The sequence below is a fragment of the uncultured Williamsia sp. genome (assembly GCF_947494875.1).
Taxonomy (GTDB): Bacteria; Actinomycetota; Actinomycetes; order Mycobacteriales; family Mycobacteriaceae; genus Williamsia_A.
Genome location: NZ_CANLWM010000010.1, coordinates 1 through 56,766 on the forward strand (window position 1 = coordinate 1; position 56,766 = coordinate 56,766).

The 56,766-nt window shown below is 71.7% G+C and carries 53 protein-coding genes (1 of these 53 only partly in view); 19 read left to right on the top strand and 34 right to left on the bottom strand.

Going from position 1 to position 56,766, the window contains the following annotated elements:
* Positions 1–45 precede the first annotated feature (45 nt).
* The 10 genes from Q1A98_RS20825 to Q1A98_RS20870 form a co-directional block, all read right to left on the bottom strand.
* Positions 46–861 carry an IS30 family transposase gene (locus Q1A98_RS20825; RefSeq protein ID WP_299577073.1) on the bottom strand — a complete coding sequence of 272 codons (816 nt, stop codon included), beginning with the start codon at positions 859–861 and terminating at the stop codon, positions 46–48.
* A 118-nt stretch (positions 862–979) separates the two neighbouring features.
* Positions 980–1,969 (bottom strand): alpha/beta hydrolase family protein, encoded by a 990-nt coding sequence (locus Q1A98_RS20830; RefSeq protein WP_299577398.1) that lies wholly within the window; start codon positions 1,967–1,969, stop codon positions 980–982.
* 145 nt (positions 1,970–2,114) lie between these two features.
* Positions 2,115–2,498 (bottom strand): hypothetical protein, encoded by a 384-nt coding sequence (locus Q1A98_RS20835; protein ID WP_366943489.1) that lies wholly within the window; start codon positions 2,496–2,498, stop codon positions 2,115–2,117.
* A 31-nt stretch (positions 2,499–2,529) separates the two neighbouring features.
* Positions 2,530–4,335: an acetyl/propionyl/methylcrotonyl-CoA carboxylase subunit alpha gene (locus tag Q1A98_RS20840; protein ID WP_299577075.1), complete on the bottom strand. Its 1,806-nt coding sequence runs from the start codon at positions 4,333–4,335 to the stop codon at positions 2,530–2,532.
* Between the two features lie 124 nt (positions 4,336–4,459).
* Complete coding sequence (locus Q1A98_RS20845) at positions 4,460–5,878, bottom strand: condensation domain-containing protein (protein WP_299577077.1); 1,419 nt, start codon at positions 5,876–5,878, stop codon at positions 4,460–4,462.
* A gap of 25 nt (positions 5,879–5,903) precedes the next feature.
* A complete protein-coding gene (locus Q1A98_RS20850; protein ID WP_299577079.1) occupies positions 5,904–6,326 on the bottom strand; it encodes a SufE family protein in 423 nt (140 codons plus the stop codon).
* The gene (locus tag Q1A98_RS20855) at positions 6,323–7,207 is read right to left on the bottom strand and encodes a sulfurtransferase (RefSeq protein ID WP_299577080.1); all 885 of its coding nucleotides are present in this window, start codon (positions 7,205–7,207) and stop codon (positions 6,323–6,325) included. The genes Q1A98_RS20850 and Q1A98_RS20855 overlap by 4 nt, the downstream gene beginning before the upstream one ends.
* A 129-nt stretch (positions 7,208–7,336) precedes the next feature.
* Positions 7,337–8,725, bottom strand: coding sequence for a condensation domain-containing protein (locus tag Q1A98_RS20860; protein WP_299577082.1), 1,389 nt, complete (start codon positions 8,723–8,725; stop codon positions 7,337–7,339).
* The gene (locus Q1A98_RS20865) at positions 8,706–10,253 is read right to left on the bottom strand and encodes a condensation domain-containing protein (protein WP_299577084.1); all 1,548 of its coding nucleotides are present in this window, start codon (positions 10,251–10,253) and stop codon (positions 8,706–8,708) included. The genes Q1A98_RS20860 and Q1A98_RS20865 overlap by 20 nt, the downstream gene beginning before the upstream one ends.
* Positions 10,250–11,758 (bottom strand): condensation domain-containing protein, encoded by a 1,509-nt coding sequence (locus tag Q1A98_RS20870; RefSeq protein ID WP_299577086.1) that lies wholly within the window; start codon positions 11,756–11,758, stop codon positions 10,250–10,252. Before Q1A98_RS20870 ends, Q1A98_RS20865 begins: the two co-directional genes overlap by 4 nt.
* A gap of 433 nt (positions 11,759–12,191) precedes the next feature.
* Here Q1A98_RS20870 and Q1A98_RS20875 point away from each other — a divergent pair, with 433 nt between their 5' ends.
* Both Q1A98_RS20875 and Q1A98_RS20880 read left to right on the top strand, forming a co-directional pair.
* A complete protein-coding gene (locus Q1A98_RS20875) occupies positions 12,192–13,157 on the top strand; it encodes an ATP-binding cassette domain-containing protein (RefSeq protein ID WP_299577402.1) in 966 nt (321 codons plus the stop codon).
* Positions 13,154–13,972: an ABC transporter permease gene (locus Q1A98_RS20880; protein ID WP_299577088.1), complete on the top strand. Its 819-nt coding sequence runs from the start codon at positions 13,154–13,156 to the stop codon at positions 13,970–13,972. Before Q1A98_RS20875 ends, Q1A98_RS20880 begins: the two co-directional genes overlap by 4 nt.
* A gap of 45 nt (positions 13,973–14,017) precedes the next feature.
* On the opposite strand, the gene Q1A98_RS20885 is transcribed toward Q1A98_RS20880, so the two are convergent.
* From Q1A98_RS20885 to Q1A98_RS20930, 10 genes are all read right to left on the bottom strand, one after another.
* Positions 14,018–14,899, bottom strand: a complete 882-nt coding sequence (locus Q1A98_RS20885; protein WP_299577090.1) for a glycosyltransferase family 2 protein — start codon at positions 14,897–14,899, stop codon at positions 14,018–14,020.
* A 119-nt stretch (positions 14,900–15,018) separates the two neighbouring features.
* Positions 15,019–16,275: a glycosyltransferase gene (locus Q1A98_RS20890; RefSeq protein WP_299577092.1), complete on the bottom strand. Its 1,257-nt coding sequence runs from the start codon at positions 16,273–16,275 to the stop codon at positions 15,019–15,021.
* Positions 16,276–16,279: 4 nt separating this feature from the next.
* Positions 16,280–17,632: a condensation domain-containing protein gene (locus Q1A98_RS20895; RefSeq protein ID WP_299577094.1), complete on the bottom strand. Its 1,353-nt coding sequence runs from the start codon at positions 17,630–17,632 to the stop codon at positions 16,280–16,282.
* A gap of 4 nt (positions 17,633–17,636) precedes the next feature.
* Entirely contained in the window at positions 17,637–19,109 is a 1,473-nt protein-coding gene (locus tag Q1A98_RS20900) for an acyltransferase (RefSeq protein ID WP_299577096.1), read from the bottom strand.
* Positions 19,081–20,589, bottom strand: coding sequence for a condensation domain-containing protein (locus tag Q1A98_RS20905; protein WP_299577098.1), 1,509 nt, complete (start codon positions 20,587–20,589; stop codon positions 19,081–19,083). Before Q1A98_RS20905 ends, Q1A98_RS20900 begins: the two co-directional genes overlap by 29 nt.
* 281 nt (positions 20,590–20,870) lie before the next feature.
* Positions 20,871–21,917: an alpha/beta hydrolase family protein gene (locus Q1A98_RS20910; RefSeq protein ID WP_299577100.1), complete on the bottom strand. Its 1,047-nt coding sequence runs from the start codon at positions 21,915–21,917 to the stop codon at positions 20,871–20,873.
* A 73-nt stretch (positions 21,918–21,990) separates the two neighbouring features.
* Positions 21,991–23,283 carry a glycosyltransferase gene (locus Q1A98_RS20915; protein ID WP_299577102.1) on the bottom strand — a complete coding sequence of 431 codons (1,293 nt, stop codon included), beginning with the start codon at positions 23,281–23,283 and terminating at the stop codon, positions 21,991–21,993.
* Between the two features lie 31 nt (positions 23,284–23,314).
* On the bottom strand, positions 23,315–24,649 hold the full coding sequence (locus Q1A98_RS20920) for a hypothetical protein (RefSeq protein WP_299577104.1): 1,335 nt from the start codon (positions 24,647–24,649) through the stop codon (positions 23,315–23,317).
* A 42-nt stretch (positions 24,650–24,691) separates the two neighbouring features.
* Positions 24,692–25,519 carry an ABC transporter permease gene (locus Q1A98_RS20925; RefSeq protein WP_299577106.1) on the bottom strand — a complete coding sequence of 276 codons (828 nt, stop codon included), beginning with the start codon at positions 25,517–25,519 and terminating at the stop codon, positions 24,692–24,694.
* Positions 25,516–26,604, bottom strand: a complete 1,089-nt coding sequence (locus Q1A98_RS20930; protein WP_299577108.1) for an ATP-binding cassette domain-containing protein — start codon at positions 26,602–26,604, stop codon at positions 25,516–25,518. Before Q1A98_RS20930 ends, Q1A98_RS20925 begins: the two co-directional genes overlap by 4 nt.
* A 189-nt stretch (positions 26,605–26,793) precedes the next feature.
* Between Q1A98_RS20930 and Q1A98_RS20935 the strand changes: the two genes are divergently transcribed.
* From Q1A98_RS20935 to Q1A98_RS20945, 3 genes are read left to right on the top strand one after another with little or no spacing between them, the layout of a single operon-like run.
* Positions 26,794–28,134 carry a hypothetical protein gene (locus Q1A98_RS20935; protein ID WP_299577110.1) on the top strand — a complete coding sequence of 447 codons (1,341 nt, stop codon included), beginning with the start codon at positions 26,794–26,796 and terminating at the stop codon, positions 28,132–28,134.
* Positions 28,107–29,510 carry a hypothetical protein gene (locus tag Q1A98_RS20940; protein WP_299577112.1) on the top strand — a complete coding sequence of 468 codons (1,404 nt, stop codon included), beginning with the start codon at positions 28,107–28,109 and terminating at the stop codon, positions 29,508–29,510. The genes Q1A98_RS20935 and Q1A98_RS20940 overlap by 28 nt, the downstream gene beginning before the upstream one ends.
* Positions 29,507–30,835 carry a hypothetical protein gene (locus Q1A98_RS20945; protein ID WP_299577114.1) on the top strand — a complete coding sequence of 443 codons (1,329 nt, stop codon included), beginning with the start codon at positions 29,507–29,509 and terminating at the stop codon, positions 30,833–30,835. The genes Q1A98_RS20940 and Q1A98_RS20945 overlap by 4 nt, the downstream gene beginning before the upstream one ends.
* On the opposite strand, the gene Q1A98_RS20950 is transcribed toward Q1A98_RS20945, so the two are convergent.
* Genes Q1A98_RS20950 through Q1A98_RS20960 form a run of 3 tightly spaced genes read right to left on the bottom strand, consistent with a single transcriptional unit; the run spans position 30,809 to position 33,373 of the window.
* Complete coding sequence (locus tag Q1A98_RS20950) at positions 30,809–31,465, bottom strand: nucleoside triphosphate pyrophosphatase (protein WP_299577116.1); 657 nt, start codon at positions 31,463–31,465, stop codon at positions 30,809–30,811. The two genes, Q1A98_RS20945 and Q1A98_RS20950, sit on opposite strands and share 27 nt — an antisense overlap.
* Before the next feature lie 8 nt (positions 31,466–31,473).
* Positions 31,474–31,710, bottom strand: a complete 237-nt coding sequence (locus tag Q1A98_RS20955; protein ID WP_299577118.1) for an acyl-CoA carboxylase subunit epsilon — start codon at positions 31,708–31,710, stop codon at positions 31,474–31,476.
* Positions 31,711–31,744: 34 nt separating this feature from the next.
* Entirely contained in the window at positions 31,745–33,373 is a 1,629-nt protein-coding gene (locus Q1A98_RS20960; RefSeq protein ID WP_299577120.1) for an acyl-CoA carboxylase subunit beta, read from the bottom strand.
* 96 nt (positions 33,374–33,469) lie between these two features.
* Between Q1A98_RS20960 and Q1A98_RS20965 the strand changes: the two genes are divergently transcribed.
* The gene (locus Q1A98_RS20965) at positions 33,470–34,279 is read left to right on the top strand and encodes a biotin--[acetyl-CoA-carboxylase] ligase (RefSeq protein WP_299577122.1); all 810 of its coding nucleotides are present in this window, start codon (positions 33,470–33,472) and stop codon (positions 34,277–34,279) included.
* A gap of 3 nt (positions 34,280–34,282) precedes the next feature.
* Here Q1A98_RS20965 and Q1A98_RS20970 read toward each other — a convergent pair whose 3' ends face one another.
* Positions 34,283–34,912, bottom strand: coding sequence for a DUF6069 family protein (locus Q1A98_RS20970; RefSeq protein WP_299577124.1), 630 nt, complete (start codon positions 34,910–34,912; stop codon positions 34,283–34,285).
* A 90-nt stretch (positions 34,913–35,002) separates the two neighbouring features.
* Here Q1A98_RS20970 and Q1A98_RS20975 point away from each other — a divergent pair, with 90 nt between their 5' ends.
* The 3 genes from Q1A98_RS20975 to Q1A98_RS20985 are packed head-to-tail and all read left to right on the top strand — an operon-like array spanning position 35,003 to position 37,666.
* Positions 35,003–35,596, top strand: coding sequence for a PH domain-containing protein (locus Q1A98_RS20975; protein WP_299577126.1), 594 nt, complete (start codon positions 35,003–35,005; stop codon positions 35,594–35,596).
* A 48-nt stretch (positions 35,597–35,644) separates the two neighbouring features.
* Positions 35,645–36,322, top strand: a complete 678-nt coding sequence (locus Q1A98_RS20980) for a response regulator transcription factor (protein ID WP_299577128.1) — start codon at positions 35,645–35,647, stop codon at positions 36,320–36,322.
* Positions 36,323–36,331: 9 nt separating this feature from the next.
* Positions 36,332–37,666: a HAMP domain-containing sensor histidine kinase gene (locus tag Q1A98_RS20985; protein ID WP_299577130.1), complete on the top strand. Its 1,335-nt coding sequence runs from the start codon at positions 36,332–36,334 to the stop codon at positions 37,664–37,666.
* Between the two features lie 12 nt (positions 37,667–37,678).
* Here the strand turns inward: Q1A98_RS20985 and Q1A98_RS20990 are convergent, their stop codons facing one another.
* Positions 37,679–38,242 (bottom strand): GtrA family protein, encoded by a 564-nt coding sequence (locus Q1A98_RS20990; RefSeq protein WP_299577132.1) that lies wholly within the window; start codon positions 38,240–38,242, stop codon positions 37,679–37,681.
* A 102-nt stretch (positions 38,243–38,344) separates the two neighbouring features.
* Here Q1A98_RS20990 and Q1A98_RS20995 point away from each other — a divergent pair, with 102 nt between their 5' ends.
* Both Q1A98_RS20995 and purE read left to right on the top strand, forming a co-directional pair.
* Positions 38,345–39,592, top strand: coding sequence for a 5-(carboxyamino)imidazole ribonucleotide synthase (locus tag Q1A98_RS20995; RefSeq protein WP_299577133.1), 1,248 nt, complete (start codon positions 38,345–38,347; stop codon positions 39,590–39,592).
* A gap of 26 nt (positions 39,593–39,618) precedes the next feature.
* Complete coding sequence (gene purE, locus Q1A98_RS21000; RefSeq protein ID WP_299577135.1) at positions 39,619–40,164, top strand: 5-(carboxyamino)imidazole ribonucleotide mutase; 546 nt, start codon at positions 39,619–39,621, stop codon at positions 40,162–40,164.
* 110 nt (positions 40,165–40,274) lie between these two features.
* On the opposite strand, the gene Q1A98_RS21005 is transcribed toward purE, so the two are convergent.
* Entirely contained in the window at positions 40,275–41,096 is an 822-nt protein-coding gene (locus tag Q1A98_RS21005) for a dienelactone hydrolase family protein (protein ID WP_299577137.1), read from the bottom strand.
* A 162-nt stretch (positions 41,097–41,258) separates the two neighbouring features.
* Here Q1A98_RS21005 and Q1A98_RS21010 point away from each other — a divergent pair, with 162 nt between their 5' ends.
* Positions 41,259–42,416, top strand: coding sequence for an acyl-CoA dehydrogenase (locus Q1A98_RS21010; protein ID WP_299577139.1), 1,158 nt, complete (start codon positions 41,259–41,261; stop codon positions 42,414–42,416).
* Positions 42,417–42,530: 114 nt separating this feature from the next.
* A complete protein-coding gene (locus Q1A98_RS21015; protein ID WP_299577141.1) occupies positions 42,531–43,334 on the top strand; it encodes an SDR family oxidoreductase in 804 nt (267 codons plus the stop codon).
* Between the two features lie 4 nt (positions 43,335–43,338).
* Here the strand turns inward: Q1A98_RS21015 and Q1A98_RS21020 are convergent, their stop codons facing one another.
* Genes Q1A98_RS21020 through Q1A98_RS21045 form a run of 6 tightly spaced genes read right to left on the bottom strand, consistent with a single transcriptional unit; the run spans position 43,339 to position 49,112 of the window.
* Entirely contained in the window at positions 43,339–44,157 is an 819-nt protein-coding gene (locus Q1A98_RS21020; RefSeq protein ID WP_299577143.1) for a CoA ester lyase, read from the bottom strand.
* Positions 44,154–45,023: a MaoC/PaaZ C-terminal domain-containing protein gene (locus Q1A98_RS21025; RefSeq protein WP_299577145.1), complete on the bottom strand. Its 870-nt coding sequence runs from the start codon at positions 45,021–45,023 to the stop codon at positions 44,154–44,156. The genes Q1A98_RS21020 and Q1A98_RS21025 overlap by 4 nt, the downstream gene beginning before the upstream one ends.
* Positions 45,020–46,234, bottom strand: coding sequence for a CoA transferase (locus tag Q1A98_RS21030; RefSeq protein ID WP_299577147.1), 1,215 nt, complete (start codon positions 46,232–46,234; stop codon positions 45,020–45,022). The genes Q1A98_RS21025 and Q1A98_RS21030 overlap by 4 nt, the downstream gene beginning before the upstream one ends.
* Entirely contained in the window at positions 46,231–46,683 is a 453-nt protein-coding gene (locus tag Q1A98_RS21035; protein WP_299577150.1) for a MaoC family dehydratase, read from the bottom strand. Before Q1A98_RS21035 ends, Q1A98_RS21030 begins: the two co-directional genes overlap by 4 nt.
* Before the next feature lie 33 nt (positions 46,684–46,716).
* Positions 46,717–47,943, bottom strand: coding sequence for an acetyl-CoA C-acetyltransferase (locus Q1A98_RS21040; RefSeq protein ID WP_299577152.1), 1,227 nt, complete (start codon positions 47,941–47,943; stop codon positions 46,717–46,719).
* Positions 47,940–49,112, bottom strand: coding sequence for an acyl-CoA dehydrogenase family protein (locus Q1A98_RS21045; protein ID WP_299577154.1), 1,173 nt, complete (start codon positions 49,110–49,112; stop codon positions 47,940–47,942). The genes Q1A98_RS21040 and Q1A98_RS21045 overlap by 4 nt, the downstream gene beginning before the upstream one ends.
* 197 nt (positions 49,113–49,309) lie before the next feature.
* Here Q1A98_RS21045 and Q1A98_RS21050 point away from each other — a divergent pair, with 197 nt between their 5' ends.
* Genes Q1A98_RS21050 through Q1A98_RS21060 form a run of 3 tightly spaced genes read left to right on the top strand, consistent with a single transcriptional unit; the run spans position 49,310 to position 52,263 of the window.
* On the top strand, positions 49,310–50,500 hold the full coding sequence (locus Q1A98_RS21050) for an acyl-CoA dehydrogenase family protein (protein ID WP_299577156.1): 1,191 nt from the start codon (positions 49,310–49,312) through the stop codon (positions 50,498–50,500).
* Between the two features lie 55 nt (positions 50,501–50,555).
* Positions 50,556–51,299 (top strand): 3-oxoacyl-ACP reductase FabG, encoded by a 744-nt coding sequence (gene fabG / locus Q1A98_RS21055; protein WP_299577158.1) that lies wholly within the window; start codon positions 50,556–50,558, stop codon positions 51,297–51,299.
* A 40-nt stretch (positions 51,300–51,339) separates the two neighbouring features.
* Entirely contained in the window at positions 51,340–52,263 is a 924-nt protein-coding gene (locus Q1A98_RS21060; protein WP_299577160.1) for a LysR family transcriptional regulator, read from the top strand.
* On the opposite strand, the gene Q1A98_RS21065 is transcribed toward Q1A98_RS21060, so the two are convergent.
* Positions 52,158–53,060 carry a LysR family transcriptional regulator gene (locus Q1A98_RS21065; RefSeq protein WP_299577162.1) on the bottom strand — a complete coding sequence of 301 codons (903 nt, stop codon included), beginning with the start codon at positions 53,058–53,060 and terminating at the stop codon, positions 52,158–52,160. The genes Q1A98_RS21060 and Q1A98_RS21065 overlap by 106 nt on opposite strands.
* 200 nt (positions 53,061–53,260) lie before the next feature.
* Here Q1A98_RS21065 and Q1A98_RS21070 point away from each other — a divergent pair, with 200 nt between their 5' ends.
* The 3 genes from Q1A98_RS21070 to Q1A98_RS21080 all read left to right on the top strand — a co-directional run bounded on the left by Q1A98_RS21070 (position 53,261) and on the right by Q1A98_RS21080 (position 56,036).
* The gene (locus Q1A98_RS21070) at positions 53,261–53,866 is read left to right on the top strand and encodes a TetR/AcrR family transcriptional regulator (protein ID WP_299577164.1); all 606 of its coding nucleotides are present in this window, start codon (positions 53,261–53,263) and stop codon (positions 53,864–53,866) included.
* Positions 53,867–53,988: 122 nt separating this feature from the next.
* Complete coding sequence (locus tag Q1A98_RS21075; protein WP_299577166.1) at positions 53,989–55,509, top strand: class I adenylate-forming enzyme family protein; 1,521 nt, start codon at positions 53,989–53,991, stop codon at positions 55,507–55,509.
* The gene (locus tag Q1A98_RS21080) at positions 55,506–56,036 is read left to right on the top strand and encodes a flavin reductase family protein (RefSeq protein WP_299577168.1); all 531 of its coding nucleotides are present in this window, start codon (positions 55,506–55,508) and stop codon (positions 56,034–56,036) included. Before Q1A98_RS21075 ends, Q1A98_RS21080 begins: the two co-directional genes overlap by 4 nt.
* A 25-nt stretch (positions 56,037–56,061) precedes the next feature.
* Here Q1A98_RS21080 and Q1A98_RS21085 read toward each other — a convergent pair whose 3' ends face one another.
* On the bottom strand, positions 56,062–56,766 hold the 3' portion of the coding sequence (locus tag Q1A98_RS21085; protein WP_299577170.1) for an SDR family NAD(P)-dependent oxidoreductase. It continues 54 nt past the right edge of the window; only the last 705 of its 759 coding nucleotides appear in the window; its start codon lies off the right edge, out of view — the gene reads right to left on this strand; it ends in the stop codon at positions 56,062–56,064.

Here is a 56,766-nt window from a genome sequence, read left to right on the forward strand (position 1 = left end):
CGGATACTTCCTCGGTGCCGGCACGAATCTGATCCTCTCGGGAAATCAGACCCTCCACCAGACCCGGGGCGATTCAGTTCCGATCTGGGAGGTGCCGGCGGCGCCGATGATGCAGTCACCTTCCCAATCGCCGGGCACGGCCCGATCCGCGACCTCGGGTGGGCGGTGGGCGATGAGCAACTCCCGGGGCACCAACCGTCGACCGGTGTGGGCGATCCGCGGGGCCCGCGTCGTGCGCCCACTGCGCAGTGCGGCCTTGACCTGCTTTTTCATCTCCCCGCGCGGGAAGACGTAGAGGGTTCGGTAGATCGCCTCGGGACTGATCCGCATCGCTTCATCATCCGGGTGGTCGATGCGGATCCGGATGCTGATCTGCTGCGGCGACCAATGCTGCGGCCCGGACAACGCCTCCCACACATAGGCCCACAAACGTGGATTCGTTTCGAGTTTGCGCGCCTTGGGGCGTTGCCGGCGTTCGCTCGCGCGGCGATCCGCCAACCCGGCCCGATACGCGCGGTGAACACCGGTGTTGCGGCGCAACTCGCGGCTGATCGTCGACGGCGCCCGCCCCAACTCCCGCGCGATCTGCCGCAACGGCACGCCCCGGGCGGTCTTCACCGCGATCTCGTCACGCTCATCGAGCGTCAGAAACCGAGACCGCCCATCAGCGTCGAGGAACGTGACCGGGTTCAGCTGGGTCGGCGGCATCCCCCGATACTTGCGAATCAGGTTGTAACCCGACCGACGCGAGATCCCCGCCTGCCGGGTCGCCAACTCAACACTGAACCCCCGACGCCACAACTCGTAGAAACGCGCCACCCGCTCGACCGGCAACCGCCGACCACCCAAACCATGCGCCACCAACAACCCCTCACACTCGAGGTGTTGCAACCACCCTTAGACCCCGCCCGGCGGGTTGTGGCCCACTCGGCGGCCGGTTTCGGCCCACTCGGCGGGACGGGCGGGTGGTGCGCGGCGGTCAGGCGCCGATGGCGCGGCCGATCTGTGGCCAGGAGCGATGCAGCTGGTCCTGCCAGTAGAGCCACGAATGGGTGCCCTGCGGCGGGAAGTCCGCGGTGAACGGGATCCTCAGCGCGGTGAGGCGGTCGGCGAGCTGGTGTGTGCACTGGTTCACCGCGGCCTCGATGGGGCCTCCGAGGATGATCTGCTGGTCCAGGCTGGTGCCGGGCTGGATCGACTGCGGGTTGTCGTACTTGCCGGGCAGACCCGACGAGCTGGAGATCCACAGGCTCAGTCCGCGCAGCTTGGCGGCGTTGATGATCGCGTCGTGGTCACGCCATCCCTGGCCGTTGTACGGGCCCCACATGTTCTCCGGGTTCGCGCCACCGCGGGAGGAGACGACGAGGCGGACGTAGGTCTGCCCTGCGGGACCCGCGGTCGACGCGCAGCCGCTGTAGGCGCCGACCGCCTGATAGACGCCCGGGTGCTCGATGCCGAGGTTCAGCACCGACGTCCCCGACGACGAGATCCCGGCGACGGCGTTCTTGCCCGATCCGTTCAGGGCCTTGTCGACGATGGGAGGCAGCTCGGTGCCGAGGAACGTCGACCACTTGTTGCGGCCGAGCACCGGGTCGTCGCGCTGCCAGTCGGTGTAGTAGGTGAACGCGCCGGCGTTGGGCGTCACGACGGTGACGTCCTTGTCGGCGAAGAACTGCACGACGTCGGTCTGCCGCTGCCATGTCGCGGCGTCCTCGCCGCCGCCCGCACCGTTGAGCAGGTAGAAGACCGGTCGGGGCGTGCTGCGATCGCGCGGCAGGATCACCGACAGGGGGACGTCGCGGTTCATCGCGGCCGAGTGGACGGTGATGTCGAGCCGGCGGGCGTCGACACGCGTGACCTTCACCAACTCGGACCCGTCGGCGGACCGGGCGCCGGTGGCGGGCAGGCCCGGGTCGGCACTCGCGACGGCGGTCGGGGCCAGCAGACCGGCGACCAGGGCCGCGGTCATCACGACGCCCCGCGTCGCGCGGCGCAGGCGGCGGGCACCGCCCGGGGTGGTGGAAGTGAGCACTGTCGTCCTTACTGTCACGAGAACCGCCCCCGCGGTCCGCGGTCGCCGATGCGACCCGCGTTCCGTTCGACCCGGCGAAACTCTACTCGACCACCCGCAGACCGAGCGCGCCGTCGGCGAAACGGCCGACAGCCGCGACTCCTGCGGCAAGCGCGTCGTGGGCACCATCGGCGGGCGTCGTACCGGTGCTCAGACGCGCTGTGCCCGAGGCCTCGTCGGGGACGAGCACGACGAGCGCGACCATCTCACCGGTGGTGGGCACGCACACCGCCCACGACAGCCTGGTGCCGCCACGCCATCCGTCGGCTGCCCGGGCGACGGCCTGGGCCGGTCCGTCGCCGTCGAGCACCGCGGCGTCGACGAGGGTCGCCAGCGCGGGTACGTCGGTCACACGCTCGTCGTCACGAAGGGCGCGCAGGTACCACGCACCCGCGTTGATCTCGACGGGGTCCATCGCCGCGCTCACGTCCGACGCCTCGGCGCCGGGCGCCGCGGTGTCACTTCAGTTCGAGCAGGACCGTGCCCTGGGTGACGGCCGAGCCGGGCTCGACGACGAGTCCGGTCACGACACCGTCCTTGTGGGCGGTGACCGGGTTCTCCATCTTCATCGCCTCGAGGACGACGACGAGCTCACCGGCGGAGACCTCCTGGCCCTCGGTCACCGCGACCTTCACGACGGTGCCCTGCATCGGCGCGGCGATCGCGTCGCCGGACACGGCGGTGTTGCCGCCCTTGGCGCGGGTCCGTGCCTTCGGCTTCTTGCGCTGCACACCGGCCGCGTGGCCACCGCCACCGCCGTTGGTGCTCGCGAGGGCGAGGTCACCGGGCAGCGACACCTCGACCCGCCGGCCGCCGACCTCGACGACGACGGTCTGCCGCGGTGTGGCGTCGTCCTCCTCGATGGGCTGCGCGCCGGTGTAGGGCTCGATCGGGTTGTCCCAGTCGGTCTCGATCCACTTCGTGTAGACCTCGAAGCCGTTCTCGTCGCCGATGAACGCCGGGTTGGACACGATGTGCCGGTGGAACGGGAGGACGGTGGCCAGGCCCTCGACCTCGAACTCGGCGAGCGCGCGCCGCGACCGCTCGAGCGCCTGCTCCCGGTTCTCGCCGGTGACGATGAGCTTGGCGAGCATCGAGTCGAACTGACCGCCGATGACGTCGCCGGCACGGACGCCGGAGTCGACGCGGACGCCGGGGCCGGTGGGCTCCTTGTAGACGGTGACCGGGCCGGGGGCGGGCAGGAAATTACGGCCCGCGTCCTCGCCGTTGATGCGGAACTCGAAGGAGTGCCCGCGCGGCGTCGGGTCCTCGGTGATCTCCAGAGGCAGGCCCGCCGCGATGCGGAACTGCTGGCGAACCAGGTCGAGGCCGGAGGTCTCCTCGGTGACGGGGTGTTCCACCTGCAGGCGGGTGTTCACCTCGAGGAACGAGACGAGACCATCGCTGCCGACGAGGAACTCGACGGTGCCGGCGCCGTAGTAGCCCGCCTCACGGCAGATGGCCTTGGCCGAGGAGTGGATCTTCTCGCGCTGTTCCGGGGTGAGGAACGGCGCGGGCGCCTCCTCGACGAGCTTCTGGAAGCGACGCTGCAGCGAGCAGTCGCGGGTGCCGGCGACGACGACGTTGCCGTGCTGGTCGGCGATGACCTGCGCCTCGACGTGGCGCGCCTTGTCGAGGTAGCGCTCGACGAAGCACTCGCCGCGACCGAACGCGGAGACGGCCTCGCGGGTCGCGGACTCGAACAGCTCGGGGATCTCCTCGAGGGTGTACGCGACCTTCATGCCGCGCCCGCCGCCACCGAACGCCGCCTTGATCGCGACGGGCACGCCGTGCTCCTTCGCGAACGCGACGACCTCGTCGGCGTTGGCGGCGGGATCCTTGGTGCCCGGCGCCATCGGGGCGTTCGCCTTCAGGGCGATGTGCCGCGCGGTGACCTTGTCGCCGAGGTCGCGGATGGACTGCGGGGACGGGCCGATCCAGGTGATCCCGGCGTCGATGACGGCCTGGGCGAACTCGGCGTTCTCCGAGAGGAAGCCGTAGCCGGGGTGGATCGCGTCGGCGCCGGACTTCTCGGCGGCCTCGATGATCTTCGGGATGTTGAGGTACGACTCGGCCGAGGTCTGGCCGCCGAGCGCGAACGCCTCGTCGGCGAGCTGCACGAAGATCGCGTCGGCGTCGGGCTCGGCGTACACGGCCACACTGCTCAGACCGGCGTCGCGTGCTGCGCGGATGACGCGCACGGCGATCTCACCGCGGTTCGCGACGAGGACTTTCGAGAGCACCGAACTGGCGTGACTGGGCACTTCGTCTCCTGTGTGTGCGGCGAACGGATGGGGGTACGCGCACCGTGGTCCGCGATCCCGACCAGCACCCTAACGCACCGAGCGATTGATCGGTCGACTGGTCGTCGCCGGGGTGTGCGACGTCCTACGTGGTCGGTGCGAACGTGCTGCGATCTCCCACCGCGCGCACGATCTCGCTGAACCGCACCAGGAATGCGCTCACCTCGGCATGCATCGGACCGGTTGCCGGGAAGCGGGCGGAGATACGGACACCGGACGGTGTCCGGTTCACCCAGATGTAGACCTCGTCCGACGAGTAGTTGTGACTGCGCAGCACGCGCGCCCCGCCCGCGTCGGCGGCGCCGGCGTCGGGCGCGTGGCGGGTGTCGATGAACGAGACGACGAACGACGGGGCGCCGCCGTAGCCGAGGAGCTCGGTGACCCGCAGGAGCGGGACGTCGGCGGCCACCCGGGTCGTGCGCAGCGCCCGCGTGGCCCGCTCGACGATCGCGGTGAACGATCCGGTCCCGGAGGAGTCGACGGCCACGGGTGTGACCGAGACGAACCAGCCCAGGGCGCCGAGCCACGGCCCCTCGGTGCGGGTGTGGCGTGGGGTGATGCACCGGAAGACGTCGCCGCCGCCGCGTTCGCGGTAGGCGACGGCCAGGGCGGCGACGATGCCGGCGAACAGCGATCCCCCCGCCGCCCGGCAGACGGCGGTGAACCGGTTCGCGGCGTCGTCGTCGAGCAGCTCCACCGTGACCGACGACTGGGGTGGGCCCGAGTCGACGGCCGAGACGGTGCTCTCGGACTCGACGGGGTCCGCCAGGTCGAAGCGGGGCATGTGGTGGTCGTTCGCGTCGAGGTAGTCCGCCCAGGCGCGTACCGCCGGGTGGTCGGCGTCGACGAGGTCGGCCGACCGTCGCTCCTGCGCGCTGAAGTCCACGTAGCTGCCCACCGGCGTCAGCTGCGGCTCCCGACGTTCCCGCGCCGCGTGGTACAGCTCGGTGAGCTCGTGCTGGGCGAGGATGAGGGAGTACCCGTCGAGCAGGGAGTGATCCCCGGCGAAGAGGAGCGTGAACGTCCGCTCCCGCGCCACCGTCGCGAACAGGTAGGCGGGCCACTGCAGGGGTGCGGTGGCCCGGTCGAACGAGCCGGCGAGCTGGTCGAGCAGAGGACCCGCCTCGGCGTACCAGCCGACGCGACCCATCTTCAGCCGCACCGATCCGGGTGGCGTCGTGAGCCGTTGCAGCCCTGCGTGTTTCACCACGACGTGGCTGCGCAGCACCTCGTGTCGGTCGATCCACCGCGTCAGCGCGGTGCGGATCGCCGGCACCGACATCGGCTCGTCGAACTCGATCGCCAGGCCCAGCCACGACTCCCGGCCGCCCTCGCGGCCGGTCTTCCAGCGGTGCTCCAGCGCCGCGCGCAGGTGCACCTCGTGGTTGTGCGACGTCGAGCGGGAGTCGTTCTCCCAGTGCGCGAAACCGCCGACCGTCGACGGCGACCACTCGACCAGACCTCCGGGCGCGACCGGCTGGTCCATCATCTGGATGAACTTCATCGCCGCACCGACCGATTCGCCGCGGTCAGCCGCGGGCCCGGGTGATCTGCGTCTTGACGCGGGCGAGCATGCCCGCCATCCCGCGCAGACGCAGCGGGCTCACCACCGACGCCAGACCGAGGTCGTCGTAGAAGTCCGGTGGCACGGCCAGGATCTCGTCGGCCGACGCGCCGTCGAGACCCTGGTGCAGGATCGACGCGAACCCACGGGTGGTCGGGGCCTCGGGCGGCGCGCTGAAGTGCAGCCGCACCGCGTCGGGGTCGGAGGCGTCGACGGACAGGAACACCGGCGACTGGCACTCCGGCACCGGCTCCATCGCGTCGGTGCGCAGATCCTCCGGGAGGTCCGGCAGGTCGCCGGCGAACTCGAGCAGCAGCGTCACGCGGTCGGACTCGCCGAGGGCACCGAAGTCGTCGACGATCTCCGCCAACGCGGCCGGCAGTGTCACGGCGTACCGGGCTCGTCGCCGGTGGCGATCGGTGCACGTACGGCGTTGCCCCACTCGGTCCACGATCCGTCGTAGTTGCGCACCCGACCGAAACCGAGCAGGTGCGTCAGGACGAACCAGGTGTGCGACGAGCGCTCGCCGATACGGCAGTACGCGATGGTCGGGGTGTCCGGCGACAGGTCACCGTAGATCTCGTCGAGCTCCGCCCGATTGCGGAACCGACCGTCCGGCGCCGCCGACTTCGCCCACGGGATGGACAGCGCGGTCGGGATGTGGCCACCCCGCAGGGCGCCCTCCTGCGGATAGTCCGGCATGTGGGTGCGCTCGCCGGTGTACTCCTGCGGCGAGCGCACGTCGACGAGCGGTTCGGTGCCGATCGCGCTGCGCACCTCGTCGGCGAACGCGCGGATCAGGGAGTCGTCGCGCTCGACGACGGGGTAGTCCGACCGGGGGTACTCGGGCACGTCGTAGGAGGTCTCCCGGTCCTCGGCGAACCACGCCTGCCGACCGCCGTCGAGCAGGCGGACGTCGGCGTGCCCGAACAGGGTGAACACCCACAGCGCGTAGGCGGCCCACCAGTTGCTCTTGTCGCCGTAGACGACGATGGTGTCGTCGCGCCGGATCCCCTTGCTGCGCATGAGTTCCGCGAACGCCTCGCCGTCGATGTAGTCGCGGGTCACCGGGTCGTTGAGGTGCAGGTGCCAGTCGATCTTCTGCGCGGTCGGGATGTGTCCGATGTCGTAGAGGAGGACGTCCTCGTCGGACTCGACCACCTTGAGGCCCTCGGCGCCGAGGTTCGCGCTCAGCCACTCCGTGCTCACCAGCCGTTCGGGATGGGCGTAGGCGGCGAAGGCGGGGTTCGGATCGGTCGGGACGGTCACTGCGGGCTCCGTGGGTCGTGGACGGGCCGGCGAGAGTGCCACCGGCGGTACGGGGTCGCCCGCCGCGGGCTCACGGGCTCGGCGGAGGCGACCGTAGACAGCGTAGTGCGGGGTCGGCCCGATGCGGCGTCATCCCGACGCGGGTCCGCTCGACAGGCGCGCCGTGATCGCGACGACCGCGTCGAGGAACCGTCCGACGACGCGGTGTGCGGCGGGCGTGTCGGGGAGGCGGGTCCGCAGGGCCAGCCCCTCTTCCGTGCGCGAGATCCAGATCTGGACGTCGTCGGCCCGCGTGACGTTGGAGATGTGGTGGGCGTCGAGGCCGGTGTGGTGCGCCGCGCCGGGCAGGCGTCGGTAGTCGACGTAGGACACCATGAACACGTCCGACCGGACGAAGGTGAGGCCGCCGACGGCGTCGACGACCGCTCCGATGGGGATGGCGCCGAGTCCGACCGCGGCCCGCAGGTCCGTGCCGGTCGCGGCCACGGTGTCGGCGAGGTCGCGGTGTGCCCGGACCGTCAGTGGGGCGTTCGTCGTGAACCACCCGACCGCCGTCTCGCGGCGGGCTGCGCGGCGGGTGTGCATGGGGAACAGCAGCGACAGCTCGTCGCCCAGTCCGACGTCCCGTGCGGCGTGGGCCATCGCAGCCAGGACACCGGCGAACGTCGACCCGCCGAGCGCGCGGCACGCCGCGTCGACACGGTCGGCGGCGGTGGCGTCGGCGAGCCCGCGCAGGTCCACGGCCTGGGGGGCAGTCGCGCCCGGCTCGAGCCCGAGGTCTCCGGGGAAGGACGGCGGGGTGTTGCCGTGGCGGGCGAAGAACGTGCGCCAGTCGTCCATCGCGGGGAGGGCGGCGTGGTCGCGGTCGTCGTCGGCCTCCTCCGCGCAGTGCGCCAGGAAACTGCCGACCGGACCGAGGCGAGCCGGGTCGAAAGCGCCCGGCTCGCAGCGGTAGCCCTCGTAGAGCATCCGCAGGTCGTCGACGACGACGGCGATGGACCACGCATCGACGTGGGCGTGGTCGAAGCCGCACAGGACCGTGGAGCGGTCGAGACGGTCGACGGCGGCGAAGAAGTGGTCGGGCTCGCCGAGCGGGGTGCACGCATCGGCGAGCAGGTGACGCACGGTGGCACGGGCGTCGTCCGACGTGGTGGTCTCGATCGGTGGGTCGGGGAGCAGTCGCATCCGACGTACGTCGTGGACGCGGCGCACGATCTCGACGCCGCCGTCCGGGTCGTCGCGCGCGACGAACCCGCACCGCAGCGTGTCGTGGCGTTCGACCAGCGCGGTGAACGCCCGTTCGAGGGCCTTGTGGTCCAGGGGGCCGTCGACGTCGAAAGCGCCGGCCAGGAACACCGTCTCGCCGGGCGGGGCCGTGCGCGCCCCGGCGAGGTGGAAGCGCTGGTTGAACGACGGCGGCACCGACGAGGTCACCCACGGGGCGTCGGTCAGGTCGACACGCCAGCGGGTGATCGGCCCGGGACGGGGGGTGAACCGGTCAATCGTCGTGACCCGCACGGGGGCCCACCCCCTGCCGCGGTCCCGCGGCCACCGGTCGCTTCGCCCCGACGTCGCCGGCCGGTGTACGCAGGACCCGGTCACCGGTGGCGGCGATCTCGGCGAACACCTCGCGCAGGCGACGGTGGTACGGCACGAGGCGTTCCTGGGCGGTCGGCGTGTCCGGCGTCTGCGTACCGACGTACATGCCGTGCTCGTCGCGGTTGACCCACAGCGACGCGTTGGCCGTGCGCCCCTCGCCCGTGCTCTGCATCCCGCGGTCGTAGGCGGGTGTGCCCGCGAGCGGGAACCGCCGGAAGTCGAGGTAGGACAAAAGCTGCGGCGTCACCATCGCCTCGGTGGGGTCGCCGCCGTCGGCGACCAGGGAGGCCAGGACGGTGCCGACGGGGACATACGACGCCTCCTCGCCGCGCGCGCACGCCGCACCGGCGCGCTCGACGAGGTCGGTGAACGTGCGGGCACCGTCGATGTCGATCGCCACCGGTGCGAACCGGCAGAACCACCCCTGGGCGAGGTGCACACCGGCGAGGTCGCGGTCGCCGAGGGCCGTGATGCCGAACCACGACGGTGCGCCGGTCGTCTCGTGATCGGTGGCGGCGATCGCGGCGACGACCCCCGCCGTCACGCCTGTGCCGTGCGCCCGACACACGTCGGCGAACCGCTGCGCCCCCGCCGGGTCGAGGACGTCGAACCGGATGCCGCGCACCGGTGCCGTCTCACCCGGGCCCAGCCCGAGGTCGACGGCGCACCGGGGCATCCGGTGCCCGTGCGCGCGCAGGATCTCCAGCCATCGCTGCAGCCCCGCAGAGCCGTCCCCGTGGTGGACGGCCCGGTGACGCTCGGCGTCGGCGTAGGCGATGGCCGACCCGGGTGGCGCCGTGGAGAACGGGCCCGGATCGGTGCCGTCGCGCGCGGAGAGGTAGAGGTCGGCGATCTCGGCGAGCACGAGCGCCTGCGACACCCCGTCGGTGAGCGCGTGGTCGCAGAACCAGAACAGTGTGAAGCCGCCGTCACGGACCACGGCGCCGACCCGGAAGCCGGGCCAGTCGAGCGCGGACGCGTGGTGACCGAATTCGGCGTCGACGAACTCGGTGAACCGGCGGGCGCCCACGTGACCGGCCCGTGTGGGCCCGCCCCGCACCCAGCCGTGGTCGTCGACCTCGGCGAGGTCGGTCACGGTGAACGCGACGTCGTCGGGCTCCACGAGATGACGTGTCACCACCCCGTCGGCCACGTCGAACCAGCATCGGAGTCCGTCGTGACGGATCACGAAGCGCCGCAGCGCCTCCGCGAGCGCCGTCGCGTCGAACGCCCCGTCGATCTCGGTGGCGGCGGCGAGGTACACCGCATGCCTGCCCCCACGTCGGGCCACCGCCGCGGTGCCGTGCAGGTGCCCCTCCTGCAGCAGCGACGGCGGCGTCGGATGGACCGGTGCGCGGCGACCGGCGGACACCGCCGCAGAGGTCGGCATGACGGCGACGATCGACCCGCGTGCGGGGATCCAGTGCGCCAGTCGGTCGATCATCATCGGAGGCCTCCCGGGGTCAGGGCCGCGTGCGACCGCACCGCCGACCGGCGGCGACGGTCGAGGCGGTCGGCGACGCCGAGGTCGACGGCGAGGTCGGAGATCGTCTCGTGCAGGGCGTGCAGATACCGGTGGACGGCATCGGTCGCGACGGGCGTGCTCGGGAAACGGGCCGAGACGGAGATGCCGCTCGGCGATCGCACGATCCAGAGGTAGACCTCGTCACCCGAGGTCGACGCGCCGCGCAGTGTCCGCGCGCCCCACCGGGCCCAGTCGTCCGCGCCGGGGATGCGACGGCAGTCGACGTAGGACACCACGAACCGGGGCGTGGTGTCGGAGCCGAGGAGCTCGGCCACGCGCGGGTAGGGCAGGGGTGCCAGCGGTCGTCGGCGTGTCACCTCGTCCGCCACGGCCGCCAGCCGGTCGTCGACACCCCTCGAGGTACCCGTGTCGATGTCGACGGGCACCATGCCGACGAACCATCCCATCGAGGCGCGGTGGCGCGGATCGGTGCGCGTGTGCAGCGGCATGACGAACCGCGTCCGACTCGAGCCGGACACCCGTGCCGTCGCGCCCGCGAGCGCGGTCAGCACCAGGGTCTGCATCGTGTGCCCACGGCCGCGGACGCCGGCGTTGAGGGCGTCCGCATCGCCCGCGGTCATCACCCACGACGACACCCCGCTCTGTCGTCCCTCCCGACGCGGCGAGTCGTCGTGGATCGGCAGCGGGAAGGCGGGGAACCGCCCGTCCTCGTGTCGGAGGAACTCGTGCCAGGCCCGGACGGCCGGATGATCGAGGTGCAGTGCGGCCGCGGCCGCGTGGTCGGCCACGCTGAAGTCGACGTGACTGCCGATCGGTGTGCGATCGATCGGTTCGCCGGCCAGTGCGCGACGGTAGAGGTCCTGGATCTCGCCGATCGCCAGGAGCATCGAGTAGGCGTCCATCACGGAGTGGTCCGCGCCGAACACCAGCAGGAACCGGTCGTCGCGTCGGGGGGCCGCCGTCAGGGGCGCGTGCTCGACCGCCGGTTCGGCGATCGTCGCGACCAGGCAGTGCGGCCACCGCATCGGCGACAACCGCTCGAACATGGCCACCAGGTGTTCGTGGACGCGCGTACCGGTCCGCAGACTCCCGACGACGGCGGGCGTGACGACGACGTCGTCGGCCAGCGTCCCCCGTCGTAGGTGTCCGTGCTCCTCGCGCACCGTGGTCGCGAAGACCTCGTGGCGCTGCATCCACGCCGTGAGCGCAGCCCTGAGCGCTGCCGTGTCGTGCCGGTGGGGCACCTCGAACACGGCCCCGAGCCACGATCCGGAGGGTGCATCGTCCGTTCCCGCCCGCGGGTCGAACACCTCGACGCCACGGCGGCAGTAGTCCGCGTGGATGGGGGTGAGGGGGCGGGCGTCGTCGACCCAGCCCCGGGCACCGGGGCGAGCTGCCGGGCGCGGCACCCACTCGGTGAGGACACCGCCGGTCAGCGGGTAGTCGGTCAGCTCGGTGAATTCCACTGGTGCGGACTCCATCTCGACGGGTGCAGGCGGATCGCGACACGGCCCCTCGCGGTGACGAGATCGTACGGCTGACACGGCCATACCGTTTGGTCGAGCAACGAGTGTCCTTCGTCACGGCAACGGCCGATGCGCCGCCTGTGACCACGGGGTCCAGCCATGGGCCCGACGAACCGATCACGCTGGTGTGCTGCCTGTTTCGTCCGTTCTCGCCCTGGCCGCGGACGGCTCTCCCGGGTGGTGAGGGCACGACCGATGTGAACTCCGTGTAACAGGCAGTGGCGGATCGCACACCGTTGTGGCGCTGCGGTTCTCACGCTTGCCGCGCTCGCCGCGCGCCGTGTTCGCCCTCTCGCTACGGTGTCGGTACACCGCTGTCCCGCCGTCGGTCGGTGGGCGGTCGAGACGGGAGGTCGACGCGATCGTGACACCTGTGGCCGGTGCGCCGGCGATCGAGACCTGCGGCCTCGTCAAGTGCTTCGGTGACCACCGTGCGGTCGACGGGGTCGACCTCACCGTGGCGACCGGCACCGTCTACGCCGTGCTCGGTCCGAACGGTGCAGGCAAGACCACCACCGTGCGCATGCTCGCGACGCTCACCCGGCCGACCGAGGGGAGCGCCCGCGTGTTCGGGGTCGACGTGTCGGACGATCCGCGCCGCGTGCGTCGGATGATCGGTCTCACAGGGCAATACGCCACCGTCGACGAGGGCATGACCGCGACGGAGAACCTCGTCGTGTTCGGCCGGCTGCACGGGCGGTCACGCCGCGCCGCGCGCTCCGACGCCGCGGATCTCCTCGACCGCTTCGGGTTGACGGCCGCGGCGGGGCGTCGTGTCGCGACCTTCTCGGGCGGCATGCGTCGGCGCCTCGACCTGGCGGCCAGCCTGGTCGCACGTCCCCCGTTGTTGTTCCTCGACGAGCCGACGACCGGGCTCGATCCGAGGACACGCCAGGGGATGTGGGAGACCGTGCGGGGACTCGTGGCCGACGGGACGACCGTCCTGCTGACGACGCAGTATCTCGAGGAGGCCGACCAGCTCGCCGACCGGATCGCGGTGATCGACCACGGTCGTGTGGTGGCCGAGGGGACCGCCGACGACCTCAAGGCCGCCGTCGGGACCGAACGTCTCGAGCTGACCCCGGCCGACCCCGGTGACATCACCCGCGCGATCGCCGTCGTCGGACGGCACGCCGCCGGCGCCGTACCGACCGCGGACGGACGCGCGATCGCGGTCCGTCCACCGTCCACGGCGGTGCTCGGTGCGATGCTCACCGCGGTGGCGCAGGCGGGGATCGAGGTCGCCGCGGTGTCCGTGGTGCGGCCCAGCCTCGACGACGTCTTCTTCGCCATCACCGACACCGACAGCCGTCCGGACCGGGGGGAGGACGCCGCATGACCCTGTCCGACATCGAGGAGCGGTTCGCCCCGCCGACGGTGGACGACGCCTCCGGCGCACGGGCCCGGGAGGCGGTCGCGCAGTCGATGACCCTCGCCGGACGCGGCCTCGTCCGCATCCGCCACAGCCCACACCACCTGTTCGACGTGATCGTGCTGCCGGTGGTATTCACCGTGATGTTCTCGTCGCTGTTCGGTGGGGCCATCGCCGGCGACGTCGGGGGATACCTGCCGATCCTCGTGCCCGGCGTGCTCGTGCAGGTGGTGCTCGCCGCGTCGGTGTCCACAGGTGTCCAGTTGCGCGAGGACATGAACTCCGGTGTGTACGACCGGTTCGCCTCCCTGCCGATCGCCCGCATCGCACCGCTGGCGGGGTCGCTCGTCGCCGACGCGGTGCGATACGCCGTGGCCGCGGCGGTGACCGTCGTGGTCGGTCTCGTCATGGGCTGGCGTCCGTCGTCGCCGGTCGGCGTGGTCGCGGCGTGTGTGCTCGTCGCGGTCGTCGCCTTCGCCATCAGCTGGATCTTCGCGCTGCTCGGGGTGATGCTGTCCACCGCGTCGTCGGTGCAGGGTGTCTCGATGATGGTGTTGATGCCGTTGACGTTCGTGTCGAACGCGCTCGTCCCCGTCCCGACGATGCCGGGGTGGATGCAGGCGTTCGCCGGGGTGAACCCGGTGTCGCACCTGGTGTCCGCGGTCCGCGAGATGAGCAGCGGTGTCTACAGCATGCAGATCGTCTACTCCCTGGCGGGCGCGGCGATCGTCCTCGCGGTCACCGTGCCCGTGACGGTCGCCCGCTACACCCGCCGCGACTGAGCCCGTCGACCGGGCGAGCGGGGGTCACGCGGGATCCGCAGGGGGTCAGGGCATCCCGCGCTCGTCGACGGGGGTGAGAAGAGCCCGGACGCGGAAGCCGCGGGCGTCGGGGTCCCATGCGCGGATCAACCCGAGCCGTACCACGTGCATCACGACGACCCACGGCACGTAGAGGGTCAGGGCGCCGATCCCCAGCAGGAGGCGCCGGTGCAGGAACATCGTGCGCGGCAGGCACAGCATGTACCGCGCGAACGAGATCGGCCCCGTCTGCATCCGTCGCGGCGAGACCCCGACGGTGAGATGGGGCAGGAACGCGTTGGCGCCGCCGGTCTCGGTGACGCAGAGGCCCATGTCGACGTCCTCGAAGACGTCCCGCCGCATCGCGACCCGCTCGCGGATCGCGAGCCACGCCGACCGGCGGAGGGTCATGTTGGAGCCGTAGAGCACCGCGACCGACCGGACGTCACCGGCGGTGGCGTCGCGACGGGCCACGAACGGGACGACCCGACCGACACGGTCCTTGACCCGGGCCATCGCGTCGCCGTAGGGGAGCCCGTAGGCCTCGCCGCGTCCGCAGAGCGCGCTCCACCGGCCCTCGGTGTCGTCGCGGAGGAAGGTGACGATGTCGGCGGCCCACCGGGGACCGACCATGGTGTCCGCGTCGATGCGTGCGATCGCCTCGCCGGTCGCCGCGTCCATACCGGCGTTGCGGGCGTACACGAGTCCCTGACGGTCCTCGGTGATGAGACGGACACACCGATGCCGTCGCGCGCGGGCGCGGACGACGTCGGCGGTCCCGTCGGTCGAGTTGTTGTCCACGACGACGATCTCGTGGATGTGTTCGATCTGGTCGACGAGGCGGTCGAGGCAGTCGCCGATTACCTGCTCCTCGTCGTGACAGGGGATCACCACGGACAGTGTCGGCACTGCTCGCCTCCTCCGGCTCGCCGATCCGGCGACGACCGGATCGGGTGCACAGCAACGTGATCGAGCCTAGGGGAGACGTGCGGGTGGGGCCGGATGAGAAGCGCCTCGCGTGGCCGGTGTCACTGTGCTTCGACGATGTCGGCGGCGCGCCGGACCGCCACGTCCGGCGGGATCAGTGCCTCCCCCAGCGATCCCGCACGCACCCGGCTCGCGGGAGTGCAGACGCGGGTCAGCGCGTCGCGCAGGAGCTCTGATGTGAGCGACGACAGGCGCAGGGAGACGCCGACACCCGCGCGTCGCAACGCACGACCCCACATGGGCTGATCGGCGCCGAGCCAGCACGCCACCGCGGGGATCCCTGCGCGCAGGGCGGCCGCGGTGGTCCCCGCGCCCCCGTGGTGCACGGCGGCCACGCAGCGCGGCAGCACCGACGCGTGGTCGACCGACGGCACGACGCGGACGCGGTCGTCGTCGTCGGCGGGTGTGAATGCGCCGCCCCAGCCGGACGCGACGAGGACGCGGTGGCCGACGGTGCCGTCGAGGACCGCGGTGCGCAGCCGGTCCGGGTCGGCCACCGACATGCTGCCGAACCCGACGTACACGGGCGGCGGTCCGGCGTCGATCCAGGCGTCGAGGTCGGCGTCGGCGTCGCTGTCGCCCAACGCATCCGCGGTCGTGGCGTCCACCGACAGGAACCCGACCAGCGGTCGACGTGGTCCCCACTCGTCGGCGAGGCCGGGGAACAGGGCGGGGTCGTAGGCCTGCACCTCGGGGATCCCGTGCGCGGCGATCCTGGTGGCGGTCGGACGGTGTGCGGCGGGCAGCCCGACCGCGGCGCGCAACCGGTTCTCGTCGCGGCGCGAGGTCTGCCACAGTGCCTGCTCCACCAGAGCCCACGAGGCCGCGACGAGCGGCGCCGGCAGATCGCCGCGCGGTGGCGCGATCACGGCCGCGATCCGGTTCCGGCGCAGTGGGCACAGGTGCACCGGGACGTGCGGGAGATCGTGTGCCTCGGCGACGGCGAGGGCCCGTTCCTGTCCGACGCTGCCCGCGACGAGCACGTCGGCGCCCGCCACGGTCGCCAGCAGGTCGTCGAGGGCCCGACGGTCCCCGGAGCGGGCGATCGCCGCGACAGCGCGCATGCGGCGCAGTGGGCTCGCGGTCCGGAGGTCGCGGGTCACGGTGTCGGACCGCAGCAGCGCGGCGGTGTCGATCCCGCAGGGCACGGTGTCGACCCCGGCGGCCCGCGCGAGGTCGACGAGGTTCGGCGGGACGGCCATCGTGACCGAGTGGCCCCGGGCGGCGAGTTCCACCGCCAGCGCGACGCCGGGCTGCACGTCGCCGCGACTGCCCGAGAACGCCGCGACGACGCGCATGGCCTCAGACGGACGCGGTGGCCGCGTCCGATGCCGTGGGTACGGCTGCCCGCGCGCGTGCGACGAGGTCGTCGACGACGGAGGTGATGAGCGGCGCGGCGGTGCCGGTGTCGGGGAACCGGGCCCGGACGCTGATGCCGTCGTCGTCACGCCAGAACCACAGCTGCAGGTCGTCGGCACGGCCGTCGCTGGAGATGTGTCGCGCGTGCAGCGCCGGGAGGCGCGCGAACCGCCGGTAGTCGAGGTAGGACACCATGAAGACGTCGTGCCGGGGCTTGCGCAGCAGGTGACCGAATCGGCTGTACACGGTGGTGAGGTCGACGGCGGCCAACGGCAGGGCGTCGGTGACGGCCGCGGTCGCCGCGCGCAGGACCCGCTCGGGATCGGTGGGCTCGTGGGGACCGGCGTCGACGACCACCGGTGCGTTGGCGACGCACCACCCGACGGCCCGCGAGGAGTCGCCCTCCGTGCGGGTGTGGATGGGGAGCACGACCGGGAGGCGGTCGGGGCCGCCGTGGTCCCGGGTCGCCTGGGCCAGTGACGTGAGCAGCATCGGATAGGTGCGGACCCGCCGCCGCGTGCCGGACTCGGTGTGGGCGTCCGCCTCGGCACGTGACAACACCTGGGTGACGTGGATCCGGGACGGGGCGAACTCACCGGGGACGACCCCGAGGTCGAGTGGGTAGTCCGGCACGGTGTGGTCGGTGGCGGCGAGGAAGTCGGCCCAGCCCCGCACCCCGGGATCGTCGTCTCCGGGCTCGTCCACGGTCGCGGTCGCGAGATGGTCGAGGAAGCTGCCGGCGGCGGGGAGGGGGTCGCCGGTGTACGCGGCGACGAGGTCCTCGGCGATGACGGCGAGGGAGTGGGCGTCGACGTAGCAGTGGTCGAACGCGCAGACCACGGTGCTCACGTCGGTGGACTCGATCACCGCGAGCACGTGTGAGGCGGGGGTGAGCGCCGTGCACCCGGCGACGGCGGCCGCGAGCTCGTCACGGATCGCACGCTCGTCGACGGTGTGGACGGTCCCCACCGGCTGCAGGGAGATCGCACCGCGCTCGTGGACGCGGCGCCGCGGGGAGCCGTCGGCGTCGAGGACGAAGTGCGACCGCAGGACCTCGTGGTGATCGACGACGGCGACGAACGCCGCGACGAGCCGGTCGGGATCGACTGCTGCGGTGGGCAGCTGGGCCGTCACGGCGAGCCACCCGGACCCGCCCGCGCGGACGGCCTCGAGATGGAACCGCTCGTTCTCCGACGGTCCCACCGTGTGGGGTACACCGTCGCCGGCGGCCACGGCCCCCCATCGCCGGATGCGGCCGCCGGGGATCCTCAGATTGGCCAGAGTGGTGAGCAGCACGGGCTCACGGTACCTGTGCGCCAACGTGTTCCGGGCACCGCACCGGCGCGGGGACCCGCGCGTACGACGTGAGCTCGGCCACCAGGCTGCGGTGCAGGGCGGCGATCGACCTCCGCGCGACGGGGTTGTCCGGGACGTGCGACAGCAGGCGCAGACCGTCGTCGTTGCGGTTGATCCAGAGGTTGGCGTTGCGTGTGCGGCCCACGCCGGGCATCACCCGTCCGGCGACGATCTCGGGCGCGTTCGGGTCGGCCAGTCGCCGGAAGTCGAGATAGGACACCATCTGCGGGCTCGAAGCGTCGGGGACGAAGTCCCCGGACGCGGCGAGCACCGCGAGGACCCCGTGTACCGGTCGGTCGATGTGGTCGCGGGCGTGACGGAGCTGCTGGGCGGCCGCGCGGACCAGGTCGTCGGGGTCTCCCGCGTCCGCGTCGAGGGCGATCGGCGCGAAGGTGCACATCCACCCCTGCGTGCCGGGGAGAGCCGGGTCGCGGGTCGAGAGCACCGTCGAGGTGAAGTAGCGACGTTCGCCGGTGACGTGCCACTGGGCTCGGGCGAGCGTGGCGAACAGTGCGGCGCTGAGTGACCCGCCTGCGGCGCGTGCGCGGCTCTCGCAGGCCGCAGCGGTCGCGGCGTCGACGAGGGGCTCATCGATGGCGACCGCCGGGGCCGGGTCGGGACCGTCGAGACCGATGTCGAGCGCGGTGCGGGGGACGGTGCGGCCGTTCTCGGCGAGCACGGTGCGCCAGTGCCGCACCAGGGGGTCGTCTGCCGTGACGGCCGCTGCGCGGCGTACCTCGTCGGCGACGTGCGCGAGATGGCTGCCCGCGGGTCGCAACTCGGGTTCGGTGCCGGTCACGTGGGCCCGGAACCGGACCACGATCTCCTGCAGCGCCTCGATTGCGGCGGATCCGTCGGTGTGTGAGTGGTCGAACGTCACGTGCAGGGCGAACGACGACCCCGCGTCGACGGCGCCGACGCTCCAGCCCGGGATGCGGTCGTGGGTGGCGTCGCGGTCGATCCGGTGGTGCAGCACGTCCACCAGCGCCTCGTGGTCGCGCGGAGCCGATTCCCTGCGGGTGGTCAGGGTGATGGCCTCGGCCGGGGTCAGATACCGGGTGAGGGCACCGTCGTCGCCGACGACGAACCGACTGCGCAGCTCGTCGTGTGCGCGGGCGAAGTCGGTGAGAGCTCGTGCCATGGCCTCGGCGTCGAGCGGCAGGGACACCTCGGTGGTGACGGTCACGACCGCGCGGTGCGATCCGCCCGCCAGCCGCCGGGCGTGTGCCGCGCGGAGATGGTCCTGCTGCAGGAACGACGGACCCACGTCACTGACGACCCCCGCCGCGTACGTGGCGTCCTCGTCGGCGGGTGTCCACCAGACGAGCTCACCGAGCGCGGGTCGCCAGTCGGTGAGCGCGCCGGCGATCACGTCGGCTGCGCCTGGGTCACGCGGCGCCCGTCGATCCCGGCTCACCCGCGCCGACGGTCCGCTGCGGCGCGGCGAAGGTCGTGTCGCCGCGCTCGACCACCTCGAGCAGCACCTGCTCGAAGGCCCGCAGGAAGCGGTGCACCCGCGTCCCGCCCGGGTGGGTGCTGGGGAACCGTGCGGACAGGTTCGTGCCGGTGTTGATGCGGTTGATCCAGAAGTAGACCTCGTCCGACGACCGCGTGGCGCTGCGCAGAACCCGGGCGTCCATCGAGTCCCACGCGTCGGCACCCTCGGCGCCGCGCAGGTCGATGTAGGAGACGACGAACTGGGGCGGTGTGCGGTGTCCGATCAGCTCGGCGATCGGATGGAACGGCACGGTGCCGAGTTCCTTGTGCTCCCGCGACGACTCGGCGACGGCACCGATGGCCTCGCCGAAGGTGCCGGCGGCGCCGGGTCGCAGGTGCATCGGCACCAGCCCGACGAACCACCCCGCGGCCTCACCCCACTGGAGCTCGGTGCGGGTGTGGACCGGGCTGATGAACCGCAGGTCGGAGCATCCGGTGACCCGCTGATTGGCGATGCAGAGCGCCGTGTGGATGCCGGCCTGCATGTTGGCCCCGAGGGCCTTGCAGGCGCGGTTGAACCGGTCGGTCTGCTCCGGGTCGAGCAGCCATCGGGACAGGCTCGACTGGTACGGCGGCGGCGTGTCCTCCGCGGGGGCGTCGACGACCTCGGCGTCGGGCGCGACGGGGAACGCCGGCATCGGGTCGGGCTGGCTCGCGCACGACGTGTCGGAGCGGGGCGAGAGGAACTGGGCCCAGCGGGCGACCTCGGCCGTCTCGCGGCCCAGACGCGACCCGTGGTCGCGCTCGGCGTGCGAGAAGTCGAGGTAGCTGCCGAACACCCCGAGCGAGTCGTCCTGCCCGGTCAGCGCGGCCTCGTAGAGACGCGTGAGCTCCTTGATCGCGAAGACCTGGGTGTAGGCGTCCATGACGGTGTGGTCGGCGCCGAAGACCAGGAGGAACGAGTCGGAGTCGTCGGTGGGCTCGACCGTGACGACCAGGCAGTGCGGCCACCGCAGCGGGTTGATCCGGGTGTTGAAGATGTGGTCGATGCGCAGGTAGACGCGCGTGCTGCTGGACGGTTCGGCGTCACGTCGGGCGATCACCTCGACCTTGTCCGCGGCGATGATGCGGCGGGTGAACTCGTCCTCCAGCGCGGGCTCGCCCTCCGCGACGTGCTGTGTGTGCTCGAGCGCCGAGCGGAAGGCCTCGTGGCGGGCGTACCAGCGACGGAGCGTGGTGGCCATCGCGTCCCGGTCGAGTCGGTGGCCGATGCGGAACGCCGTGCCGATCCACTCGCTGTGCCAGTCGTCGCCGACCTCGACGGCGCGGCGCGCGTGCTCGAGATGGGCGTAGGACAGGCGCCGGTCGTCGACGGTCCAGTCGTGCTCGTCGGCGGTGGGAGTCCACTCCGTGACCACCCCGGCAGGAAGGGGGTAGTCGGCGAGTTCGGTGTATTCCATCGACGATCTCCTCAGGACTCGGGACAACCGGGTGGAGCTGGAGGGGAGTGTGCAGACCCGCGAGCGGCATTGCCGGCGGTCGGGCGAGTGGTGCCCGGGTATGCAAACGGTAACGCCTTCGACACATTTTTTCGCGTCGGAGACAATGTTTAGCAGGTCAAACTCTTGCTACACAACACGTTCCGGATATCTCGCATCGCCATGCGCTGCGCATTTGTGGAATGTCACGACCCGAGATCCACTCGCGACGAAAACGGGATTCGCGGTGCTGGGAATCGGCCTTATCGGGCGATACCGAGTCCGCGCGCCACCGTCGGCCAACTGCGGTGCAGCTGGTCCTGCCAGTACGGCCACGAATGAGAGCCGCGCGGCTCGAAGTCGAAGGTGGCGGGGATCCGGCGTGCGGCCAGCGTGTCGGCGAGGCGGTGCGTGCAGAAGTTCGCGCCGGCCTCGATGCCACCGCCCACGATCAGCCGGTCGGCGGGGTTGGTGTTGCCGGGGTAGTTCGGCGCCTCGTAGGGCCCCGGCAGTCCGCTGCCGACCGACACGTACACGGTGGTGCCCCGCAGGCCCTCGGCGTGGAGCAGGACGTCGTGGGCGGCCCACGCCGGGTCGGACGGCGGGCCCCACATGTTGTCGGCGTTGCCGCCGAACGCGGCCACGATCGCCCGTGGCACCGATTGCGACGCGAGGTCCGCGGTCGAGTAACACCCGCTGAACGACGAGACCGAGCGGAAGAAGCCGGGCTTGCGCGCGGCGAGCATCAGCGCGGACCCGGCGCCCATCGAGAGGCCGCCGATGCCCCGGATCCCGTTGCCGGAGAACCGCTCCTCGAGCAGGGGCGGGAGTTCCTTGGTCAGGAACGTCTCCCACTTGTAGCGGCCGAGCTTGGGGTCGTCGCGGTACCAGTCGGTGTAGAAGCTGCCGTTGCCGGCGAGCGGCAGCGCGACCGTCACGTTCTTGTCGCGGAAGAAGGTCGCCGCATCGGTCTTGCGCAGCCACATGCTGTTGGTCGGGTCCTCCTCGCCGAGGCCGCTGAGCATCGTCAGCGTGGGGCGGGGGCCGCGATCGACGGCGGGCACGAGCACCTGCACCTTGATCGTCTTCGCCATCGACGGGGCGTAGACGTACACGCCGTACTGGGTCGGCCCCTCGGACTCGACGCGCTCGATGGTGGGCACCGAGGGAGTGGCGTTGGCCACACCGAGCGCGGGGGCGGCACCGATCAACGCGGTCGCGACGGCGGTGAGTGTGACGAGTCTGCGAACCGGTGTGGTGAACGAGCGGTGAATTCCACGGGAAGCACGGAATCCGACTGTGAAGGGCATTGATGTCCTTGTCGTGGGAGGTCGGGCCACAGTTTCGCACACGCCTGTGAAATCGGCGACAGGACCGAACAATTCACAATCGTGACCCCGCGGTTCCGTCCGTGATGTCCGCTGCGCGTCCGACGGAATCACGCACATCGATCATTTCAGCGGCAAATGACCGTGCGGAATTCGTGCAGGTGTCCGTCAGCGCGGTCGCGAGGGCGGCACGCAACCGCGGTGCGTCGCCGAGCGCGCGGACGGGCAGCGTCGCTCCTAGACCGCGCTCGGCGACGATGCGCCCCCACAGCGGTTGATCGGCGCTGAACGATGCGATGATCATCGGTGTCCCCGCGCGCAGACAGGCCGCGGTGGTGCCGGCGCCGCCGTGGTGGATCGCGACGACGCAGCGGGGCAACACCCGGCGATGGTCGACCGCGTCGGTCACGCGGACCTCGACGGCGGGGCCGGCCGCGGCGACGGCGTCGCGCGCCGCGGGGCCGTTCGGACCGGCACACAGCAGGACTCGTCGCCCGTGGGGCGCGATCGCGTCGAGCAGATGTCCGTACGACGCCACCGGGTCCCGCAGCGGCATGCTGCCGAACCCGACGTAGACCGGTGGGTCGCCGTCGTCGATCCAATCGTCGATCTCGGTCGCTCCGACACGGGCCTCCGGGGTGTCGTCGACGAGATCGACGAACCCGACGAGCGGCCTCAGATCGCCCCATTCGTCGGCGAGCTCGCCGACGAGGCCCGGCTCGTAGGCCTGGATCTCGGGGAGCCCGGCAGCGGCCAGCCGGCCGCCGAGGGGACCGTCCGCCGGGCGCATGCCGAGTCGTCCGCGCAACGCGTCGTCGGCCCCGCGCGCCGAGGACCGCCAGTAAAACCGGTCGACGGCCCACCACATGGCCCCGGTGAGACGTCCCGGGGGGATCGCCTGCAGGGGACCCAGCGGCACACGCATCGCGCGGTTCGGCCGGATGGGGCAGAAGTGGACCGGGGTGAAGCGGGCCCCGTGGTGCTCGGCGACGGTGGCGCCGCGTTCCTGGCCGAGCGGTCCGGTCACGACGACGTCGGCGCCGTCGGCCATCTCGAGCAGCCGGTCGTCCATGGTCGCCGCCCCGAACTCGGCGACCTCGCGGATGGCCCGTGATCGGGTCCGCGGGTCGCGGGACCTCAGATCCCGGGCGACCACCGGCGAGGCGAGCAGGTCTGCGGTGTCCGGCGCGAACTCCCGGGCATCGACACCACACGATCGCGCCAGCGGCAGCAGGTTCACCGGGACGCCGACGACCACGTCGTGGTCCCGGCGTCGCAGCTCACGCGCCAGCGCGAGAAGGGGTTGGACGTCGCCGCGGCTGCCGTTCGCCGCGACGGTGACCTTCACCGTCCCACCCGCCACGACGACGGGTGCCGGCTCACCACGGCCGGCCCTCGAGGTCGCGACGACGCAGTTCGGCGAGCACCGCCGCGTCGAGGCGGTCGGGACCGAGCCCGTCGGGATCGAGGCCGACCACCGACAGCGTGGTGGTGCCGGCGGCGTCGTTGACCCACGCCGCGAGGCCACCGCGCAGAGACCGCAGACGGGCGGTGGTGATCGACTGCGTCGTCGAGCGCGTGACCACACCGTTCGCGCGAGCGGGGTCGCCGAGACCCGCGACCGTCGGGTCGACCCGTCCCAGGCTCGACGCGAGCGCCAACGGTGTCGTGGCGCCGCGGCTCAGCGCGGCGACCGCGCGGTCGCCGAGGGCCTGCATGACGGGCTGCAGCCGGACGAAGGTGGTGGGCCGACTCGTGCGGGCGGTGTAGACCTCCTTCGCCAGCCGCCGGATGGTGGCCAGGTCGCCGTCGAGCGCTGCGGCGGCGGGGACGTCCAGCGACAGGCCGACCGTCGCGTTGGCGCGGACGTCGTCGGGTTCCCGGGTCGACATCGGCACCGAGACCCGCACGATGTCGTCCCGGTCGGCCCGGCCGGCCGCGACCACGAGGCCGACGACCACGGCGATGAACAGGGCGTTCGACGATCCGCCGCCCTGTGCGGCGACCCGGTCCCAGTCGTCGGTGTCGACGCTGACGACCGAGAACGGTGCGAGGGTGGGTCCGCGCTCGGGCGCCTCCGCAGGCAACGCGCGCGACGACGCAGCGGTCACGGCGCCGGTGGCGGCAGGGGCGGATCCGCCGGAGACCCGGTCACGCACGATCGCCGCGGCCGACCCGGCGATCGTCACCGAGCGGCCCAGCGCCTCCCGCGCCTGGTCGACGGGTGAGGGAGTGGCGGCCGTGAAGGAGTGGTCGTCGTCGGTGAGCGCCTCGGTGAACGCGGTCACCGCCGCGGCCCCGTCCCCGACGGCGTGCGACAGGCAGACCGACACCAGTGCACCGGCCCCCGCGATCGGTGCGGCGCGCACCTCCCAGACCGGGCCCCGCGTCAGGTCGAACGGTCTCGCCGCCGCGGCGTCGATCCACCCGACGACCTCGCCGGCCGGGATCGGCGACGCGTCGACGTGCACCCCGCCGGTCGCGGCGCCGCCGGGCACCCAGTGGTCGCGCACGAGCGGGACCCGACTGCGCCGCAGCAGCCGGGCGAGGCGTCCCCGTGTGAGGCGCTCGGCGAAGCGGTCGAGTTCGTCGGGGGAGGGCAGTTCCCGCAGCCGCCAGACCATCTGGTTGACCACGGGGACACCGAGCGCGGCGTCCATCCGGATGAACAGGTCGTCGTCGACGGTGGTGCGCAGCACGCGTGTCACTGCCATCGACCCCTCTCGCTCGTCACCTGGCGCCGCCGACGGGGCGGCTCACAACCTTCTCAGGTAGATCCTCACAGTCGCGGGCGCCAGCACCGCGATCAGCACCACCGAGCCGAGCAGCGACCACCCGAGGTGCTCGTCGACCCGACCGTGCGCCGCGAGCAGGCGGACCGCCGAGATCAGTTGTGACAGCGGGTTGATCTCGGTGACCGTCTGCATCCACGACGGCATGGTGTCCGGCGGCACGAAGGCGTTCGACATGAAGCCCAGCACCGTGAGGATGAGTGCCGAGAACCCCTGCACGGCTGACGCTTTCGACAGCAGCACACCCATCAGGGCGAACAACCAGCTCAGCGCGAAGGCGGAGAAGATCACCAGCACGATCGCCGCCAGGGTGCCCGGGACGCTGCCCGGCCGGTAGCCCATCACCAGGCCGACGGTGAGCGTCAGGCAGGCGGCGATGAGGTAGCGGAGGTTGGCCGCGACCAGCGACCCCGACAGCGGGGCGATACGGGCGATCGGCAGCGACACGAACCGGTCGAAGACGCCCTTGTCCATGTCCTCGCGCAGCTGGATCCCGACGACGACGGTGGAGGTGGTGACCACGTTGACGAGCACGCCGGGGATGAGGATCGGTAGGTAATCGCTGACGCCCCCGGCGATCACGCCGCCGAAGATGCTCGCGAACATCACCGTGAAGACCACCGGCACGATCGTCACGTCGACGAGCAACTGCGGGTTGTGCTTGAACTTCAACAGCCCCCGGCGGGCCATCGTCATCGTGTCGCGGACCGCCTTGGTGAGCGTGATGCGATCGACGACCTCCGCCATCGGGATGTCGACGAACGCCGGTGTCCTGGTCTCGGCGGTGCTCATGCCGGCCTCGACTCGTCGGTGAGGGCGAGGAACACGTCGTCGAGAGACGGTGTGTGGACAGCGAACTCGCCGACCCCGACCCGCTCGGCGGCCAGCGCGGCGATCACCTCGGCGGCTCGTGCGGAGTGCGGCACCGGTCCGCTGAGCGAGCCGGTGCGGGTGTCGACGTCGATCGGTGCGTGGAGCAGGGCCCGCATCGTCGACGCCGCGTGCTCGGTCTGGCGGGGGTCGAGCAGACGGATCGTCAGCGAGAAGTCGCCGACCGACCGCTTGAGGGTCTCCGGGGTGCCCCGGCCCACGACGCGGCCGTGGTCGATGACGACGAGCTGGTCGGCGAGCGCATCGGCCTCGTCGAGGTACTGCGTGGTGAGCACCACCGTGGTGCCCGAGTCGACGACGGATCGGACGATGTCCCACAGCTGGGTCCGGGTCCGGGGATCCAGGCCGGTGGTCGGCTCGTCCAGGAACAGCAGCGCCGGACGACGGATCATGCTGGCGGCCAGGTCGAGTCGCCGGCGCATACCGCCCGAGTAGGACCGGATGGCGCGGTCGCCGGCCTCGGTGAGACCGAACTGGTCGACGAGTTCGCTCGCGCGGCTCCGCGCGGCACGGCCCCGCAGGCCGAGCAGGCGGCCGAAGATCTCGAGGTTCTCGCGCCCGGTGAGGTCCTCGTCCACCGAGGCGTACTGGCCGGTGAGCGCGATGATGCTGCGGACCGCGGTGGCGTCGGCGACGACGTCGCGACCGAGCACCGTGACCCGGCCGGACGTGGGTCGCAGCAGCGTCGCCAGCATCCGCACGGTTGTGGTCTTGCCGGCGCCGTTCGGGCCGAGGAGCCCGCAGACCGTGCCCGCGGGCACGGTGAAGTCGACGTCGTCGACGACACGTCGGCCGTCGAACTCCCGGGTCAACCCGGACACCTCGACGGCCGCGGTCGTGGAGCGGCGGGCCCGGGGAGTGGCCGGGATCGACCCGAGGGGCGGTGCCCACGGCGCGACGGCGACGCCGTCGTCGGCCGGGTCGGGCCGCGCGTGTCGTCCGACCCGAGGCGCGCTCAGGACGGCCTTGTTCGAGGTCAAGGTCATCGGTGGTCCCCCCAGGGCCTGTGGTGTGACGCGATCAGGCTAGCGGCACGGGTCCCGGAACGTGGCGCCGCGTCGCCGTTCGTCGTCCGCCGATCTCCTCGGCGCAGGTCCGCGACGCGGAAAGGACTGTGGCGGGCGTCATGTCCGCTCGCTCGGCGGTCTCGTCGAGCCACCACTATCGTCCAGACGATGGCGCAGGCGGCGACCGCGGCCCGGCTCGACGGGCCCGACCTCACCTACTGGTTCGTCGACCGTGCCCTGGGCTGGTCGGTGGTCCTGCAGCTGGTGTGGGTCTTCCCCCACCGCCTCGACCCCGCGCTCGTCGACGACGTGGCGGTGCGCCTGCACCACGGCGGTCTGCATCGACGCGTCGCGTCGCCCTCGGTCCCCGGGGCACGACCCCGATGGGTCCCGTCGACGTCGTCGATCCCCGCCGTGCACGACGAGACCGTGGCCGCCGATGCGGTCGAACAGTGGGCTCGGGACGAGTTGTACGCGGTCGACCTCGACGCGGGAGCCGGTCGCTGCTGGCGTCTGCGCGCGGCCCCGCTCGCCGACGGCGGGCACGCGTTGTCGCTGTGCACCCTGCACCTGGTCACCGACGGGCAGGGCTTCGTCCGCGCGGCCGCAGCGGCGTTGTCGGCGGCGCGGGGGGATGCGGCGGAACCGGTCTCCACCCCGGCCCGCGCGGCCCGCCGGCGCGTGCCGGCCGACGGGCTCGACGCGCTGCGTCAGGTGGTGCTGGGTGCGGTCGGTGTGGCTCGAGTGCTCGGCGGTGGTCTGGTCCGCCGGGGGGCGTCGACACCCGATCCGCGTGTGCCGCGCGCGCCGCTCGCGCAGCGTTCGCCGGAGGCGCGGGTCCGCTGGGCGGTCGTCTCGGTGCCGTCCGACGAGTGGGCGGCCGCGGCGCGTCGTCACGACGGCACCGAGAACACCCTCTTCGTCGCCGTGATCGCCGGAGCGCTCCGGCGCAGCGGTGCCCTGCCGCCGGGCGAGCCCATGAAGGTGGGCATCCCGGTGAGTCGACGCACTGACGGCGACGACCGCGCCAACGCCACGGCCGGCGTCTCGGTCTACCTCGACGACGTCGAGGGGCGGGATCTCGCGCAGGTACGCGCCCGCTGCCGGGCCGCCTACGAGGCCCTCGACGGCGGACGCCGCGACCCGACCGTCCACCTCACACCGCTGGTGACCGTCGTCCCGCCGACGCTGGCCGTGCGGGCGGTGACCGCCGGTGACGGGATGCCGGACGTGATGACCTCGAACATCGGGTCCTGGGGCGATGATCTGCTGCGGCTCGGATCGACCACCGCTCGTGGCGTCGCCTTCCGCGGCGACGCGCAGGACGTCGTCCCGCATCTGCCGTACCGCTTCGGCGACGGCCTGCAGTCATGGGTTCTGCAGGCGGGGGGCCGGACCACCCTGTCGGTGGCCGCGTTCGACGAGTCCGCCTTTCCCGACGCCGACGTCCTGCGCCGCGTCCTGGACGAGGAGCTGACCTCATGGGGTCTACCGCACCGTCTCTGGTGACCACGTCGACGACGACGGCCGACGCGCGGGTCACCGGCCCCGACGAGACGTTCATGCTCGTCGAGGCGCTCGCCGGGGTGGAGACGCCGATCCAGATGGGCTGGGTGTTCTCCGACGATCCGGGTGAGTCGGCCGTCGACGACATCCACGCTCGGCTCGCGGCGAGTCCGGTGCACCGGAGGATCGCGGTGACCCGCATGCCCTTCGCGCGGCACCGGTGGGTCCCCGCGGGTCCGCCCGAGCCGGTTCGCCTCGACCTCGACCCGGTTGCGCCCGAACAGGTCTCGCGCTGGTTCGCCGATCACCTCGACGGCACGTCGGTCCGGCCGACGCAGGGCCACAGCTGGCACGTGGCCACGGCGCCGACGTCCGACGGCGGCCGCGTCGTGTCCGTGCTCGCATCCCACGTCGTGTGCGACGGATCCGGGTTGCGCCGCGCGCTGCTCACCGACCGTGACGCCGCACATGCCGCCGCGAGCGCCGGGTCGCGGGGTCGGATCCGCGACGACCTGCGCGACGCGGGCGGACAACTCGTCGCGGCCGCCCGTGCGGTGGCCCGGCTGGTCGGCGCCGCGGCCGCATCCGTGCGGACCGGGGCCGACGGTACCGACGACGGACCGGTCGTCGTCGAGCTCGATCGGCCGTCGCCGGTGCCGTCGCCGCCCGGATCCTCTGCCGTGCAGGGGGATCCGCCCGTGCAGCATCTCCTGGTGACCCTGGACGCCGATGCGTTCGCGGCCCGCGCCGCCGCGCGCGGCGGCACCGCCAACTCCCTGTTCTGTGCGCTCGTGGGTGGGGTCGCTCAGCGCGCGGGGATACCGGAGGGCGACACCACCGCGATCTGCATCGCGGTGAACCGGCGCGCCGGCGACGACGACGCGCGCGCCAACGCGTCGGGAGGGGTGTGGATCCGCACCCGTGGGGGGCTCGACGGACCGGTCGACCTCGCCGGCATCCGGGCGCAGACGCGTCGCGCACTGACCGAGTACACCGAGCGGGGAGCGGAGATGTCGGCCGACAACGTGCAGCCCGTGGTCCGCCTTCTGCCGTCCCGCGTGGTGCTCGCGCTGACGGGACTGATCCCGGCGCCGCACACCACGGTCTCGAACCTCGGCGCCGTCGAGCCCGAACTGCTCCGCATGGGCGGGCAGACCGCGCACGTGCAGTTCACCCGCGCGGCGGTGCGCGGCATGTCCGCCGACGACCGCCGCCGCCGCTGCCGCCCGGGCCTGCTGGCCTGGCTCACCGTGCACGGCGACACCGCCACCATGGCGGTGTGCGGTGTCGACCCCGACCGCTTCGGCACACCGGGGGCACTGCGCGACCATGTCGAGGCGGAGCTGGTCGCATGGGATCTGCCCCATGCCGTCCTGTGAGGGCACCCCGCCTCGGCGGCACCGACGAGGCCTACCTGCTGCTCGAGTGCACCGTCGGCATCGTGGCCCCGATGCAGGTGGTCGTGGTGCTCGACGACGACCCCGGACCGGCCGTCGCGCGCGATCTCGTCGCCCGTCTCGCCGGTGGTCCGCTCGATCGCGCGGTCCGGCGTCCGGTGGTCCCCGGTGCCCGTCCACGCTGGGTGCGGCCGCCGGGTGCAGCGCAGGCGCGGGTGGACCCCACCCCCGTCGACGACGCGATCGCCTGGGCACGGCGACATCTCGGCGAGGCGCCGCTCGACGTCCTCGGTGCGCGCGGATGGCAGGTCGCGACCGTCGCCCTGACCGACGGCGGTCGCGCGGTGTCCGTCGTCGCCTCCCACGTCCTCGCCGACGGCCGCCGGTTCGTGGAGACGGTCGCCGACGCCGTCGTCGGCGAGTCCTGCGGCGACGCCGACCCCGTCCCGGAAGGCACGCCGCGACCCCTGCGACGGGTTGCCGGCGACGCCGCGGACGCGGCGACCGCGGTCGCCGACGCCGTGCGCGCAGCCGTCCACCTCGTCCGCGGCCGTGCTCCGGACACCCCCACATCGCCCCCGCGCAGGCCGGCTGCCCGGTCGGAGGAGCCCGCGTCGACGCCGGTGGACGACGCGCCGACCCACCACGTCGTGACGCTCGACCGCGCTCGGTGGCACGCGGTGGCGGCAGATCTCGGCGGCACCGCGACAACGCTTCTCGTCGCCCTGGGTGCAGGACTGGCCCGACACTCCGGGGTGGTCACCGCGAGAGGAGGCCCGCAGTCACCGGTACGGCTGACCCTGGCGGTGGATCGCCGCGCCGACGCCCACTCGTCCACCGCGAACGCCGCCGATGGTGTCGCGATCGCCCTCCCCACCGATCCCACCCCCGACACCGGCCTCGCCGCCGCCCGCGCGGCCATCCGGACGGCGCTGTCGGACCCGCCCGGCGACGACGCCCTCGCCCGGGTCGCCCGACTGCTGCCGTCCTCGACCCTCGCCCACGTGATCGCAGCCATCCCCGGCCCCGACGTCGCGGTGTCGCAGCTCGGTCCGGCGCCCGAGGGCCTCCTCGCGTGGCGGGGGACGCGGGCGCGCACGGTGCTCGTGCGCGCGGCCGCCCGCACGGCGGCACCCGACCTCGCCCGGCGCATGCTGCCGGGGATCGCCGTGTGGGCGGTCGAGCACGACGACGCGATCACGGTGTCGGTGTGCGCCGTCGACCCGGTCGCCCGCGCCGACCTGGGCGGCGCCGTGGCGCGGGAACTCGACCTGTGGGGTCTACGCGCGGACGTCCGGGCCGGCTGACGCCCACAGGTCGGCGACCGGGACGCCCAGTCGCGTGGTGAGCGTCCGGACGACCGAGAGCCCGATCCCGATGACGGCGGAGTGGTCGCCGTCGATGCCGTCGATGAACCAGCCCCCGCGTCCGTCGAGCGTGAAGGCCCCGGCCACCTCGAGGGGCTCACCGGTGGCGACGTAGGCGTCGACGGTCGCGTCGTCGATGTCGGCGAATCGCACCGTGGTGGTGGTCGATGCCGACTCGGCACCGACCACGCCGCCGCCGGACATCCGCAGGACGCTGTGCCCGGTGAGCAGTTCGGCGCTGCGGCCGCGGACGCGATGCCACTGCGCGGTCGCCGCCGCGGCGGTGTGGGGTTTGCCGGTCAGCACCCCGTCGTGGAAGAGCATGGAGTCGCAACCGATCACGATGCAGTCGGCGGCGACATCCGGCTCGTCGGCGGTCAGCCGGTCCGCGACGACACGGGCTTTCGCCTCGGCCAGGGCGGTGACCACCGCGTGCGGACCCGACTCGGCCGGGACCGTCGCGGCGACCCGGTCCTCGTCCACGTCGGAGACACGGACGACCGGGTTCACGCCGGCGTCGACGAGCACCCGCCGTCGCGCCGGGGACGCCGACCCCAGGACGACGCGCACCCGGGCGGTCAGTGCGAGAAGTGCACGTTGAGGAAGCCGGTCGGCGCCGGCGCCCACGAGGGTCGCAGGCGCTGTTCGGGCGACCCCCACAGGTTCCGCTCTGGGCGTTCGGGCTCGGGTTCGCCGCCGCCCGCCGCCGAGAGGACCGCGGCGATCACCGCGATGTCGACGTCGTCGGGGTTGCCGCGCACGATCCGCAGGGCGGGCCGCGCCGTGGCGTCGGCGGGTGTGGTCTCGTCGGTCACGCTGTCTCCCGGTGCAGGTCGGCGATGGAACTCGTCAGAGCGGGATGTTGCCGTGCTTCTTCGGCGGCATCGAGACCATCTTGCGCTCGAGGAGCTTGAGGGCGGTCGCGATCTGACCGCGGGTGTGCGACGGCGGGATGACCGCGTCGACGTAACCGCGCTCGGCCGCGACGTACGGGTTGACGAGGGTGTCCTCGTACTCCTGCTGCAACTGCAGGCGCAGCGCGTCGACGTCCTCGCCGTTGGCCGCGGCGTCCTTGAGCTGCTGACGGTAGACGAACCCGACGGCACCCGAGGCACCCATCACGGCGATCTGCGCGGTAGGCCAGGCCAGGTTCACGTCGGCGCCCATGTGCTTGGACCCCATGACGTCGTAGGCGCCGCCGTAGGCCTTGCGGGTGATGACGGTGATCTTGCCGACGGTGGCCTCGCCGTAGGCGTAGAGCAGCTTCGCGCCGCGGCGGATGATGCCGTTGTACTCCTGCTCGGTGCCGGGGAGGAAGCCCGGGACGTCGACCAGGGTGACGATGGGGATGTTGAAGCAGTCGCAGGTGCGCACGAAGCGTGCGGCCTTCTCGGAGGCGTTGATGTCGAGGCAGCCGGCGAACTGGGTCGGCTGATTGGCGACGATGCCGACGCTGCGGCCGTCGACGCGACCGAAGCCGACGATGATGTTGGTCGCGTACTGCGCCTGGATCTCGAGGAACTCGTCGTCGTCGAGGATCCGGGCGATCACCTCGTGCATGTCGTACGGCTGGTTCGGCGAGTCCGGGATGAGGGTGTCGAGCTCGAGGTCCTCCGCGTTCACGGTCTCCTCGATCGACCCGGCGGCCGGCTCGGCCACGGGCAGCCGCGGCGGCTCGGCCTTGTTGTTGCTCGGCAGGTAGGAGAGGACCTCGCGCACGTAGTCGAGGGCGTCCTCCTCGTCGGAGGCGACGTAGGTGGCCGTCCCGGACTTGGTCATGTGCGTCTGCGCGCCGCCGAGATCCTCCATCGTGACGTCCTCGCCGGTGACGGTCTTGATGACGTCGGGGCCGGTGATGAACATCTGGCTGGTCTTGTCGACCATGACGACGAAGTCGGTGAGGGCGGGGGAGTAGACGTGCCCGCCGGCCGCCGCGCCCATGATCAGCGAGATCTGCGGGATGACACCGGACGCACGGACGTTGCGGTGGAAGATCTCGCCGTACAGGCCGAGGGAGACGACGCCCTCCTGGATGCGGGCTCCCGCACCGTCGTTGATGCCGATGAGCGGGCGGCCGGTCTTCACCGCGAGGTCCATCACCTTGACGATCTTCTCGCCGTAGACCTCGCCGAGGCTGCCGCCGAAGACGGTGGAGTCCTGGCTGAAGACGCAGACCTCGCGGCCGTCGACGGTCCCGTAGCCGGTGACGACGCCGTCGCCGAGGGGACGGCGCGAGGCGAGGCCGAAGTTGGTGCTGCGGTGCCGGGCGAGCGCGTCGAGTTCGACGAACGAGCCCTCGTCGAGCAGGTGGGTGATCCGCTCGCGGGCGGTCAACTTGCCCTTCGCGTGCACCTTCTCGACGGCGTCCGCGCCGACGGGCTGCTCCGCCTCGGCGAGCCGTCCGCGCAGGTCGGCGAGCTTTCCGGCCGTGGTGTGGATGTCGGGTGCACCATCGCTGTCGGTCGAGGCAGTCGTCATGGGGAACGATGCTAGCGAGCGGACGCTCGGTCGGTGGGACCGGGGACACGAGTGAGGCTCATGTTCGTGTGTTCCTCACGCGCTAGCGTGGCCGCGATGGAGCCACCCACAGACCTCGACGCCGCACGCATCGCCGATCTCGCCGGCGCCGGCTGGTCGGTCGAGGTGGTCGCCGAGACCGGGTCGACCAACGCCGACCTGGTCGCCCGCTGCGCGAGCGCGCCGTGTCCGGGCGCCGTCCTCGTCGCCGAGCGTCAGACCGCGGGTCGGGGCAGGCACGGACGCGTGTGGACGGCGCCGCCCGGCGGGACCCTCACCATGTCCGTCGCGGTCGACGCCTCCGGTCCGGGTGCGGGCGACGCCCTCGGCTGGTTGCCGCTCGCGACGGGGGTCGCGGTGGCCCGCGCGGTGACCCGGGTCAACGGTGTCGACGCGCGGCTGAAGTGGCCCAACGACGTCCTGCTGCCGACCGGGTCCGCAGGCGGGGTCGGCAAGGTCGCGGGCATCCTCGCCGAACTCGCGCCCGGACCGCGCCCGTGCGCCGTGGTGGGGATCGGCATCAACACCGGGTTGCGCGCCGACGACCTCCCGGTCGACACCGCGACGTCGGTGAACCTCGTGTCGGGCGCGACCGTCGACCGTTCCGACCTCGCCGGGGCGGTCCTGGCCGAGCTGACCGAGGAACTCGCCGACTGGCCGGGGGACACCGCGGCCATTGCCGAGCGCTACCGGCCGCTGTGCGCGACGCTGTCCCGCGCGGTGCGGGTGGAACTCCCCGGCGACCGCACGCTGGAGGGTGTCGCCGTCGACGTCGATGATCTCGGACGTGTCGTGGTGGAGACGCCCGACGGGACGAGCACGGCCGTCGCCGCCGGCGACGTCACGCACCTGCGGGTGCGGGGGTGAGCGTCAGCGGTACTCGACGCTGCGCGACCCCATCGCACGGATGAGGAACAGGATCGGCAGCCCGATCACGAGGTGCATCACGGCGGTGCCGATGCCCGTCGAGATCTCCCGCGACAGCAGCAGCGGCAGGATCACCGCGGCGATCACCAGCAGGCCGACGATCCACGCGTAGAACTGGTCCGGCGACGGCGTCGTCATCTGCAGCACGTACCAGAGGGCACCGGCGAACAGGGCGCACAGCCCGCCGACGACCGCGAACCAGTACTCGTCCTGCGCGACCGGGTTCCACACGCCGAACTTCCCGGTCTCGGTGATGCGCTCGCTGATGACCCGGATGACCCATGCCACGAGCCACGACGCCAGTGCCGTCACCACCGCGGTCGCGACGACGCCGCCGATGAACAGCCCGATGTTGATCTGCGGGCCCCGGCGGGGCGGACGGGGGGCCTTGCGGGCCGGTTCGGCCGCGTAGGGCTGCCGGCTCGCGGGATCGACGTAGGACTCCTGCGCATACGGGTCCTGTGCGTAGGGATCGCGGGCGTACGGGTCCGCCGAGTAGGCGCGGGTCCGGTTGTCCTCCCAGGCGCCGCCGCTGTCCCGCCGGCGGTTGTCGTAGGGGTCGTTCGGGTACATCAGGCCACCTCCGCAGCTGGGGTCGTCACCCGCGTCTCGGGCGAGTCTACCGAGTACGACGGGCGGCATCGGCCGGGAACGCTGCCCGGAATGCGCTACTTTCACTGCCGTCAGGGGCTCGTCGCGACCTCATCACGCGACCACACCGGAGGGCTGATCGTCGTGGGATACCCCGAGAACATCCTCGCCGAGGGCGAGCACGTCGTCCTGCACCGTCACCCGCACTGGAAGGCGCTGGTGGTGCCGACCCTCGGGTTCCTGCTCATCACGGCCCTGGCGGGCATCGGGGCGGGTTTCACCGGCTCGTCGCAACTGTCGTCGTCGACGCGGTCGGTGCTGTGGATCGTGATCGCGGTCGTGTGGGCCGTCGTCGTCGTCTGGTTCTTCCTGCGGCCGCTCGTCTCCTGGAGGACCACCCATTTCGTCCTCACCGACCGGCGTGTCACGTTCCGCAACGGCATCCTCACGCGGTCGGGCATCGACATCCCGCTCCAGCGCATCAACTCCGTCGAGTTCCGCCACGGCCTCCTCGACCGGATGCTGCGCACCGGCACCCTGATCATCGAGTCCGCATCGGACGACCCGCTGGCCTTCCACGACATCCCCCAGGTGGAGAAGGTCCACGCGCTGCTGTACCACGAGGTCTTCGACACCGAGTCCGATCCGGGCCGGCGTTCGTACTGAGCGGCGCGGATCGGTCATGACCGCACCCGACGCCGGTATCGTGGCGCCGTGACGGACGTATTGCTGGCCGAGGACGACGAGGCCATCGCCACCCCGCTGGCGCGTGCCCTGACCCGTGAGGGCTACGGGTGCGAGATCGTCTCGACGGGTCCCGACGCCCTCGAACGCGCGCGGGATCCCCGCTTCGAGCTGGTGGTCCTCGACCTCGGCCTCCCGGAGATGGACGGTCTGGAGGTGTGCCGGCGCATCCGCAGCGTGCGACCGCAGCTCGCCGTCCTGATGCTCACCGCCCGCACCGACGAGGTCGACTTCGTCGTCGGTCTCGACGCCGGCGCGGACGACTACGTCGGCAAACCGTTCCGTCTCGCCGAACTCCTCGCCCGGGTGCGGGCGCTGCTGCGCCGCAAACAGGGCGTCGACCTCGTCCTCGAGGCGGGCGACATCCAGCTCGACGCACGCGGTCGTCGGGTACTCGTCTCCGGCAAGGACGCGACCCTGGCCAACCGCGAGTTCGACCTGCTGCGGTTCCTGATGGAACGGGGCGGGGAGGTCGTCAGCCGCGAGGAGATCCTCACCGAGGTGTGGGGATCGGCCGACCTGCGCTCGTCGAAGACCCTCGACATGCACGTGTCGTGGCTGCGCCGCAAGATCGGCGACGACCAGGCGGGCCGGAAGAAGCGCATCGTCACCGTGCGCGGCGTCGGCTTCCGGTTCGACCCGGACTAGGCGGCCGGCGTGCGCAGGCGGATCCTGCTGTCGATGCTGGCGATGGTCGTCGGCATCGGCGTGTTGCTGGGGCTGCCGCTGATGGTGACCGCGTGGTGGTGGATCGACGACAACGCCCACCAGGACCTCGACCAGCGACTCAAACGGGTCTCCTCGGAGCTCATCGACCAGGAGTCCGGTGACCTGGCCGGTCAGCAACTCCATGTCGCGCCGTTCCGGCTGCTGCTGCCCGCCGACGGCCGCCTCGAGGTCGAGTACCCGTCGGGCGCCGGGACGGTCCGGACCGCCGTCGGTGACGACATCCGGGGGTCGACGGTGTCGGAGTCGGCGAGCCTCGGCGACGCCGGCACGGTCACCATGCGCATCCCGCTGGAGGAGGTCCGCGGCGACCAGTGGACGGCGATCGGGGTGGTGGCGCTGATCCTCACCGCCTCCATCGCCGGGGGTATGGCGGTCGCGGCCGTCACGGCGGGCCGCCTCGCCGACCCGCTCGAGGAGCTCGCCGACCGGGCGTCGCGGATGGCCCAGGGCGATTTCCACACCGCGTGGCGCACGCACGGCATCGTCGAACTCGACCGACTCGCGGGCGCGCTGGAGGTCGCCAACCAGGAGATCGCCCTGCGCCTCGAACGCGAGGGCGAGATCGTCGGCGAGGTGTCCCACCAGCTGCGCAGCCGTCTGACGGCCATCCAGTTGCGGCTCGACGAGTTGTCGCTGCACCCCGACCCGCACGTGGTGGAGGAGGCCGAGGCCGCGCACGCACAGGCCGAACGGCTCAACGCCGAACTCGACGAACTCATCGCGGTGTCTCGGGACGCCGGCGTACGTCCGACCGCGCCGATCGACGTCGACGACACGATCGACCCGCTCGTCCACGACTTCTCCGACGCCTTCCTGCGCCAGGGCCGTGAGGTGGTCGCGTCCTACGTGGGGGACCGCACCGCCTGGGCGACCCCCAGCCGACTGCGGGAGGCCGTGTCGGTCCTCGTCGACAACTCGCTGCGGCACGGTGCCGGACGCTGCACGGTCGAGGTGTCCGGACTCGACGGCGCCGACCTGCTGCGTGTGACCGTCCGTGACGAGGGCTCCGGCGTCCCCGACGAGCTGGTGCCGAAGATCTTCCGTCGCGGGTGGTCCGGCGGCGGGTCGAGCGGGGTCGGGCTGTCGTTGGCGCGTGCCCTGGTCGAGGCCGACGGCGGTCGCCTCGAACTGACGACCCGCGCGCCCGCCGCGTTCACGATCGTGGTCCCGACCACGGCGGGCGGACCGATCACCGGGACGCCCGGCACCACCCGCGCCGACGGGCAGCCGGTGCTCGCCCGCGCCGTCCGCGAACCGCGCTGAGCGCGACCGACGTCAGGGGGTGGGGTCGGGTTCGGCGTCCGCGTGGAGGGTGACCTGGCCGGTCGCGAGAGCTTCGATCTCGGCGTCCTCGTCCCCCTGGGTCTCCGGGAACGCGAACTTGCGCAGGGCCCAGAACCGGAACGCCATCTGCAGGATGTTGCCGATGATGTAGCCGAGGACGAAGTCGACGATGACGAGTTCGGCGACCGGCAGGTGCGACCGCATGTCGAACACGTTGTTGGCGAACCACAGCGGTGCGGCCTGCAGCACGACGCCGATGCCGCTGATCACGAAGAACAGCAGTGCCTCGTGGTGCGTCTCGCGCCCCCCGCGGTTCTTGAAGGCCCACTCGCGGTTGAGGAAATAGCTGAGGATCGTGGCCAGGGTCCCCGAGATCACCTTCGCGATGACGGGCTTCTGCTCCAGCACGGACAGGCTGAGGCCGTAGAAGATGGCCATGTCGAACACCATGGTGGTGCCGCCGACCAGCGCGAACTTGATCAGTTCGTGGTGGCGGAGAGCCAGGCGCCGGATGGGGCCCGGGGTGCGGGCGAGGAGCCCGTCGATGTACGACACAAGGATCGAGTGTACGAAACCGAACCGCGCTCGTGAATTCGCTGCGCCGCCGGCACGCCCGCGACGCAGGTCGCACCGCGTGTCATGACACGATGGTCAGCCGTGAGTGAAGGCAATCCGGTGGGTCTCCCGACGGTCGCGATGGTCGGCGGCGGGCAGCTGGCCCGCATGACGCATCAGGCCGCGATCGCGCTCGGTCAGACGCTGCGTGTGCTCGCGGCGTCGCCCGACGACCCGGCCGCCGCGGTGTCGGCGGACGTGGTGATCGGATCCCACGACAGCCTCGACGACCTGCGTCGCGCGGCGCAAGGTGCCGTCGCCCTCACCTTCGACCACGAGGGCGTCCCCCCCGAACACCTGCATGCCCTCGTCGCCGAGGGCGTGTCGGTCCTGCCGCCCCCGACCGCGCTGATCCACGCGCAGGACAAGCTCGTCATGCGTCGCCGGCTCTCGGGACTCGGGTTGCCGGTCCCGCGGTTCGTCGACCTGTCCGGCGCCGACGATCCCGGCGAGGTCCTCGTCGGGTTCGTCGAGTCGTGTGCCGACGGGGTGGTGATCAAGGCGATCCGCGGCGGGTACGACGGCCGCGGCGTCTGGCTGCCGGACTCGCTGGACGAGGCCCTCGACGTCCTCGCCGACGCGACCGCGTCGGGCACGCCGGTGATGGCCGAGGAGCGGGTGGCGTGGCGCCGGGAACTGTCGGCGATGGTGGCGCGGTCGGCCTACGGCCAGGGCGCGACGTGGCCCGTGGTCGAGACCGTGCAGCGAGACGGTCAGTGCGCCGTGGCGATCGCTCCCGCGCCCGGGCTCTCCGACGAGCGCGCCGAGGAGGCCGAGCACATCGCGCTGCAGATCGCGCAGACGCTGGGGGTGGTCGGCGTGATGGCCGTCGAGATGTTCGAGACCGACGACGGTGCGCTGAGCATCAACGAGCTCGCGATGCGTCCGCACAACAGCGGCCACTGGACGATGGACGGGGCCGTCACCAGCCAGTTCGAGCAGCACCTGCGTGCCGTGCTCGACTACCCGCTCGGCGCGACCCGGGCGCTCGCGCCGGTGACGGTCATGGCCAACGTCCTCGGCGCGACCGAGACCCCCGCGATGTCGATGGACGAGCGCGTCCACCACCTGATGGCCCGCATGCCCGACGCGCACATCCACCTCTACGCCAAGGGGGAGCGCCCGGCCCGCAAGATCGGTCACGTGAACGTCGTCGGCGGGCCCGACGACGACGCCGCGACCGTCCGCGAGCGGGCCGAGCGCGCAGCGACCTGGCTGTCCACCGGCATCTGGACCGACGGCTGGGACCCGCACGCGGCGACCGACGTCCCCGAACCCGCCCGGACCTGACCCGACCCGCCGACCGAGAGACACCGATGACCTCCTCCGATCGACCGTCCGACCCCATCGGCACCAGCGCGAGCGGCCCCCGCGTCGGGCTGATCATGGGCAGCGACTCCGACTGGCCGACGATGGAACCCGCCGCCGTCGCACTGGCCGAGTTCGACGTGCCGTTCGAGGTCGGCGTCGTCTCCGCGCACCGCACCCCGCGCAAGATGCTCGACTACGCCTCCGGTGCCGCCGACCGGGGCATCTCGGTGATCATCGCCGGCGCCGGGGGAGCGGCCCACCTCCCCGGCATGGTCGCCTCGGCCACGGTGCTGCCGGTGATCGGTGTGCCGGTTCCGCTCAAGCACCTCGACGGGCTCGACTCCCTACTGTCGATCGTGCAGATGCCGGCGGGCATACCGGTCGCGACGGTCTCCGTGGGCGGCGCACGCAACGCCGGCCTCCTCGCGGTGCGGATCCTCGGCACCGGCGACGACGTGCTGCGCGCGCGACTCGCCGCGTTCGCGCGCGACCTCGAGGCCATGGTCGAGGAGAAGGACGCGGCCCTGCGCCGCACCCTCCTCGGCGACTGACCGGCCTCAGGCGTCGGTGACCCTGCGACGGCTCACGCGTCGGTGACCCCCCGACAGCTCACGCGTCGGTGACCCCCCGACAGCTCACGCGTCGGTGACCCTGCGACAGCTCACGCGTCGGTGAGCAACCGGCGGCGGAAGAGGTCCAACACCTCGTCGAGCGCGGCGCGGGTGGGCTCGCCCGGTGCGTCGACCAGGTGCTCGGTGAGCACCGAGTGCGGCGGCATCGGGCTGTCGGGTCGTGCCGACGAGTCGGGCAGTTCGATGGCGGTGAAGGCGTCGCCCAGCTGCTCACGCAACCACCGGAACCGCTGCGGCGGTGAGAGCTTGTCGCCTTCGAAGCGCAACCCCAGCACCGTGAGATCCCCTGCAGCGCAGCGGGTCCGCACCGCAGCGAGCTCGTCGGGCGCGATGTCGATGCCCTCCTTCGCCTTCCGGCCGAGTCCGAACGGCAGGGACGGTTGCGAGAGGACCGGCGCGATCAGGCGGTCGTCGGCGGCCATCGCGAGCGCGAACCCGCCGGTGAAGCACATCCCCACCGCGCCCACGCCCGGGCCGCCGCACCGCTCGTGCTCGTCCTTCGCCAGCGCGCGCAGCCACGTCGTGACGGGGGAGGACTTCCCGGTCGCGAGGACCGTGAACTCCCGGCTGATGCAGGCCGGCACGATCGCGCGGGCCATCGTCGCCAGCGGACCGACGACCGGGGGCCCGGCGAAGGGGTCCTTGCCGTCCACGCCGAAGAGGTGCGGCATGACGGCGGTGCACCCGATCGAGGCGACGGTGCGGGCGAAGTCGGCCACGCGCGGGGTGATACCGGGGATCTCCGACATGACGACCACGGCGGGCCCCGTCCCCAGGCGGTACACGGGTGCACTGCGGCCGTGGGCGGAGAACTCGGTGCGTTCGAAGTCTGCGAGGTTGTCGTCGGTCACGCCGATCAGCGTGCCACCCGCGTGACCTGCGCCACCACTGACATCCCTCGGTTACCCGTCAGTAACCGAAGGCGGGCGCCGGGGTTAGCATCGAGGGGACGGCCGACCCCCCGGTGCATCCCGCCGGACATCCCACCGCACGGCCGATGAGGAGTGAGTGCAATGTCGGGCAACCCGGATTTCGATGTCTTCGCCCTCCCCGAGGAGCACGACGCGCTGCGTGAGGCCATCCGTGCGCTGTCGGAGAAGGAGATCGAGCCGTACGCGGCGGAGGTCGACGAGAAGTCGCGCTTCCCGCAGGAGGCACTCGACGCCCTCAACGCGTCGGGTTTCAACGCGATCCACGTCCCCGAGGACTTCGGCGGCCAGGGCGCGGACTCGGTCGCGGCGTGCATCGTGATCGAGGAGGTCGCGCGCGTCGACGCGTCGGCGTCGCTGATCCCCGCGGTGAACAAGCTGGGCACGATGGGACTGATCCTGTCCGGTGACGCCGACCTGAAGAAGAAGGTGCTCCCGGAGATCGCCGACGGTGCGCTGGCGTCCTACGGCCTGTCCGAGCGCGAGGCGGGATCGGACGCCGCGTCGATGCGGACGCGGGCGAAGAAGACGTCGGAGGGCTGGGTCCTCAACGGCGGCAAGGCGTGGATCACCAACGGCGGCAAGTCGACCTGGTACACGGTCATGGCCGTCACCGACCCCGACAAGGGCGCCAACGGGATCTCGGCGTTCATGGTGCACAAGGACGACCCCGGCTTCTCGGTCGGTGCCCTGGAGCGCAAGCTCGGGATCAAGGGTTCGCCGACCGCGGAGCTGCACTTCGAGAACTGCGAGATCCCGGGTGACCGGATCGTCGGCGAGGAGGGCACCGGTTTCAAGACCGCGCTGCAGACCCTCGACCACACCCGCCCGACCATCGGCGCGCAGGCCGTCGGGATCGCGCAGGGCGCGCTGGACAAGACGATCGAGTACGTCAAGGACCGCAAGCAGTTCGGCAAGTCGATCAGCCAGTTCCAGGGCGTGGAGTTCATGATCGCCGACATGGCGATGAACATCGAGGCCGCCCGGCTCATGGTGTACAGCTCGGCCGCCCGCGCCGAGCGCGGTGAGAAGAACCTCGGGTTCATCTCCTCGGCGTCGAAGTGCTTCGCCTCGGACGTGGCGATGAAGGTCACGACCGACGCGGTCCAGCTGTTCGGCGGCGCGGGCTACACCCGCGACTTCCCCGTCGAGCGCATGATGCGCGACGCGAAGATCACGCAGATCTACGAGGGCACCAACCAGATCCAGCGCGTCGTCATGTCGCGCGCTCTCCTGCGCTGAGATCGTCACCCACCACCGACGTGGGTCGTGCCTCTCGGCGCTCGTGATACAACTGCGGAAACGTCGTTCTCGTTCCTGAGAGCGACATGCACGCAGGCGAGAGGGAGCGCGGCGATGGACATGGGGCTCGACGGCGCGCGTGCGCTCGTCACCGGCGGGTCGAAGGGGATGGGGCTCGCCACGGCGACCGCACTCGGGGCGGAGGGCGCGTCGGTCGCGATCATGGCGCGCGGCCGTGAGGCCCTCGACGACGCTGCCGAGACCATCCGGCGCGCCGGGGCACCCGAGGTCCTGCCGATCAGCGTCGACATGGCCGACGGTGCGTCCATCGCGGCGGGCGTCGAGACCTTGCGCGGCCACTGGGACGACCTGAACGTGCTGGTCCACACCGTCGGTCCCGGACACGGATCCTTCGACGACCTCGACGACGACGCATGGCACGACGCGTTCGACCTCGGGACCCTCGCCGCGGTGCGCGTGGTCCGCGGTGTCCTCCCGGCGCTGCGCTCCGCGCCGTGGGCCCGGGTGGTCACCCTCGCCGCGCACTCGATACAGCGACAGAGCGCGAGCCTCGTGGCCTACACCGCGTCGAAGGCCGCGCTGGCGAGCGTGACGAAGAACCTGGCGAAGACCCTGGGGGCCGACGGGATCCTGGTCAACTGCATCTGCCCCGGGACGATCGTGAGCGCCAGCTTCACCGAGATCCTGCGGGACACCCTCGCGGCCGACGGGCTCGACTCGAGCGATCCGCACGACGTGATGCGTTGGGTGGCGACCACGTTCGGCCATCCGTGCGACCTGGGTCGGGCCGGCACGCCCGAGGAGATCGCCTCGGCCGCCGTGTATCTCGCGTCGCGGGCCAACGGCTACGTGACCGGTGCGACCCTCAACGTCGACGGCGGGTCCGACTTCGTCTGACGCCTCACCCGTCGGCGGCGGCGAGGATGTGGCGGGCCCGGGCGAGCACCGGGGGGTCCACCATCGCCCCGCCGACGGCCGCCGCCCCGGCGGAGTCGTCGACCGACGCCAGCACCTCACGTGCCCACGCGACCTGTTCGGCGCTCGGCGCCCACGCCGCATGCACCGTGTCCACCTGTGCGGGATGGATGCACAGCTTGCCCGCGAACCCGAGTCGGCGGGCGTGGTCGACGTCGGAGCGCAGACGCTCGACGTCGCGCAGGGACGTCGTGACGCCGTCGACCGGGGGAGCGGAACCCGCCGCCGCGGCGGCGAGCACGAGCGACGACCGGACGACGAGCAGCGCCTCCCGGTCGTCGGGGTCGACGCCGAGCTCGACGCACAGGTCGAGGTGACCGAGCGCGATCCGCACCACTCCCGGGACCGCTGCGATGGCGCGTGCCTCGGCGACACCCGCGGCGGTCTCGACGAGCGCGATGACCGGTGTCCGGGCCGCGAGTCCCGCGACGACGCCGGGGTCGGACGCCTTGGGCATCATGACGACGGCACCGAGGTCGGCGAGCGCGGCGACGTCGTCGGTCCACTGGCCGGTCGTCGGGGCGTTGACGCGTACGGCGGCGGCGTTCCCCGCGCGCAGCCAGTCGACACAGGCCGCCCGGGCCGCGACCTTGTCCGACTCCGCGACCGCGTCCTCGAGGTCGAGGACCACCAGGTCCGCGCCCGCGGCCGACGCCTTCGCGAACCGGTCGGGGCGGGATCCGGGCACGAAGAGCATCGTGCGCGCGGTCTGGGCCGCACGCACCGTCGCGTCGACTGCGGTCATGCGCGTTCGGCGTCCGCGGAGGCCACGACGTCGCCGGTCACGACGGCCACCCGCGCGGACTCGTCGGACCCGGTGTGCTCCACCAGGAACGGATCGCCGACGAAGACCGGCGAGCGGAGTGTGAAGGCGAACCGGCGGACGCCGGCCGCGCCCCAGCGGACGGTGACCTGGTCGGCCATGAGCGTCGCGAGCAGGGGGCCGTGCACCACCAACCGGGGGTAGCCCTCCACGGACGTCGCGTAGTCCTGGTCGTAGTGGATGCGGTGGGCGTTCGCGGTCAGCGCGCTGAACCGGAAGAGGACGACGGGCGACATCGACCGTCGGACGGATGTCGCTCCGGCGGTGGGTTCGGGCTCCACCGGCGTGACCACCGGCGGGCGAGGACGCGCCGAATCGTCGCTGCGATAGACGATCTGCTGGTCCTCGGTACGACACAGTCGCCCGCCCTGGCTGTAGTCGGTGCGCATCGTCACGAAGAGCATCTCCCCGCTGCGACCGGTCTTCGGGGTCACCGACAGGACCGAGGTCCTCGCCACCGTCTCGACGTCCACCCGCAGAGGGGCCTGCGCCATCACCGTCGATCCGGCGAACATCCTGCGCCGGTGCGGGATCGGCGGGAAGAAGTGCCCGTCCGCCGGGTGGCCGTCCTCGCCGAGGTCGGCGGTCGGGAGCCAGTCGTGGAAGGAGGTCCAATGGGCCAGGATCGGGGCGTGGGTGCCCGCGTGGTGGTCCTCGTCGAGACCCAACGTGCGTGCCAGGGCCACGAGATCTCGCCGTCGGACCACGTCGACCTGTTCGACGGGTTCCGGTGACCACTTCTCGACGTGGCGGGCGAGGGACCCGATCCCGTCGGCGCCGTCGCTCATCGTGTCCCCAGGACGCCGGAGTCGTGCAGGCGCGCGAGCTCGTGGTCGTCGAGTCCGAGCACGTCGGCGAGGACTCCGTCGGTGTCCGCGCCCAGTTCCGACGCCACCGCGGGTTCCCCGTACCGGTCGTCGACGCGGATGGGCGAGCGCGCCGAGATCACCTGTCCGACACCGGGTTGATCCATCTCGACGAGGACGTCGGCGCCCTCGGCGCGGAAGTCGTCGACCACCTGCCGCAGCGAACGATACCGACTCCACAGGGCTCCGGCGGCGTCGAGTGCGGTCTGGACCTCCGGGAACGGGCGCTGGGAGAACCACGGCCGCAGGACCGCCTCGACGACCTCCCGGTGGCGGTACCGGTCGGCCTCGGCCGACAGGTCCGCGGACAGCGACCGTCCGAGTGCGGCCATCACCTCCTCGGTCCCCGTCGCGGCGCACAGCGCCGACCACTGACGGCCGGTGAGCGCGACGACCATGACCCTCTCGCCGTCACGGGTGACGAAGTCGACGCCGAAGGTCCCGTACATGTGGTTGCCGTGCCGTTCCCGGTCGCCGACCTCCGCGACCTCGCTCAGCCACCCGAGATTGGCCACGGTCGCCAGGGCGACGTCGTCGAGGGCGATCTGCAGTCGGGATCCCTCGCCGGTGAGAGCACGGCGACGCACCGCGGCCAGGACGGCGGTGGTCGCGGTCATGCCGGTGACCAGATCCCATGCGGGCAGGACATGGTTGACCGGGCGATCCGAGTCCGCCGGACCGGTCAACTCGGCGACCCCGCAGGCGGGGTTGACGGTGTAGTCGACGGCCGCACGGCCGTCGGCGGAGCCCTCCACCCGGGCGTGGATCACATCGGACCGACGGTCGCGCAGTGACTCGTAGGAGAACCACGGCCGCCCGACGATGTTGTCGACGACGATGCCCTCGTCGGGCCCCGGGGCGGTCGCCAGGCCGAGCACCAACTCGCGGCCCTCCGGGTCGCGGACGTCGATCGCGACCGATCTCTTGCCGCGGTTGAGTGCGGTCCAGTACAGGCTCGCCCCGGTCCGCCGGGACACCGGCCATCGGCCGATGTCGGCGGCTCCCCCGAGGGGATCGATCCGGATGACCTCGGCTCCGAGTTGCGCGAACGTCACCCCGGCCGACGGCCCGGCCACGAAACTGGCGAACTCGACGATGCGGAGACCGGACAGCGGGGCGGACGCGGCGGTCATGCGACGAGCACGCGCACGGAGTCGGCCACGCACGCGGGCTTCGTCGCGCCGTCGATCTCCACGGTGAAGCGCGTGGTGGTGCGCGCGCCGGTGTCGGTGCGGACCGCGTCCACGATCTCGGCCGCCACGCGCACACGGGAACCGGAGCGGACGGGCGACGGGAACCGCACCTTCTCGAGCCCGTAGTTGATCGTCATGGACACACCCTCCACCCGCATGAGGTCGGCGCCGAGGGCCGGGATCAGCGAGAGTGTCAGGTACCCGTGGGCGATGGTGCCGCCGTAGGGGCCGTCGGCGGCGCGCTCGGGATCGACGTGGATCCACTGGTGGTCGCCCGTCGCGTCGGCGAAGAGATCGATCCGGTCCTGGGTGACCGTCATCCAGTCGCCGTGTCCGAGGTGGGTGCCGACGGCCGCGACGACCTCGTCGACACCGGTGAAGACGTGCATGACGCTCCGTTCGTGATCGGTGGGGGAGACCTGTCAGCGCCGGAGGTTCTCGACGACGGCCGCGAGGCCCTGTCCGCCACCGATGCACATGGTCTCGATGCCGTACCGCCCCTGACGACGCTCGAGTTCCCGCAGGAGGTTCGCCAGGATCCGACCGCCCGTCGCGCCCACCGGGTGGCCGAGGGAGATCCCGGATCCGTTGACGTTGAGGCGTTCTCGGAAGTCGGTCTCCCCGAATCCCCATTCCCGCGTGCAGGCCAGCACCTGTGCGGCGAACGCCTCGTTCACCTCGACGAGATCGATGTCGGACAACGACAGGTCGGCGCGTTCGAGAGCTCGCGCCACGGCGGGCACCGGGCCGATGCCCATCCGGTTCGGGGCGACGCCCGCGGTGGACCAGCTGACGAGTCGCGCGAAGGGACGCAACCCCAGACGCTCGGCGTTCTGCGGGGTCGTCACGATCGCGGCCGCGCCGGCGTCGTTCTGCCCGCACGCGTTCCCCGCCGTCACGGTCGCGTCGGGGTCGACCGAGAGCCGGATCGGACGCAGGCCGGCCAGGGACTCGGCGGTGACGTCCCTGCGGGGGTGTTCGTCCGTGGTGACCTCGACGTCGGGCTTGCCTCGTCGTCCCGGCACGGTCACGGGGACGGTCTCGTCGGCGAACAACCCGGCGTCGATGGCGCGCACGGCGCGGGCATGCGACTCCGCGGCGAAGCGGTCCTGCTCCTCGCGGGAGATGCCGTAGTCGGCGCGGAGATTCTCCGCGGTCTCGATCATGCCGCCCTCGACGGGGAAGCGATGACCGCCGGAATTGGTCCGTGGCTTGGCGAGTCGGTCGTGGAACTCGACCGACGCGCCCTTCACGCCCCACCGCATGCCGGTGCTGTAGAACTCGGTCTGGCTCATCGACTCCGCCCCGCCGGCGACGATCAGGTCGGCCATGCCGGTCTGCACCTGCATCGCCGCGTAGATCACCGCCTGCAGCCCGGACCCGCAGCGGCGGTCGATCTGGATGCCCGGAACGGTGATGTCGAGTCCGGCGTCGAGCGCGGCGATCCGGCCGATCGCGGCCGCCTCCCCGTTGGCGTAGCCCTGCCCGAAGATGACGTCGTCGATGTCCTCGGACGACAACGACGTCCGTTCGACGAGACCGGCCACGACGGTCGAGGCCAGCGTCGTGACGGGCAGGTCGCGGAAGACGCCGCCGAAACCACCCACGGGGGTACGGACCGGTTCGCAGATGACCGCGTCGACGGTCACGACATCGCCTTCTTCGCCTGTCGCACCAGACCGCCGCCCACGATCAACCGTTGGATCTCGCTGGTGCCCTCGTAGAGTCGCAGCAGACGGACGTCGCGGTAGATCCGTTCCACCACGACGCCGCGCATGTAGCCGGCACCGCCGTGGACCTGCACCGCGGAATCGGCCACACGACCGGCCATCTCGGTGCAGAACAGCTTCGCCACCGACGGCGCGATACGGGTGTCCTCGCCGGTGACGTACTTGCGTGCGGCGTCACGGACGAGTGCACGTCCCGCCTCGACCCCGACGTGCTGGTCCGCGAGATGGGCCTGGACGAGCTGGAAGTCGCCGATGGGTGTCCCACCCTGACGCGTGGTGGCCGCATGGGCGACCGATTCGTCGAGGGCTCGCTGCGCTGCGCCGACCGCGAGCGCCGCTATGTGCACCCGTCCCTTGGCCAGCGAGGTCATCGCGGCGCGGTAGCCGGCGTCCTCGCTCCCGCCGACGAGCGCGGCGTCGTCCACGACGACGCCGTCGAAGTAGACCTCCGCGCTCGCGGCGCCCTCCTGGCCCATCTTCGCGTCCTTCGGACCGACCGTGATCCCCGGACTGTCCGCGGGGACGAGGAAAACCGCTATGCCCGGGCCGGTCTCGTCCGCCGGGCGTGTCCGGGCGAAGACGATGAACAGGTCGGCCAGCGGGGCGTTGGTGATGTAGCGCTTGGCCCCGTCGATGCGCCAGCCGCCGTCCTGACGTACGGCACGCGTCGTCAGACCCGCCGGGTTCGACCCCGCCTCGGGCTCGGTGAGGGCGAAGGAGGCCACCACCTCACCGGAGGCGATCCGGGTCAACCACGTCGACTTCTGTTCGTCGGTACCGAAGTTGACGAGCACCTGTCCGGCGATGCCGTTGTTCGTCCCGAACATCGACCGCAGGGCGAGCGTCGTGTAGCCGAACTCCATCGCGAGTTCGACGTCGTGGACGAGGTCGAGGCCGAGCCCGCCCCACTCCTGGGGGATCGCGTACCCGAACAGGCCCATCTCGGCTGCGGCCCTGCGGATCTCGTCGGGGACGCGATCCTCGCGCGCGATGTCGGCCTCCCTCGGGACGACCTCCTTCGCGATGAACGTGCGCACCTGGGCGAGGATGACGCGGAAGTCGTCCTCGGTGACCTCTGACTCCGCCATGACCCGAAATATCCTCACTCGTCCGCACCGTGTCAAGCGGCGACGTCGCGCGGCACGAAGGCTCTCACCTGGGACGACGCGGTATAGGGAGGGACTGACGATCCGTTTCCCGCGACGTCTTTGACGCCTCGTCGAGAGCCTGCCTATCGTCTCGATGCCCGCTCGAGGATCGGGCTCGACGTGTTCTGGAGGAACCGATGACGCGACTCGCGCAGACGATGGGACTGACCGACACGCAGATCGACATCGTGACGACGGTCCGCGATTTCGCCGACCGGGTGATCATCCCCGCGGCGCAGGAACTCGAACACACCGACACCTATCCCACCGAGATCGTCGAACAACTCAAGGAGATGGGCCTCTTCGGCATCACCATCCCCGAGGAGTACGACGGACTCGGCGAATCGCTGCTGACGTACGCGCTCTGCGTCGAGGAGATCGCGCGCGGCTGGATGAGCGTGTCCGGTGTCATCAACACCCACTTCATCGTCGCCCACATGATCCGGCACCACGGGACACCCGAGCAGAAGGCGAAGTACCTCCCGCGCATGGCGACCGGCGAACTGCGCGGCGCGTTCTCGATGTCCGAGCCCGGGCTCGGGTCCGATGTCGCGGCGATCCGCACCCGCGCGGTGCGGCAGGACGACGGTGACTACGTCGTCGACGGACAGAAGATGTGGCTCACCAACGGTGGGTCCTCGACCCTGGTCGCCGTGCTCGTCAAGACCGACCTGGGCGCGGCGCGCGCCCACGACAACCTCACCGCGTTCCTCGTGGAGAAGCCTGCCGGCTTCGGCGAAGTCCTTCCGGGCGTGACGATCCCGGGGAAGATCGACAAGATGGGGTACAAGGGCATCGACACCACCGAGATGGTGTTCACCGGGTACCGCGCACCCGCGGACACGATCCTGGGTGGTGAACCCGGCAGAGGGTTCCGTCAGATGATGGACGGCGTCGAGGTCGGGCGGGTCAACGTCGCCGCCCGCGCCTGCGGGATCGCCCAGCGGGCCTTCGAACTCGGCGTCGCGTACGCCAAACAGCGTGAGACGTTCGGCTCCCCGATCGCCGAGCACCAGGCCATCGCATTCCGCATCGCGGAGATGGCGACGAAGGTGGAGGCCGCACACCAGATGATGGTGAACGCCGCGCGGCTCAAGGACTCGGGGGAGCGCAACGACGTCGCGGCCGGGATGGCCAAATACCTGGCCAGTGAATACTGCTCGCAGGTCACCGAGGCGAGCTTCCGCATCCACGGCGGCTACGGGTACTCCAAGGAGTACGAGATCGAGCGGCTCATGCGCGAGGCCCCCTTCCTCCTCATCGGCGAGGGGACCAGCGACATCCAGAAACAGATCATCAGTCGCGGCGTCCTGCGCTCCTACAGCTGAGCGTGGCGACGCACCGTCACACGACACCCACATCACACCGCGAGAAGAGGACGACATGGCACTGCTGAGCGGGCGGACGGCGGTCATCACCGGAGCGGCCCAGGGGATCGGCTTCGCGATCGCCCGGCGTTTCGGTGAGGAGGGCGCCGCCGTCGTCGTCGGTGACATGAACGCCGACGCGGCCTCGGAGGCGGCGAGACGCCTGACCGAGGCCGGCATCACGGCGACGGCGGTCGAGTGCAACGTGGTCGACCCGGATCAGATGCAGCGACTCGGTGACACGGCGCTCGAGCGGCACGGGGCCATCGACGCCTGGGTCAACAACGCGGGCATCACCCGCGACGCCACGCTGCGCAAGATGAGCCTCGACGACTTCCGCGCCGTGATCGACGTCCACCTGCAGGGTGCATGGCTCGGCACCCGGATCGCCTCGGTCGCCATGCGTGAGGCCAAGCAGGGGTCGATCGTCAACATCTCCTCGATCTCCGGGAAAGTGGGCCTGGTGGGCCAGACCAACTACAGCGCCGCCAAGGCGGGGATGGTCGGACTCACGAAGGCCGCGGCCAAGGAGCTCGCCTACCTCAACGTCCGGGTCAACGCCATCCAGCCGGGTGTGGTCAACACCGACATGGTCAAAGCCATGCGCCCGGAGATCCTGGAACAGAAGCTCAGCGAGGTGCCGATGGGTCGCGGTGCCGAACCGGAGGAGATCGGCAACGTGGCACTGTTCCTGGCCTCCGATCTCTCGAGCTACATGACCGGGACCGTCCTGGAGGTCACCGGCGGCCGCCACATGTGACGTCCCCTGCGCCGACGACGAGGGCCGTAGTGTCGGCGTCGTGGACGCCCGTCAGCTCGAGTACTTCCTGGCCGTGGTGGACAACGACGGCCTGGTCGTGGCGGCCGAGGTCCTCGGCGTGACCAAGGCGTCGCTGTCGAAGGGTGTGCGCAACCTGGAGTCGGAACTCGGTGTCGCACTGTTCCATCGGGTGGGCCGTGGCCTCGTGACCACGGATGCGGGTCGTGCACTCGTCGGCCCCGCACGCACCGTCGTCCGCGGGTTGGCCGCCGTGGACGGTGTGCTCCCGGGCGCCGACGGCATGCCGCGCGGACACCTCGACCTCGCCGCGCCGGCCCACGTGGCGGAGGGACCGGTGACCGCGATCGTCGGCCGGTTCGTCACGCGGTACCCGGGGGTGACGGTCCGCCTCGCCGACCTCCGCCCCGGTGACACGGCGGCGGGGGCCGTGCGAGACGGACTGTGCGAGATCGCGATCACCCATCTCCCGGTCCCGGCGTCCGGTCTCACCGTCACACCCCTCGGTGTCCACGAGTACTGGCTGGTGCTGCCCCCCGGATTCCCGGCCGGCACCGCCGACATCGCCGTCGCGTCGGGGGACCCGTATCCGTTGGCCGATCTCCCGCCCATCCCGATGGTGGGCCTCCCCAAGGCGTCGTCCTCACGGACCGTCATCGAGCGGGCCCTGCAGTCCGCGGGCAGCCGGACCGTGATGTCGGCGATCGTCGACCAGCGAGAGGCGGTGGGCGCCTTCGTCGTCGAGGGCGTCGGCATGTCGATCATGGAACGTGGCCTGGCCGAGCGGGCCCGTGTCGTGGGTGCGCGGGTGCACCCCCTCGACCCTCCGGTCACCGCTCCCTACGGACTCGTCGCCGACCTGGCCCGACTGTCGTCCGCGGGGCGCGCGTTCGTCGACATGGCGACGAACGCGGCGGCGGCCGGGGTCAGCGAGTCGTCGCGGTAGAGCAGTCCCGTGCGCAACGGGATCGGCGGGTGCAGGGACCGGATGTCGATGCCCGGCAGTTCGCGACGCGCCAGACCGCGCGGGACCAGTGCACCCCCGGCGCCCTGGGCGACGAGTTCCCAGACCGAGCGCCGGTGTTCGCACTCGACCGCCACCCACGGGACGGCGACGGGCGGGGTGCTGCCGGTCAGCACCACCATCGGGACGTCGACCAGACGTTCCACCGGGACCGGGGACGGCAGGCCGGCGGCGCGATCGGGGTGGAGGGCGAGAACCGTCTCGTCGTCGGGCAGGCGGGCCAGGGCCAGGGTCGGATCGTCGACCGGTGTCTCGGTCAACCCGACATCGCAGCGCCCGTCGCGCACCGCGCGGGTGACGGCGCCGATGCCGTCGGCCGCGACCACCACGACGCGCACACCGGGATGGCGCCGGTGGAAACGGCCGACCAACGCCGGCAACGACTGTGCCGCCAGGGCGTTGACGACGGAGATGGTCAGGACACCGGAGCGCACCGCGCGGACGTCGGCGGCCGCGGACCGGATGCGGTCGACGTCGGCGAGGATGCGTCGGGCCGTGCCCGTGATGGCCCGGCCCGCATCGGTGATGCGCAGGCCTCGATCGGTGCGGTCGAACAGCGCGGTGCCCAGTCGGCGCTCGAGCGTCACCAGGGCCCGCGACAGCGAGGGCTGGGCGATCGAGAGTGAGCGGGCTGCCTCGGTGACACTGCCGTACTCGGCGACCGCGATGAGATACTCCGCCTCGCGGATGGTCATCGACGATCCGGTCGTCGGTGGCATGCCCCACATCCTAGGGGCGTGTCCTGCGTCAATAGGTCACGATCTGTCATACTCGTCAGGTTCATCGAGATCAGCATGTGGTTCGTGACCATCACGAAGACCGGTGGTGACAGCAGGTCGGGGCCGTACACGCGGACGGAGCATCCGGGACACGGGTGGTCGCGACGCGATGACCGAGTCGTAGTTGCGAGGAGCAAGTCATGTCCACTGAGAACGCCACCACCGGCACCGACGACGAACTCGACCGCAGGAACCAGATCCTGGCCGCCGCGAACGAGTGTTTCGCACAGCTGGGTCACCAGCGGACCAGTGTGCAGGACGTGGCCCGCGTGGCCGGCGTCTCCCGCGGCACGGTCTACCGCTACTTCACCGATCGCGACAAGTTGATCGACGCCGCGATCGAGTACGGGGCGCAGGCCTTCTATTCGGAGGTCGCCGAGGCGATGGAGCGGGAGAGCACGCTCGCCGAGCAGCTCGGTGCGCTCGCCGAGACGCACGCGACCATCCTGCTCTCGCACCGCACCCGCAACCGCCTGATGGCGGACGACGACGCCTTCATGCGCCAGATCATCGCCGACTCCGACTCGGCGATCCGCCGGACGACCACTTTCCTCGAGCCCTACGTGAAGGACGCGCAGCGTCGGGGCGAGGTGGGTGCCGGCGTCGAGGTGCTGGCGGCCAGCGAGTGGCTCGCGCGGGTCATCTACTCGTTGACCACGGTGAACGAGGGCATCTGCTTCGACATGGAGAAGCCCGAGACGGTGCGTCGGTACGTGGCGACGTTCGCGGTGAACGGGCTGCGCTGAGTTCCGCTCCGCCACATATCAGCTGAACACTGTCTGTGTTATTGTTCAGCCGACGGGGTGGCCGGTGAGCCTGCCGACGGCACGGTCCGAGACCGCCCCGGTGACCACTGGGAGCAGGTGTCATGAGCATCTCTGTACTGCTGGAGATGGCCGTCTCCGCCGACGACGAGCGGACCGCGGTCGTCTGTGACGACGTCCGCCTGACCACGCGACGCCTCGACCATCTCGCGTCGGGTGCAGCCGGGCTGATCGCTTCCACGGGTGCACGTCACGTCGTGTACGTGGGCGTCGGGGGCGTCATGTCCCCGCTGGGCATCTTCGGGTCGGCCCGGGCGGGTGTCCCGTTCACGCCGATCAACTACCGTCTCGCCGCCGAGGCCGTCCGAACCCTCGTCGACCGACTCGACGATCCGCTGGTCGTCGCCGACTCCCGGTACCTGGAGTCACTGCAGGGCAGTGCGCGCACGGTCATGTCGACCGACGAGTTCCTCTCGCGCGCACAGGATCATCCCCACCACGACGCGATGCCCGGCGACGAGGACGTCGCCGTCGTGCTGTTCACCTCGGGGACGACGTCGGCCCCGAAGGCGGTGCAGCTGACGCACCGCAACCTCACCAGCTACATCATCGGGACCGTCGAGTTCGCCTCCGCCGATCCCCGCGACGCCGCTCTCATCTGCGTGCCGCCGTACCACATCGCCGGCGTCGGGGCCGCGATGTCGAATCTGTACGCAGGGCGGACGATGGTGTACCTCACCGCGTTCGACGCGCGGCGATGGCTGTCCACGGTCGTCGACGAGGGGGTGACCAGCGCGACGGTGGTGCCCACCATGCTCGACCGCATCGTCGCCGAGCTGCGGCGTCGACCGGTCGAGCTGCCCACCCTGCGCACTCTCGCGTACGGCGGGTCCAAGGCGTCGCTCCCGCTCGTCCGGGCCGCGATGGACCTGCTCCCGGGTGTCGGTTTCGTGAACGCCTACGGGTTGACCGAGACCAGCTCCACGATCGCCGTGCTGACCGACGCGGACCACCGGGAGGCGCACGGACACCACGACGCCGGCGTCGCCGCACGCCTGGCGTCGGTCGGACGTCCCGTGGACGGCATCGAGGTGGCCATCCGCACCGAGGACGGGTCGTGGGCCGCCGCGGGTGAGCCGGGTCGGTTGTTCGTCCGCGGTGACCAGGTGTCCGGGAGATACGCCGACGTCGGATCGGTCCTCGACGCCGACGGGTGGTTCGACACGGGCGACAACGCCCACCTCGACGACGCCGGCTATCTCTTCATCGTGGGGCGCGCCGACGACACCATCATCCGCGGCGGGGAGAACATCGCACCGGCCGAGGTGGAGGACGTCATCGCCGAGTTCCCGGGCGTCCGCGAGGTCGCCGTGGTGGGTCTGCCCGACGAGGAGTGGGGACAGGCACTGGTGGCGGCCGTGGTCGGCGAGGACGGTGTCGACATCGACCCCGCCGCCGTGCGGGCCCATGTGAGACAGCGTCTGCACGGGTCGCGCACGCCGGATCGTGTGGTGGTGCTCGACGAGCTCCCGGTGACCGCCACGGGAAAGGTGTTGCGGCGACAGATCGTCGAGGACCTCGCGGTCGCGACGGCCGACGCGTCGGCCGGGACCGGCACCCGATGAGCGCGGACGACATCACCGGCTCGGACCGGATCGCCCTGCTCTCACCGGATCCCGCGACGATGCGGTCGGTCCTCGGCCACTTCTGCACGGGCGTGGCCGTCATCACAGGTTCCCAGGGCGGCCGCCCTCTCGGCTTCGCGTGCCAGTCGGTCACGTCGGTGTCGCTCGACCCGCCGTACGTGTCGTTCTGCCCCTCCCTGACGTCCACCAGCTGGCCGCCGATCCGCGCGGGGAAGGCGTTGTGCATCAACGTGCTCGCCGACGATCAGCGCGCCGTCTGCGACGCGTTCGCGCGCAGCGGCGGCGACAAGTTCGTCGACGTCTCGTGGTGGCGCGGGGACAACGGGGCCCCGGTCCTGGCGGGTGCGCTGGCGACCATCGAGGCGGAGTTCGTCACCGACCACGAGGCCGGCGACCACACCATCGCCGTGGCTCGGGTGACCGGCCTGCACGCGGACGCCGACCGATCGCCGCTGCTGTTCTTCCAGAGCTCCTACGGGACCTTCGGGCCGTCGGCCTCGGACTGAGTCGCCGACGGCCCGCGGGTCGTCGTCAGGGCATCCACTGGCCGCCGGAGACCGAGATCATCTGGCCGGTCACGTGTCTCGCCGCCGGTGACGCCAGGAACAGCACCGCCTCCGCGACGTCCTCCGGTTCGCCGATGGCGCCGGTCCGTGTCGTCGACCGCATCGTCTCGAGTTGCTCGTCGGTCTTGCGGGAGAGCAACCAGGGAGTGGCGGTGGTGCCGACCACCACGGTGTTGACCCGCACCCCGGACAGTCCGAGCTGATCGGCCATCAGCCGACCGAGACCCTCCACGCCCGCCTTCGCCGCAGCGTAGGCCGGCGGACCGGTTCGCACCCCGTGTGCGGACACCGAGCTGATGTTGACGATGCTGCCGCCGCCGGCCTCGACCATCGTGCGGGCGACGACCTGCGACATCACGAACGTGCCGAAGAGGTTCACGTCGACGATGCGGTGCCAGTCCTCGTCGGTCTGGTCGAGGAAGGATCCGGGAAGCGTCATGCCGGCGTTGTTGACCAGCGCGGCGATCGGACCGTGCCCCTCCACGACGCCACCGACGGCACGCTCGACGGCGGCGCGGTCGGTGATGGAGACGGCGAGGGGGATGACGACGCCGTCGCGGGCCTCGGGTGTCTCGCGGAGGCGGTCCAACGCGCGCTCGTTGACGTCGACCACCGCGACGCGGTGACCGGTCCTGACCAGTCCGGCGGTGATCGCCTCACCGATCCCGCG

What these genes read in the sequence shown, in the direction of transcription:
- Q1A98_RS20830 (WP_299577398.1), bottom strand. Translation starts at nt 1,969, where the DNA reads ATGACCGCGGCCCTGGTCGCCGGTCTGCTGGCCCCGACCGCCGTCGCG.
- Q1A98_RS20845 (WP_299577077.1), bottom strand. Translation starts at nt 5,878, where the DNA reads ATGAAGTTCATCCAGATGATGGACCAGCCGGTCGCGCCCGGAGGTCTG.
- Q1A98_RS20865 (WP_299577084.1), bottom strand. Translation starts at nt 10,253, where the DNA reads ATGATGATCGACCGACTGGCGCACTGGATCCCCGCACGCGGGTCGATC.
- Q1A98_RS20880 (WP_299577088.1), top strand. Translation starts at nt 13,154, where the DNA reads ATGACCCTGTCCGACATCGAGGAGCGGTTCGCCCCGCCGACGGTGGAC.
- Q1A98_RS20890 (WP_299577092.1), bottom strand. Translation starts at nt 16,275, where the DNA reads ATGCGCGTCGTCGCGGCGTTCTCGGGCAGTCGCGGCGACGTGCAGCCC.
- Q1A98_RS20905 (WP_299577098.1), bottom strand. Translation starts at nt 20,589, where the DNA reads ATGGAATACACCGAACTCGCCGACTACCCCCTTCCTGCCGGGGTGGTC.
- Q1A98_RS20910 (WP_299577100.1), bottom strand. Translation starts at nt 21,917, where the DNA reads ATGCCCTTCACAGTCGGATTCCGTGCTTCCCGTGGAATTCACCGCTCG.
- Q1A98_RS20920 (WP_299577104.1), bottom strand. Translation starts at nt 24,649, where the DNA reads ATGGCAGTGACACGCGTGCTGCGCACCACCGTCGACGACGACCTGTTC.
- Q1A98_RS20925 (WP_299577106.1), bottom strand. Translation starts at nt 25,519, where the DNA reads ATGAGCACCGCCGAGACCAGGACACCGGCGTTCGTCGACATCCCGATG.
- Q1A98_RS20930 (WP_299577108.1), bottom strand. Translation starts at nt 26,604, where the DNA reads ATGACCTTGACCTCGAACAAGGCCGTCCTGAGCGCGCCTCGGGTCGGA.
- Q1A98_RS20935 (WP_299577110.1), top strand. Translation starts at nt 26,794, where the DNA reads ATGGCGCAGGCGGCGACCGCGGCCCGGCTCGACGGGCCCGACCTCACC.
- Q1A98_RS20940 (WP_299577112.1), top strand. Translation starts at nt 28,107, where the DNA reads ATGGGGTCTACCGCACCGTCTCTGGTGACCACGTCGACGACGACGGCC.
- Q1A98_RS20960 (WP_299577120.1), bottom strand. Translation starts at nt 33,373, where the DNA reads ATGACGACTGCCTCGACCGACAGCGATGGTGCACCCGACATCCACACC.
- Q1A98_RS20965 (WP_299577122.1), top strand. Translation starts at nt 33,470, where the DNA reads ATGGAGCCACCCACAGACCTCGACGCCGCACGCATCGCCGATCTCGCC.
- Q1A98_RS20970 (WP_299577124.1), bottom strand. Translation starts at nt 34,912, where the DNA reads ATGTACCCGAACGACCCCTACGACAACCGCCGGCGGGACAGCGGCGGC.
- Q1A98_RS20975 (WP_299577126.1), top strand. Translation starts at nt 35,003, where the DNA reads ATGCGCTACTTTCACTGCCGTCAGGGGCTCGTCGCGACCTCATCACGC.
- purE (WP_299577135.1), top strand. Translation starts at nt 39,619, where the DNA reads ATGACCTCCTCCGATCGACCGTCCGACCCCATCGGCACCAGCGCGAGC.
- Q1A98_RS21010 (WP_299577139.1), top strand. Translation starts at nt 41,259, where the DNA reads ATGTCGGGCAACCCGGATTTCGATGTCTTCGCCCTCCCCGAGGAGCAC.
- Q1A98_RS21015 (WP_299577141.1), top strand. Translation starts at nt 42,531, where the DNA reads ATGGACATGGGGCTCGACGGCGCGCGTGCGCTCGTCACCGGCGGGTCG.
- Q1A98_RS21020 (WP_299577143.1), bottom strand. Translation starts at nt 44,157, where the DNA reads ATGACCGCAGTCGACGCGACGGTGCGTGCGGCCCAGACCGCGCGCACG.
- Q1A98_RS21025 (WP_299577145.1), bottom strand. Translation starts at nt 45,023, where the DNA reads ATGAGCGACGGCGCCGACGGGATCGGGTCCCTCGCCCGCCACGTCGAG.
- Q1A98_RS21030 (WP_299577147.1), bottom strand. Translation starts at nt 46,234, where the DNA reads ATGACCGCCGCGTCCGCCCCGCTGTCCGGTCTCCGCATCGTCGAGTTC.
- Q1A98_RS21035 (WP_299577150.1), bottom strand. Translation starts at nt 46,683, where the DNA reads ATGCACGTCTTCACCGGTGTCGACGAGGTCGTCGCGGCCGTCGGCACC.
- Q1A98_RS21045 (WP_299577154.1), bottom strand. Translation starts at nt 49,112, where the DNA reads ATGGCGGAGTCAGAGGTCACCGAGGACGACTTCCGCGTCATCCTCGCC.
- Q1A98_RS21050 (WP_299577156.1), top strand. Translation starts at nt 49,310, where the DNA reads ATGACGCGACTCGCGCAGACGATGGGACTGACCGACACGCAGATCGAC.
- fabG (WP_299577158.1), top strand. Translation starts at nt 50,556, where the DNA reads ATGGCACTGCTGAGCGGGCGGACGGCGGTCATCACCGGAGCGGCCCAG.
- Q1A98_RS21065 (WP_299577162.1), bottom strand. Translation starts at nt 53,060, where the DNA reads ATGCCACCGACGACCGGATCGTCGATGACCATCCGCGAGGCGGAGTAT.
- Q1A98_RS21070 (WP_299577164.1), top strand. Translation starts at nt 53,261, where the DNA reads ATGTCCACTGAGAACGCCACCACCGGCACCGACGACGAACTCGACCGC.
- Q1A98_RS21075 (WP_299577166.1), top strand. Translation starts at nt 53,989, where the DNA reads ATGAGCATCTCTGTACTGCTGGAGATGGCCGTCTCCGCCGACGACGAG.
- Q1A98_RS21080 (WP_299577168.1), top strand. Translation starts at nt 55,506, where the DNA reads ATGAGCGCGGACGACATCACCGGCTCGGACCGGATCGCCCTGCTCTCA.